Raw genomic sequence first — 57,671 nt, forward strand, 5'->3', positions numbered from 1 at the left:
CGTCGCTCCGCATTGATCTTGGCGCGGGCGCGGTCTTCGGCCTTCTTGGCGCGAATCGCAGCGATGCGCTCCGCGATCGGCACTTCGAGGCGCGCAGTCGGCCGCGCGTGGTAGTCGAAGTCCGGAACCGTCACCCGCGGCAACGATTTGCCCACCGCGCGCTCGATCCGCCGGAGGTCTTCCTGTTCGTCGGGCGCGACGAAGGTGAAGGCGTCGCCGGTCAACTCCGCTCGCGCGGTGCGGCCGACGCGGTGGATGTAGTCGTCCGGCACCAAAGGTACGTCGAAGTTCACAACATGACCCAGTGCCTCGATGTCGATCCCGCGCGCCGCGATGTCGGTCGCCACCAGGACGCGATACTTCCCACTCTTGAATCCGGCGAGCGCCTCGGTTCGTTGCGCCTGGGAGCGGTTACCGTGGATTCGCTCGGCTTTCACTTGGTGCTCAACCAAATACGCCTGCACCCGATTGGCGCGGTGCTTGGTGCGAGTGAAGACGAGTGCCTCGCGGATCTCTCCGCGTTTGAGCAATGCAACGAGCAGGGCCGCCTTGAGGTCCTGCGAAACCGGGTAGACCGCCTGCGTGATCCCGACCGCTGGCGCCGCCTGACGTTGGAGATTGACCGTCACGGGTGTGTGCAGCATCTCGCGGCTGAGCACCGCGATCGGTGTTGGCATCGTGGCGCTGAAGAAGAGCGTCTGCCGGCGCGCCGGAATGTGGCGCAGGATGCGGCGGATGTCGGGCAGGAATCCCATGTCGAGCATGCGATCGGCTTCGTCGAGTACGAGGTGTTCGAGGCCGGCGAGTTTCGCGTAGGGAGATCGGAAGTGATCGAGCAACCGGCCGGGCGTGGCGATGATGACGTCGACGCCGCTGCGGAAGGCGTGCTCCTGCGGCCCCATCCCCATGCCGCCGAAGACGGCGGCGCCGGTGATCGGGGTGTGCACCGCGAGGTCGTTCAAGTCTTCGAGGATTTGCGCGGCGAGCTCGCGGGTCGGCGTCAGCACGAGTGCGCGTGTCGTCCCACGCGGCCGATCGATCAGCCGGTGCAGGATGGGCAGAAGGAACGCCGCGGTCTTACCGCTGCCGGTCATCGCACAGGCGAGCACATCGCTGCCCGCGAGCGCCGGCGGGATGGCGTCGGCCTGGATCGGCGTCGGGCGGCCGAAGCCGAGATCCTTGAGACCTTTGAGAAGGTTCGGATGAAGCTTCAGATTGGTGAACGGCATGCAAGGGTCCTCGTCGTTAGAGCGCGTAGTGAGGCGCTTCGGAACAGGTGGTCGGAGACCAGAAACTAAAGACTAGTCGGCGCGGAAGATCAGAACGTATTGGTACCGTACCACATCGGGTTCGGCAATGAGTTCGTAGCCCGCTGTGTGCATCTCTTCGATCACCTGCTCACGCGCCAGCTTGTGTTCCGGTGGTGGCCCGATGGGGAGCGGCTCTTTTTTGAAGTCGACGATGGCGACGCGCCCGGCGGGTTTCAGAAAACGTTTCAGTCGACGGAAGTATCCTAAGCGATCGTCGATGTGGTGGAACGTGTCGACGATCAGCACAACATCGACGCCGCCGCTCGGCATGCGGGGGTTGTCGGCCGACGCTAAGATTGTCACGACGTTGGCCGTCTGCTCCAGCTCCGCGCGCTGACGCAAATGCACCACTAGATTCGGCTCGCTGTCGACCGCAAGCACGGTCCCACTCTCGCCGACGGCCGCGGAGAGATAGCGACTGAAATAGCCCGTACCGGCGCCGAGATCGGCGACGCACATCCCGGGCTGGAGTTGTAGCGCCTGCACGATGGCGGCCGGCTGCTGCCATGCATCGCGCGATGGATCGTCGAACACGGCAGACCAGTGCGCCACGTCGGCGAAGGAATGGTGCGCCGTCGCGTCTTGATGTCCGTGTTTCGCGCCGGCGCAACTCAGCAACGTTGCTGCCAGCGCGAATAGTGTGAGCTTCCGCATCCGGGAGCATATATGGCATATTGCCCGTGTCCAACGATAGATCACTGGCGACACCTGGAAGGGCTTCTATGCTGTTTCACGAACTCAATCGCGGCAAGTGCAAGACGTACCTCATCGCCTGCGAGGAGACTCGCATCGGCGCATTGATCGATCCGCTCAAGGAGAAGGTCGACCGCTATCTCGCGTTGCTGGCGTACTATGGTTGCCGACTCGAACTAGTGATCGACACTCACACGCACGCGGATCATCGCTCCGGGGTGTGGGATCTCCGCGATCTGACCGGCGCGCAGGTCGTCATGCACCGGCGCGCACCGGCCCCGCATATCGACGTGCACATCGATGACGAGCAACACCTCCGCGTGGGCAAGCTCGACGTGCGCGTGCTCTATACGCCCGGGCATACGCCGGACGGGATCAGTCTCTACGCCACCGACCGCGTGTTCACCGGCGACACGCTGCTGATTCACGGCACGGGTCGCGCCGATTTTGCTGGCGGCGATCCTGGCGCCCAGTACGATGCGATCACGCAAAAACTCTTCACGTTGCCGGATGCGACCCTGGTCTTTCCCGCGCACGACTACCGCGGTCATACACAGTCGACCGTCGGCGAAGAGAAGCGCGCCAATCCACGCGTCGCGGGGCGCACGCGCGCGGCGTACGTGGAATTGATGAACAATCTTGGGTTGCCGCTGCCAGACAAAATCCAGGAGGCGCTGCAGGCCAATCAGTCGGCCATTGAGGATGAATCGATTCAGTTTCCCGGCCTGGCGCAGCTCGCCCAGGTCCGACAGGCGACGGCCCAGGAGGTCCAGCGGCGGCTCGCGAGCGCCGCGCCACCGTTGCTGCTCGACGTGCGCGAACCCGACGAGTTCAGCGGTGAACTCGGTCACATTGCGGGCAGCATGCTTGTGCCGCTGAAGGAACTCTCGTCACGCGCGGCGGAGCTCAATGCATTCAAGGAGCGCGACATCATCGTAATCTGTCGCGCCGGTGTGCGCAGCGCCACGGCAGCGGCGCTGCTGACCGGTCTCGGGTTCGAACATGTCGCCAACCTCAAGGGTGGCATGCTCGACTGGACCGACGCGCAGTTCCCGGTCGATCGGTGACTAGCGGACGTAGAGCGCCTGGTGATCGCGCACGGTGCGATTCGAGCGCGCGCTACGCTGGGATGTCCGGGCCGAAGTTGAATCGGCCAGTACGTTTGCGAGCGCGCGGGTGAGATCGGCCGGCGAAAACGCCAGCCCACGGATTGCCCGCTGCGCCTGTTGCTGGAAGTCGGCCGGGTCGACCGGCTTGCTGCAGAACAATCCCAGAGCAATCGCGGCGGTCTTCGGGTCGGACTTCAGCCGGTTGACCAACCGCAACCCTTCGCCGCGCGGCAAGGCGAGGTCGATCAGCACCAGGTCCGGCTTCACCATCGGCAACAGCTCGAGTGCCTGACGGCTGTCGAACACCACAGAGGTCGAGCACTGTACGCGCCCGAGGGCTTCGCGCACAACGCCCATGGTTCCGATGTCTTCACTCACCGCAAGCATCCGTTCGATGCCGTCGGTGCGCGCGAGCAATCGCGTCGCGCAGGTGTGCGGTTCGAATGGGTGCGGGAAGAAGTCCACCATGCCGAGCGCAAAGCCCGCAGTGCCGTCGGCGCAGTAGGCGAAGGCCCGCGGATCCTCGCCGCAGCGCGCGGCGGCGCGGATGATGGCTGTGAGCGGATCGGGGTCGAGTAGGTTGACGACGACGAATCCGTTGCCCGCTACGTCATCGCGATTGCTCGTGCTGTAGCGCGCCTGGCCATATTTTTCGGCGGCTTCTTGCGCGGCGATGCGAAACGCGGGGTGCCCGTCAAGATGCAGCAAGGAGAGCACTTCCGGGCGACGCTCGGCCTGCGGTCGCACCGCTGGCGTGTGCGCGGTTGCACCACGCGGCGCGCTGGCGGTTGCGAGAACGGCGGCCTTGTGCGGGTGGGCTGCGAGTGCCGTTTCGAGCTGGTGCACTCGCGTTTCGAGTAGTGCGCGCTCGCGCCGTTCGTCCGACCAATGGAGACTAATCGTACTGCACGCCCGCTGTGACGCCGCCAGCTCCGCGCGCAGGACTTTCACTTCCGCATCGCGTGCACGCAGGAGTTCCATCCGACGATTGAGTTCGACCAAGTAGCTCTTCAGCCGGGCGGCCCCCGCTGGTTCTGCACCGTCACGGGCTATCCCTGACGGCTGGTGCGACGGGTCAAGCGCGGCGAGCCGCTCTTCGGTTGCGTGCAGGAGAGTGGTGAGTTCCACACACGTGATACGCTGGGCTTCGAGTTCTCGGTAGGTTTGCAGCAGTGCCGCCTCTAGTTGGCGTAGCCGTTCGCGAGGATCGGCAGGGGTGACGACCGCGTGCGGCGCCTCGCCTTCGAGGGTCACCCGCAACGCGGGCTTGCGCGGTTGGCTCGCTAGCGCCGGCTCGCGTTCGCTCCGACGCGTGTCGGGTGCGGTGCACAAGGGGCCAGCGGACTCCGTCGCCGGATCAGTCCATTGCGGGCGCGGCATCGTTTGTGTAGCGAGCATCACTCTCACTCCAGTCGTCGGCGGCTCTTGGGCGCGACGACAATGAGCCGCTCACGTGCCAGCCAGTGGCACCCGACGCCTCATGTGATGTGCGCCGTTTCCCAGTCGATTACCTTGGCCGAAGCCAGCCTAGTTGGCTGAAATCAACCCGGTCTAAACCAACTGCTGAGCCGTCGTTGTAATCAAGAGTCTACGTGACTCAGCGACGCATCGCGCATAGCATGCGCCAGGCTACTGTGCCTCGGGGAGTTCCATCGTCGGACCACGATGTCGGCGATAGATGTCCGCAGCCCAGAGGAAGCCGCGACGCTGCGCGAGCGAGTCGCGCAATCGCGCGGCAGGCGCGGGCAACGGTGTTAGCAGCGGATAAGGAAACTCCGGCGGCATAACCACCGGTGAAAACAAGGCTGCGGCGGTGAGATCGGCGACGGAGAAATGGTCGCCCACGAGATAACCCGAGGGTTGCAACTCCGCTTCAACACGGTCGAGCGCGGCGAGGATCTTGGTGCGGCCGATCTCCGCGCCGGCGGCGTCGATCTTCATGTCCATCTTCATGACCGCGCTGATCATCGGAAAAGCGAGGCGGAACATGCGTCGTGCGATCGGCGCGGCACCCGCGCTCAGCTGCGCCAAGCAATAGGCAGGATCGTGCAGCAACTCGAAGAACCAGGCCCGCCGCAAGTGCGGCCCCAACTCTTCATCAAAGAAGGCTTCGATCTCGACCGCGCGGCGGCGCGCCGATTCTTCACGCGGATACAACGGTGGATCGGGCCAGCGCTCCTCAACCGTTTCGATGATGCGGGTCGAGTCGACTATTGGCTTCCCGTCGAGCACTAGCACCGGCACCGCCTTCTGCCCAGTCAGCCACAGCATGCGCGGCGCGTGCGGCCCCGGTAGCACTGAGCGACGCGTATGCCGAATGCGCTTGAAGTCGAGCGCCCAGCGTACCTTCTCGTTGAAGTGAGAGTAACGGAACTGCCAGAGCACCGGCGCAAGTTGGGAACCGGGCTTCGATTCTTTGACGGCCATTGATGCCTCCCGCAACCACGGGCCAGTATAGCGAAGGGGATCGGCTCGCGAACCAGTCACCGATGTGGTTGTCCCTCCGAGGTCGCCACCCCACGGTTCTTCGTCTCCCAGCCACGTATGAGGGCGCGGGTCCGCCGAGCGCGCTGGTGATAGTCGATCTGTTGCTCGAGCGCGCCAAGCCAGCCGATCTCCGGCGGCGCCATCAGCGAACCCTCCCGAGAACGGACGGTGAAGACACCATGGTGCAAATCACCGCGAAGGATGAGTTGGCGCAGGTCGGTCGGTGTCGGCTCGTCGTGCAAGAGCACGGTGCTCGGTCCGTCCGCTGCCCCTACCAACGCCGCAGTCGCCAGCGCGTGAACCTCGATCACTTCCGGTTGCGGATCGGGTGCGGCGATCGGTGTGATGCTCGGAAAGCCATCGGCGTCGAGCGTGATCAGTGTAGCGTGGTTGTTGCCTGGCACGTCGTGCCAATTGCGCGGCGTGAACTCCATGAACACACGCCCGAAGTACCACGAAAACAGCCACCGGTGCAGCGGGATGCGAACGAGATCGCGGGCTGGTGGATACTTGCGCAGCTCTTGGTCGAGAAAGCGCGTGACAAACTCATCGCCGGAGATGTCCGCGTGCACCGTCGCATCGCCCGTGATCAGCACCCCACTGGCCAACAGCGCGACACGGCCATCTCGGCGAACGTGCACGGCCTTCTGAATGTACGCCAGCGTTGACGTGATCGCGATCGTGTCGCCGTCGCGATACGGCGTCACCGGCCACGCCATCGGCCGCCCGCGCTGGTCGCGGAACGCGAAGATCGCCACGGTCGCGTCGTCGACGGCGCGCCGGGCTGACTGGATCGGCTGCTTGGCAGCAGGGGCCGCAGCGGCTCCCAGCACACTCCAAAGCAGCAGCGACGCCACCGTCACCACCGGGGTTTTCCGCTCGCGTCTCATCGGGTTGTCCCTATAGATCGTCGCCATGAGTCGCGCCATCGACGAGTTGTGCGTCGACTTGCTGCACCGATCTACACTCGCGACCTTGACGCCAGCGCCCCGGCGTGAATACCATTCGCCCACCGAGGAGGATTGCCATGAGTCATCGCAGTTTCGCTCGCACACAGGAACTGTTTGAACGCGCCGCCCGAGTGGTCCCGGGCGGAATTTATGGACACCAGAGCCCGGTGATGTTAGTGCCCGGGGCGTATCCGTATTTCTTCGAGCGGGGCGACGGTTCGCACGTGTGGGACGTCGATGGCAACGAGTACATCGACTACATGTGCTCGTACGGCCCGATCGTGCTCGGACACAATCACCCGAAGGTTGAAGAGGCGGCGGCGGCACAGCGCCGCAAGGGCAATTGCTTCAACGGACCGACGGAGCTGTGGGTCGAGCTGGCGGAGTACCTCGTGGGCCTGACGCCGTTCGCCGATTGGGCAGCGTTTGGAAAAAATGGCTCCGACGTGTGCACGTGGGCGATCGAGCTGGCGCGTGAGTACACGCAGCGACCGAAAATCGTCAAGGCCGACGGCGCCTACCACGGCACGCACGCGTGGTGCACGCCATTGCCCGGCGGCACCACGCCGGCCGACACCGAAAACGTCGTCACGTTCAGGTACAACGACCTCGCCGATCTACGCCGCGCCGTTGACGAGCACGCCGGACAAGTTGCGGGCATCATCGTCTCGCCGTTCCGCCATGAGGCGTTCCACGATCAGGAACTCCCGGTGGAGGGCTTCCTCCAGGGCATCCGCACGCTGTGCAACGAGAAGAAGATCGTGTTCATCCTCGACGATGTGCGTGCCGGCTTCCGCCTTCACCTTGGCGGCTCGGGCGAGGTGTTCGGCGTGCAGCCGGACCTCGCGTGTTACTGCAAGGCGATCGCCAACGGTTATGCGCTGTCGGCGTGTGTGGGGCGGAACGCGCTTCGACCGGCGGCTGAATCGGTGTTCTTCACCGGTTCCTATTTCACGTCCGCCGTCCCAATGGCCGCGGCGCTCGCGTGTCTCAAGGAGCTGAAGGCCAGTGGCGGCATCGAGCAGATGCAGCGGACGGGTTCATTGTTGCGCCGTGGCCTCGAAGAACAATCGCGTTCACACGGCACCGGCATCACCTATTCGGGGCCGGCGGCAATTCCGTTCATGAGTTTCGTCGCCGACGAAGGTGGGTTCGAGCGCAACCGCCGCTTCTGTACCGAGTGCATCCAGCGCGGCGTGTATTTCCATCCGGTGCACAACTGGTTTCTCTCCACGGCGCACAGCGAGGCCGATATTCGCCGGACACTCGCGGCAACCGACGAAGTCTTCAAAATTGTGAAGAGCGAGTTTGGAAACTAGAGAGGACCGTTTAGATGGACCTTTCGTACACACCCGAGCAGGAAGCCACGCGCCACACCGTGCGCCGGTGGTTGAAGGCGAATCTTCCACCGCGCGAGCGGACGGAGGAGTCACTCGAATACGGCGACCTGGCCCGCACCATCAATGCCAAGGCGTGGCAGCGCAAGCTCTACGCCGCCGGCTATGTCGCCATGGGCTGGCCGAAGGAGTCCGGCGGTCAGGGCGCCGACGTCATGACCCAGACCATCATCAACGAAGAGCTGGTAATGGCCCGGGCACCTGGTCTCATCGGCATGATGGGCGTGCAGATGGTCGGCCCGACGTTGATGAAATGGGGGACGGAAGAACAGCAGCGGCGCTATCTTCCGAAGATCCTCACGGCCGACGAAATCTGGTGCCAGGGCTACTCCGAACCCGGCTCGGGTTCAGACCTCGCGTCGCTGAAGACCCGCGCCGAGCTGGTTGGTGATGAGTTCATCATCAACGGCCAGAAGGTGTGGACTTCGTCCGCGCAGATCGCCAACTGGATGTTCTGCCTGGTACGCACCGATTCCACGGCACCCAAGCATCGTGGCATTTCGTACGTGCTCATCGACATGAAGACGCCGGGCATCACGGTGCGGCCGTTGATCCAGATGACGGGCGATGCCGGCTTCAACGAGGTCTTCTTCGAAGAGGTGCGCGTCCCGCGCAAGAATCTCGTCGGCGAACTCAATCAGGGCTGGCAGGTGGCGAACTCAACGCTGGCGCACGAACGCAACATGCTGGGCTCGACCACGCGCTCGCAGCAGATGTTCAACGGTGTGCTGCGCCTGGCGCAATCGCGCCGGCGCTCCGGGCGGCGCGCGGTGGACGACCCGGTCATCCGACAACGTTTGGCCGACTTAGCAATTCGGGTCGAGTCGATGAAGCTGCATTCGCACCGCCAACTCACGGATGCGATGAAGGGACGCGCTCCAGGAATCGCGGCGTCGGTGAACAAGCTGGTGAGCACCGAGTTGAACCACGACATGGCGTCGCTGGCGTTGGATCTCCTAGGCTCGTACGGCCCGTTGGCCCGCGCGGCTGCGCGCGTGGTCGATCGTGGCATCTGGCCATGGGAGTTTATGTTCACTCTCGGCATGATCATCGGCGGCGGCACGTCGCAGATTCAAAAGAACATCATCAGCGAACGTGGGCTCGGGATGCCGCGCCAGTAATCTCGCGCGGTCACTCCGGGCAAGCAAAGACACGGCTCTCGCCGTGTTCCAAAATCGCGACGCGATCCGTCAGGCCGCTGGTCTCTGCAAGTGTGCACAGCCAGCGCGGCGGTTCCTCGATCGGCTCATACGAGACTGCGAACGTGCCCCAATGAATCGGGACAAGATGGCGAGCGCGCAGATCGACGAACGCTTGCAGGGCATCTTCCGGATTCATGTGAACGCGGCGGAACGCCGCTGGACTGTATGCGCCGATGGGGAGTAGCGCCACGTCGATCGCGTAGTGCTGGCCGTAGTCGGCGAATCCGGGGAAGTAGGCTGTATCGCCGGGGAAAAAAACGGTGCCGTCAGCGCTCTCAATCAGAAATCCTGTGTAGCCGCGGTTGTCCGGCACCAGCGCACGGGTTCCCCAATGCCGCACGGGGAGGGCAGTAATGGTGACGCCGTGATGTACAACGTGCTCGCCCCATTGCAACTCGACGATGTCGCGATGCCCGCATGGCTTGAGGAGGTCGGCCAGGTTCTTCGCGCAGACCACCAGCGCCCCTTTGGGCAGCTGCTGGTGCGTTGGCACGTCCAAGTGATCCATGTGGCCGTGCGACACCAGCACCACGTCCAACGGTGGCAGGTCGGCCATCGCGATGCCAGGCTCGACGAGCCGCTTCGGGAGAATCAGCCGCGACGAGTAAACCGGATCGGTGAGCAGATTCACGCCCCCGAGCTGGATCAGCGTGGTCGCGTGCCCCACATACGTGACCGCAATCTCCCTGGCACGCGGCGTTGGCACTCGGCCGTGCCGACGCACAGGCGCGGCCGGTAGAACATACGACCGAGCGAGTTGCCACAGCAGCTCGCCGGGCGAGCGGTTCGACATCGGTTAGCGCCTCAGAATCAAAAACGCTTCGCGCAGCCGCCCTACGAGATCCTGCATCGATGGAAGACGTTGGCCCTCGCTGACAATGTGGAACACCTCGGCGTCCCCCGCTTCACCGCGCGACGCCTCACTGTCCTGCACGGCACTGAGAATGTCGTGAATGAGTCGTGGGATCTCTCGTTGGGGGATAACCAGGTCACCACGGCCGAGCGTACCGCTCCAGTTGGACGCGAACGGCCGTAGCACCGCGACAATCCGCTCGGTGGCAGTGCGTTCCTCGGCCATGGCGAAACTCCTTCCCGTGCATTCCTCAGAACGCGGGGCACCCCGCGATCGCTGAAGATAGCACGGGCCGTTTGCGGGTGGAAATTTGTTCTCGCACGAGTCACCAGGCACGAACGGATGTAGCCACTAGCGCCCCCCCTGCTGCCCGCCTCATTCAACCTCAAGAATTTCCTTGCGCCCCCAAATGAAACGGGATAAATGCCTCATCACCAGAGGTCATTCGACCGAAGGGAACGCTTCCTTGCGTCGCATGCCAGAAGATCGTTTCAGAGAGCGGCGACAGCTTTCAAGTGTACGGCTATGAAGCGAATGTGAACAGGCCGGGAGAGAATTCTGCAAGAGGCTGGTTTAACGATGGTTTTGGCGATACTCACAGCTGTTGATAATCCTGTTGATGGTGGGCATGGAACAAGCTTGGAAACACGTCCTTGCGACGCTCCGGCGGCGAGTTGATTCGGCGGACTATGACGGCCTAATTGCTCGCCTCCACCCCCTTGCTCAACAAGATCGAAACTTCCTCTTCGAGGCGCCCAATCGACTGGCCATCGCAGTCATCACGCAACGATACGTCGGAGTTATCGAAGAAGTCTTGAGTGCGGAGGTGGGCCGCCCGGTACGGGTGATCCTGCAGCCACCGAATGCGATGCAACAGGAGCTGTTTCCACTTGTCGACCTGCCGCCGGAACCCGAGGCGGTTGTGGTGCCAAAGCGCCCGGCATCGCTGATTCCGAAGTATACGTTTGCGAATTTCGTTGTTGGGGCAAGCAATCAGTTTGCCCACGCTGCGTCAAAAGCCGTAGCCGGTCAGCCCGGCGTACATTACAACCCGCTTTTTATCTACGGCGGAGTGGGTCTCGGAAAAACTCATTTGGTCAACGCGATCGGCTTCGAAATCTTTGAGCGTAGCCAGAACGCGCGAGTGGTCTACTTGTCCTCGGAGTCGTTCATGAACGAGCTGATCGGCGCGTTGCGGCGCGACCGCATGGATGAATTCAAAGGGCGGTTCCGGCGTGTCGATGTCCTGATCCTCGATGACGTGCAGTTCCTCGCTGGCCGCGAGCGTACGCAGGAAGAGTTTTTTCACACCTTTAACTCGCTCTACGAGGGCCACCGGCAAATCGTGCTCACCTCCGACAAATTTCCTAAGGAGATCCCCGATCTCGAGGAACGATTGCGCAACCGTTTCGAGTGGGGTCTGATCGCGGATATTCAACCACCCGATGTGGAGACTCGTGTGGCGATTCTCGAGAAAAAAGCTGAGGTCGAGCACATTGAACTGCCGTCGGATGTCGCCATGTTCCTGGCCTCCAACATCAGCTCAAACGTGCGCGAACTGGAGGGTTCTCTCACGCGTTTGGGGGCTTTTGCGTCGCTCAACAAGTGCGCCATTACCGTGGACTTCGCGCGCGAGGTGTTGCACACCATCCTGCGCGAGCATGACCGGGTTATCACGATCGAGTCGATCCAAAAGGCCATTTGCGAGTTTTACAATCTGCGCCCGAGTGAGCTGCGGTCGAAGAAGCGCACCAAGAACGTCGCTCTGCCACGGCAAGTTGCGATGTACCTTTGTCGGCGCCATACCTCCGCGTCGTTTCCCGTCATCGGCGACCGTTTCGGCGGTCGTGACCATTCGACGGTCATTCATGCCACCAACACCGTTGACCGGCGCATGCGCGAAGATGCATCCTTCCGTGCCACAGTGGAGCGGATCGAGCGACTGATCGAAAATGTAGCGTGACCGTGGGTGTGAATAAGATGCGGATGACGTGGGGACAGATGACCAAGTGCTATGGACACTCGAGGTGTCTGGTCAGTTTCGGTGCCGAGTGCTCCATCCCATCGTTACGCGCCCAGCGAGTGCTGGCGCGCTATCCCCACAATCCACAGCTTCTACTACGACTAGAAGATATCTAAAGATCAGATAAGAAGGAGTGTGGAGGGAACGGCGGTATGGAATTCAGCATCGCACGGGAAGAACTACTTCGCGGACTCTATCTCACGCAGGGAATCGTTGAACGGCGAACGACAATCCCTATCTTGGCCAACGTCTTGATCGAATCGACCGCCGATGGCGTCATCGTTGCCGCAACCGACCAAGAGATTGGCGTTCGCCGTCACTGCGCGGCGAAGGTGAAGAAAAAGGGAGCACTCACCACCGGTGCGCGGAAGCTGTATGAAATTGCGCGCGAGCTACCAGAGGGTGACATCGTGCTGCGCGCACTCGAGAACAACTGGATCGAGGTGTCAGCCGGGCGCTCACGCTTCAAGATGGTGGGGCTCGATCCCAAGGAGTTTCCGGCGATGCCGGCCGCGTCGAAAGATGAGGACAAGCACGCAGCGGTGATTCCGGCCGCGACGTTGATGGAAATGGTCGAGCGGACGCTGTTTGCGGTGTCGACGGACGAAACCCGAGTGAACCTCAGTGGCGTATATGTCGAGCGTGCACAAAAGGACCAATTGCGACTCGTGGCTACCGATGGGCACCGTCTGGCGATGATCACGCGGCCGGTGGAAGGGCTGGTACCGGCTGCTGGTGTGCTGCTTCCACGCAAAGGCATTCAGGAAATCACCAAGATGTTGGAGACCGGAGATGGGCCCCTGGCGATGGCCGTGCATGCCGGGATCGTTCACGTCAGTCGTGGCTCTGCGGAGTTGTCAATGCGGCTCCTCGAAGGAGATTTCCCGGACTACAAGCAAGTAGTTCCTGCCGAGTCTGAGCGCCGAGTCGTGATCAGCACGGCGGCATTTCTTGCAGCGCTGCGGCGCGTGTCCCTGGTATCGAGTGAGCGCACTTGTGGTGTTCGTCTCGATGTCGATGGCTCGCGCATGAACGTCTCGTCCATCAATCCCGATATTGGTGAGGCTAGCGAGGAAATCGAAGTGGAGTACGAAGCGGCGCCGATTACTGTTGGATTCAATGCGCGATACATCATCGATGTTCTACAGGTGCTCGCGTCCGACAGCCGTGTCGAGATGGCGTTCAACGACGAGGTCAGCCCGGCGGTTTTGCGCTCGGAATCCGAAGCCGACTATAGCTGCGTCGTGATGCCCATGCGGCTCTGATCGCGCTCCCCCGAAAGAGTCCGAATCACCCGCGATTTCAACACCCCGCAGTCACCAATTTTCCGACCTAAACAGTTCTCTATCTCGCTGTTTTTCAAGCACAAATTACTTCCATAATAGCTTTACTGCTCAGCCGCTTTCTGGTACGTTCACGCGGCTAAGTCAACGTACGATTTTCAGTGATCGAGGGAGTACCAATGGGGTTGGTGGGCGCGCCGGATTCGAGCGACTACGGGGCGGACAAGATCAAGGTATTGGAAGGTCTTGAAGCGGTCCGCAAGCGCCCGGGAATGTACATCGGTGACACCGCCGAGCGCGGCCTTCACCACCTCGTCTTCGAAGTCGTTGACAACTCCATCGATGAATCGCTTGCTGGTCATTGCGACCACATCTCCGTGGTCCTGCACCTCGACGGCAGCGCGACGATCGAGGACAATGGGCGCGGCATCCCGGTAGAGATCCACCCGACGGAGGGGATCTCTGCCGCCGAAGTCGTGCTGACCAAACTGCATGCGGGCGGCAAGTTCGATCATGGCGCGTACAAAGTGTCGGGAGGTCTCCACGGTGTCGGCGTCTCGGTCGTCAATGCTCTTTCGGAATCGCTCGAGGTCGAGATCAAGCGCGACCGGAAAGTCTACGTTCAGCGTTTTCAACGTGGCGCGCCCGACGCGCCGCTGCGCGAGATCGGCACCACGCCGCAACGCGGAACCAAAGTCACTTTCAAGCCTGACACCCTCATCTTCGAGACCACTACGTTCAGCTTTGATATTCTCTCGCAGCGGCTGCGCGAACTCGCGTTTCTCAACCGCGGCCTGCGCATCAAGATCCTTGATGAACGCGCCACACCGCTGAAGGAACACGAGTTTCACTACGAGGGCGGCATCGAGGAGTTTGTCCGCTACCTCAACCGCGCGCGCACCCCCATCCATCCCAAGGTCATCTGCCTCTTTGGTCAAAAGGACGGTACGGAGATCGAGGTCGCGCTCCAGTGGACCGATGGCTACACCGAGAGCACGTACTCCTTCGCCAACAACATCAACACGATCGAAGGTGGCACCCATGTGATCGGCTTCAAGTCGGCACTGACCCGCACAATCAACCACTACGCGTCCGCCAATGGCCTACTCAAGAAGGAAGAAGAGGCGCTTCAGGGCGACGACGTGCGCGAAGGCCTCACCGCGGTCATCAGCGTGAAGGTGCCCGAGCCGCAGTTCGAAGGCCAAACGAAAACCAAGCTCGGCAATAGCGAAGTGAAAGGCATTGTCGAAGCGCTTCTTAACGAAAAGCTCGGCGAGTTTCTCGAAGAGCAACCCGCCGACGCCAAGAAGATCGCACTCAAGGGGCTCGACGCTGCCCGCGTTCGTGAAGCCACGCGCAAAGCCAAGGAACTCGCGCGCCGCAAGAATGCGCTCGATTCCGGCTCGCTGCCGGGCAAACTCGCCGATTGTCAGGAACGTGATCCGGCGCTATCCGAACTGTTCATCGTCGAGGGCGATTCCGCCGGCGGCTCCGCCAAACAAGGCCGCGACCGTCGAAATCAAGCGATCCTCCCTTTGCGCGGGAAAATCCTCAACGTCGAGAAGGCTCGCTTCGACAAGATGATCTCGTCGCAGGAGATCCGCCTGCTCATCACCGCCCTCGGTGCTGGCATCGGGCGCGAGGACAAGGACTTGGCGAAGCTGCGCTATCACACCATCGTCATCATGACCGATGCCGATGTCGACGGCTCGCACATCCGTACCTTGCTGCTGACGTTCTTCTATCGCCAGTACCAAGAGATGATCGCCAACGGCCACATCTTCATCGCCCAGCCCCCGCTCTACAAGGTGAAGAAGGGCAAGACCGAACGTTACCTGAAGGACGACGCGGCGCTCGATGACTACCTCGTCGACCTCGGCACTGAGCACACCTCCGTGCATCCTACCGGTGATGGACAGGTGCTCACCGGCGTGCCGTTGAAAACCGTGGTGCGCAAGGTGACGCGCCTCGAGCGCATCCTCGATGTCGTCGAACGCCACCACCGTGACCGCACCGTCGTCGTCGCCCTCGCGCGCGACGCCAGCCTGGAAGCCGAAGCGTTCAAAGACGCGGAACTCCTCGGCGCCATTGCGCGTGACGCCGAAGCTTACCTCACCGCAATCGCGCCCCAACTGGATCCCGTCCGCATCCGCGTCGAGCAGCAGCCCAACAGCGACCTGCTCTGCCTCGTGGCACAGGTGCGACTCAACGGCGGCTCGACCAAGACCGTCGTCGATCTCGACTTCGTGCTGTCGCCAGAATTCGAAGAAGTCCGCAAGCTGCTCCAAGAGCTACGCCCCGCGGGCGAGCCACCGTTCACGGTAACCGAGGGCGAGAAGAGCATGCAGGTCTCGTCGCTGCGCGCCGCCGTCGTGCATCTGCTGGCCGAGGCGCGCAAGGGCCTCGACATCCAGCGCTACAAGGGCCTCGGCGAAATGAACCCCGAACAGTTGTGGCAGACTACGATGAATCCCGAGACCCGCACCATGCTCCAAGTCCGCATCGACGATCTACCCGAGGCCGATGTGATCTTCTCGACCCTGATGGGCGACGAAGTCGAACCGCGCCGCAAGTTCATCGAGGACAACGCCCTCAACGTGAAGAATCTCGACATCTGACGCCAGTGGAAAGCCAAAAGGTGAAAGCGCAAAGCGCGATGAGCCGGCTTTCCACTTTCCACCTTCCACTTTGAGCTAAGCCATGGACCCCATCGCCAAGGGCAACCGGATTCCGGTCAACATCGAAGACGAGATGCGGCAGTCCTACATGGACTACGCGATGTCCGTCATCATCGGCCGGGCGTTGCCCGATGCGCGCGACGGACTCAAGCCGGTGCATCACCGCGTGCTCTACGCGATGTACGATCTCGGCAACGACTACAATCGGGCGTACAAGAAATCGGCGCGTGTCGTCGGTGACGTCATCGGCAAATATCACCCGCACGGCGACACCGCGGTCTACGACACGCTGGTGCGCATGGCGCAGGACTTCTCGCTGCGCTACCCCCTGGTCGACGGCCAAGGCAACTTCGGCTCGGTCGATGGCGATGCCCCTGCGGCTATGCGTTACACCGAAGTCCGCATGGCTCGCATCGCCAGCGAGTTGCTCGCCGATCTCGATAAGGACACGGTCGACTTCGTTCCCAACTACGACGAGACATTGCGCGAGCCGGTGGTGATGCCCGCCCGCATCCCCAACCTGCTCATCAATGGCTCCTCCGGTATCGCCGTCGGCATGGCGACCAACATCCCACCGCACAACCTGGGCGAGATCGTCGATGCGTTGATCGCCTTGATCGAGAACCCAGCACTGACCGTCGCCGACTTGATGCAGTATGTTCCCGGTCCCGACTTCCCGACTGCCGGGTTTATCCACGGACGAGCGGCGATTCATGAAGCCTACCACACGGGCAAAGGCATCCTGCAGATGCGCGCCCGCGCGACGACGGAGACCAACAAGAAGACCGGCAAGATCTCAATCATCGTCACCGAGATCCCCTACCAGATCAACAAGGCTCGCTTGATCGAGCGCATGGCCGAGTTGGTGAACGACAAGAAGATCGAGGGGATCTCGGATCTGCGCGACGAGTCCGACCGCGACGGCATGCGCATTGTCATCGAGCTGCGGCGCGACGCGGTCCCCGAGATCGTCCTCAACCAGCTCTACAAACTGACGCCCATGCAGGAATCATTCGGCGTCATCATGCTCGCCATCGTCGACAACCGGCCCAAACTGCTGAACCTCAAGGACGCGTTGCAGGTCTTTATCGGCCATCGCAAGGAGGTCGTAACCCGCCGCACCGCGTTCGAGCTGCGCAAGGCCGAGGCTCGGCTGCACATCCTCGACGGCCTCAAGATCGCGCTCGACAACCTCGATGCGGTGATCCGGCTCATCCGCGCCGCCAAGGACCCGGCCATCGCCAAGAGCGGCCTGATGCAGCAGTTCGGTCTCTCCGAGCTGCAAGCCCAGGCCATCCTCGACATGCGCCTGCAGCGCCTCACCGGGCTCGAGCGCGACAAGATCCTCGAAGAGCGTGCCGAGGTGATCACCGAGATCGCCCGCTATAAGGAAATCCTCGGCGACGAACGCGAGGTCTACAAGATCATCGTCGCCGAGTCGCGCGAGGTGAAGGAGCGCTACGGCGATGCGCGGCGCACCGAGATCGTCGACGAGGCCACCGATATCTCCATCGAGGACATGATCGTCGAAGAGGACATGGTGGTCACCATTTCCCACGATGGCTACATCAAGCGCAACGCCGTCACCGAGTACCGCGCCCAGCGCCGTGGCGGCCGCGGGAAGATCGGCGCGACCACGAAGGATCAGGATTTCGTCGAACACCTCTTTGTCGCCTCGACCCATTCGTACATCTTGTTCTTCACCAACAAGGGCAAGGTGTACTGGACCAAGGTGCATGAGATCCCGCAGGGTGGGCGCACCACTCGGGGCAAGGCGATCGTCAACCTGTTGAACCTGGCCCCCAACGAAAAAATCTCCGCCTTCCTCTCGGTCCGCGAGTTCCAAGAAAATCGCTACGTCATGTTCGCCACCAAACGCGGCACGGTGAAGAAGACCGCGCTGATGGAATACGCCAACCCGCGCCGCGCCGGCATCATCGCCATCGCGCTCGACGACGACGACGAGCTGATTCGTGTGCGTCTCTCGGAAGGCGACCAAGAGATCATCCTGTCGACACGCGAGGGCCAAGCCATCCGCTTCAAAGAGAGCGATGTCCGCCCGATGGGCCGCGGCACCCACGGCGTGCGCGGCATCACGCTCGATGATAACGACGAAGTGGTCGCGATGGACGTGGTGCAACTCGGCGCCACGCTCCTCGCCGTGGCGGAACACGGCTACGGCAAACGCACCGAGATGGACGAGTATCGGCTGACGCGACGCGGCGGCAAAGGCATCATCACGATGAAGACCACCGACAAGACCGGTCCCGTGATCGGCGTCCGCATGGTCACCAACGACGATGACATTATGCTGATCACCGACGGCGGCAAGCTCATTCGCACGCCGGTGCGCGGCATCTCGGTCATCGGCCGCAACACGCAAGGGGTGCGTCTGATCGACCTCACCGAAGGCGAGAAGGTCGTCGGCGTCGCCCGTCTCGCCGAAAAAGAAGAAGACGACATCGCTCAGACCCCGCCGGTTGAACCGGCATCGTGAGACCTACGCCGCTCGTCGTTTCGGTTTGCGCTCGCGCCGTGACACCGCTCGCTCGACGGCGTCGAGCGACTGACCGCCACCCTGTGCCGCGCCGCGATCGATGAGCGCGCCGAGGCGCGGGTGATGCGCTATCAGGAAGGCCTCCAGATCATCGTTCTCTCCCAGCGCAACGAGCGCTGCACACGGCCGCCCGTTCTTTGTGATGATGACAGGCCCCTGCGGTAGCGTCTTGATCATCTCGCTCAACCGCTCCCTCACTACCCGGACCGATTCAATTTTCATAAGGTGTACTCCTTGCCTGCCACGATGAGAGCGTTGCCGCGTTTGCGACCAACCACGGTGATCCACACTTCCATTTCCACCACCCGGTAGAACACCCGTAGATCCTCAAGCCGCAGCTCGTAGTCGGCCAGAGCGCTGGTCCGACGCAGGCGAAACTTGTTGCGGGTCTCGATCAAGGGGTCGTTGTCGACCAGATGTCGGCGGATTCCGTCGGTGACCATTCTTTGCTCGCGAACCGGCAGCCGTCCGAGGTGATCAAGCGCCTGCGGCTTGAAGAGGATGACCCGCCGAGCCATTCAAGCGACGTTGTAGCGCCGATTGGCGCTACAAGCTATCCGGTGTTGGCTTCCTCTCCTGTCGGGACTAAGACATGCCCGCATGCGAATCATCGCTCGACACGCCAGATCGATATTGCGAACGAGTGAAACGTCCGTTCGGCCCGCCTACACCTTCGATCCGCCGCGCCAAGCGATGGGGGCGGCTATCGTCATCCTGCTTTTCTTGACCTCGTTTGCGCACGCCGGTGCCGCACCGTCGCTCGCGGCCACTCCCCACCAGCGGCGTACGCTGGCGGCCGATAGCGGCTGGATAAAATTGTGGGACACGGCGTGGTGGATCACGCTGCGCGCCACACCCGCCGGGGTACCGCTCGCTCGGATCGAGTACCACGCACGATTTGCTGACGATCACGATCCGCGCACTCTCGCTGGTCACTGGGACGTAGATGGCGAGGACCGCAACGGTTTTACCGGGCGCGTCCCGGTCACGTGCGCCACGCGGCCCGATTACGATCGGCGCTTGCGTGTGAAGGTGCGCGTGGTCGATGTCAACGACACTGCCAGCGACTGGGTCGATATGGTTTTCCCGGCCACCGAGTCGAGCGGCGACGACAGTGCACCGCCGCTCACTGCCGAGCCCAGCACCGAACGCCGGAGCGAATCGCTCGGAACCGTCCAGATCATTGCGAACGACGACATGACGATCGCCGACGCGAAGGCTGCGTTGCAGCGCCGGGCGCGCGACAAGGGCGGCGATGCCGCCATCGGCTTTCGTCTGGTTGAGACCACCGGCAATCGCGTCACCTTTGCGGCCGATGTCATCCGTTACGTCGACGTGCCGGCGACGCCAACGCCAGCACGCACCGGCACTGCGCCCGACCGCGTGCTAGCTGAGTTGGCGATGCCCGGCGCGCGGTGACGAAGGCGTCGGTGCTCTCCGTTCACGGCGTACCCAGCAAGAGCATTCCAACCATCAACGTAAACACCGTCAGCGGCACGCCGACCAGCATGTAGGTGAGCGGACGGATCTCGACGCCACGCCGGCGCGCGGCTTCGATCACGATCAGATTGGCGACCGAACCAGGGATCGTCAGATTTCCCGCCAACGTACTGCTCAGCGCCAGCAGCAACCACGCGTGGGTTGCGTTGGGGAACATCGGGACGACTCGCTTCAGCAGCAGCACTGCGGGGACGTTGCTGACCACGTTCGAGAGCGCGACACTCGCAGCCGTAAACCAGACGTCGGATACCAGGGCCGGCGATGACTGCAACTGCACGCGCAGCCAGGCGTCGAGGCCGCCGTGTTCCAAGCCACCGACGACGACGAACAACCCCGCGAACAGCACCAGCAACTCCCAATCGATCAGCGCGAACACTTTCGCCGGCTTGACCCGCCGCGTGAACAGCATCCACGCGGCGGCGGCCGCCGAGCTGAAGGCGATGGGCGCGCCGGCGATCAATGTGCCAAGCAGCAACACCGTGATCGCTCCGTTTTTCAGCGCCAGCCAGCGGTGCACGCGCACGATCGAACGCCGCGGGGGCGATGCAGGCACTCCGGTGGTCAAGTCGCGCCGAAACATCAGCGCGATCAATCCGTACGCGATGGCCAGTCCAACCAACGCCGGCAGCCACAACGCTCCGGCGAAGGAACGGTAAGGAATTCCCGACAGACTCCCGATGATCATATTCTGCGGATTGCCGGTGATTGTCGCGACACTGCCGATGTTAGCCGCTGTGGCGAGTGCGATCAGATACGGGACCGGCTTGCGCTCGAGTGCGCGCAGTACGTCGAGCAGCAGTGGCGCGAGTACGATGCACACCACGTCGTTGACGAAGCAGGCCGACAGCACGCCCGCCAGCAGCACCACGACGGCCAATAGCTGGTACGGTCCGGCCGCGCGGCGCAGCACCAGGTCGGCGACGAGGCGAAACGCTCCCGACAATCGAAGGCACGCCGCCACGATCATCATCGAGAACAACAGTACCAAGGTGGGGAAGTCGATGGCCGTGAGCAACCGATCGGCCGGCAGCGCGCCGGATCCCACCATACAGACCGCGCCGATGAACGCCGCGCTGGTGCGATAGACGCGAAAGCCCGGCAACTCGCCGATGACGAGGACGAGGTACGTAGCGGCGAAGATGATCAGGGCGACAGTCATGCATCAGTGGGACACAGGCAAGATGCCTGTGCCACCATCAACAGAGCGGAGTGAAACAGGCGGAGTGAGGGAGAGATTCTTCGCCTTCGGCTCAGAACGACAGCTTGCGGGCCACGGCTCAAAAGAGGCGGCCTGGAAGGATCAGATTGAGCACCAAGCCGAGGATGAACAACCCGCCGGCGAGCTTGGTGAGGTAGAACGCCGCCGCCACGTACCACAGTGGCCACACCGGAAAATTCTTCGGCGGCGCGTCCGGCTTCGGCTGCGAGTAGATTTTCAATACGCGGAACAGCCGCGGCAGCGAGAACACTACTAACAAGGTCCACACGCCGAGCGTGCCCGCAGCGACCATGCCGAGCACGACGAAGTAGAACGCGATCATCAGCGCCATCGTCGCGTAACGAGCGGTGTCGTAGCCGAGAATCACAGGCAACGTGTGGATGCCCTTGACCTTGTCCAACTCGAACTTGTCGAGATGTTTGCCCATCAGCACGGTCATGACCACGATGGCGTATGGGATCGACGCGACAAACACCCACGCGGGAATGTTGCCGGCGGTGACATAGTAGGTGCCGCCAGTCATCAGCGGGCCCCATACTAGGAAGACGCCGATCTCGCCGAGTCCGATGTGCTTCAACCGGATCGGCGGCGCGACGTAGAAAAAACTGATGAAGAAGCCGAGACCCGCAAACACCACCACCGGCCAGCCGCGCAATGAGACGAGATACGCGGCGATCACCACGTCGATGAAGTTCACCAACAGGATCGCGTTGCGCAGGGTCGCCTTGGTGACTAGGCCCGAGAGAATCGGATGCGGCGCATAGAGCGCGCGCGGATAGTCGGCCGTGTCGACGCCGCCGGAGAGGTCGTAGTAGTCGTTGATCATGTTGTTGGCGGCGTGCGCCAGCAACAGCCCGGTGGTCGCTAACAGAAACGGCGTCCAACTGAACGACCCGGCTGCGGCCGCGAGCAGCCCGCCGATGAGCGCCGACGTCAGCGTCATCGAAAACACTGCGGCGCGCACGATGATGAGCCACTTGGAGACCGGATCCATCTCCTTGTCTTTGGAGAGGTTCGCGGTCTGAATCACTTCGATCCAGTTTTGCACGACCATGGCTGATCCTCCGCCGGGCTTGGGCTGTGATGATGGCTAGGTTTATCACCGCCACCCCGTCGGTCAACCGCATCGCTCTAACCAGCGGGGTTGTTCTCGCCGGGGCGGAGAGGATAGAAGATCGCCGATGGCGAAACAGTCCTTCAGCTACGACGAAGCCGGCGTCGAAACGCTGCAGGTCCACGGCGGCCTGCGCGAACTCGCCGATTGGATTGGCAAGACCTTCGAGTTCAACGCCGTCCGGCCGCAGTTGCCGCTCGGCTACTTTGCCAACGTGCTGCCCCTGACGCCCGAGATCGGTCTCGCGATCTCCACCGATGGCGTCGGCACTAAGTTGCTGGTGGCGCAAGAGCTGGAGCGCTACGACACCGTCGGCATCGACTGCGTGGCGATGAATGCCAACGACATCCTCTGCGTCGGCGCGCGCCCGATTTCGCTGGTCGACTACATCGCTGTGCAGCAGGCGAACCCAAACTTCTTGGGCGAGATCGCCAAGGGTTTCTACGAAGGCGCGTGTCGAGCGTGCATCAACATCCCCGGCGGCGAAGTCGCGCAGGTGCGCGAGATGCTCCACGGTGCGCGCAGCGGCTACGCGTTCGACCTCGTCGGCACCTGCATCGGCACGGTGCATCCGGCGCGCGTTTTGATCGGGCAGGACGTGCGCCGTGGCGATGTGGTGGTCGGCATCGCGAGTAGCGGTATTCACAGCAACGGATTCACGCTCGCGCGTCGCGTGCTGTTCGAACAGGCGAAACTGCGCGCCACCGATCACGTTACCGGGCTGGCGCGCTCGGTGGGCGAAGAGTTGCTCATCCCCACGCACATCTACGTGCGCGAAGTGCTGCAGATGCTCGACGCCAACCTGGCGATCAAAGCGATGATCCATGTGACCGGCGATGGCTTCCTCAACCTCACGCGAGTCGCGGCCCCGGTGGGGTTCGTGATTGATGCGCTGCTTGATGTGCCGCCGATCTTTCCAGTCATCCAGAGCCATGGCGGGCTCGACGATGCGGAGATGTTCCGGGTCTACAACATGGGCGTCGGCTTCTGCGTCGTCGTCGATCCGAAGGATGCGCCTCGCGTGGTCGAGAGCGCGCAGCACGAAGGCAAGCACGCCGCGCCCATCGGCTACGCCGTCGCTGATCCCGAGCGGCACATTTGGATTTCGCCGCGTGGGCTGGTGAGTCGTGACGACGTGTTCACTCGGACCGCTGCCACACCACCACCGCGAATCGTCGCGTGAACCTCCGCGTGAATCTCTGGTGGAACAGGCTTGCAGTCTGTTGCGCGCCGGCAAAGCGCCGGTGCCACCGGTACAGTGAACCATGAGCGCTGTGCGCATTTCCCTTGATCAGATCCGAGCCGCGCGCGAACGCGCGGCCGGCATCGTGAAGGTGACGCCGCTGGATCTCAGCGCGACCTTCAGCGCGCTGTGTCAGCGTCAGATCCATCTCAAACTGGAGAACCTGCAGAAGACCGGCTCCTTCAAAGTTCGCGGCGCGCTCAACAAGATTCAACTGCTCGATGAAGCAACGCGCACGCGCGGTGTCGTGACCGCGTCGGCGGGCAATCACGCGCAAGGTGTCGCCTATGCCGCGCAACGCGCGGGGGTGCCGGTCACGGTCGTGATGCCCGAGACCGCGTCGTTCAGTAAGGTCACGGCGACCAGCGGCTACGGCGCGCAGGTGGTGCTCGCCGGCCGCGACTATAGCGAGGCGTACGCGAAGGCCATCGAACTCGCCGCGCAACAACACGCGGCGTTCGTCCATGCCTTCGACGATCGCGAGGTGATTGCGGGCCAAGGAACGCTGGGGCTCGAACTGCTCGAACAGCTTTCCGATGTCGATACGGTCGTGGTACCCGTCGGTGGCGGCGGATTGCTGGCCGGCATGGTCTCGGCGCTGCGCGGCGCCGGTTCGCGTGCCCGGATCATCGGCGTGCAAGCAGCCGGCGCGTCATCGCTGGTGCCGAGTTTGCGATCCGGGACGCGGGTCGAGCTGGCCGCGGTCGACACCATCGCTGATGGCCTGGCAACCCGTGCGATCGGTGCGATCCCGTTCGACATCATTCGTTCAGGCATCGACGATGCGGTCGAAGTCAGCGACGCCGAGATCGCCGACGCGGTGCTGCTGCTGCTGGAGCGCGCGAAGACCGTTGTCGAGGGTGCCGGCGCGGTTGGACTGGCCGCGTGTCTTGCCGGTCGGTTGCCGGCACCGGCGGCAAAGGTTGCGGTACTCATCACCGGCGGCAACATCGACACCAACCTGCTCGACCGCATCATCAACCTCGGGCTGGTGGAAGAGGGCCGCCTCTTTCGATTCACCACGCGCCTCGCCGATCGCCCCGGTGAATTGCAGCGACTGGTCACCTGCATCGCAGCGTGTCGCGCCAACATCCATCAGATCAGTCACGAGCGCGCCCAGCCCGGGTTGGCGCTGACGCAAGCCTCGGTCACGCTCGAACTCGAAACCCGCGGTCGCGAGCACATCGCGGAGATCGAGCGGGGGCTGGCCAAAGCCGGCTTTGATGTCGATAGGCGGTAAGCGGTTCGCAGCTGCGACTCACACCCGCAGCTTCTTCACGTCGCGCATCGGGTAGTGGCGCAGATTCCGACTGCACAGCGTTAGACCGTTTGCGTGCGCCGCCGCGGCGATCAGGGCGTCCGCAATCTCGACGCTGTGCGATCGCCCAAACGTCAGGCAATAGCTGCCGGCTTTCCGCCCGACGCGCTCGTCGATCTCGACGCAATGCAGGACGCGTTGAATGTCGGCGATGACGAACTCCTCGCGCGGGCGAATGCCGGCGTACACTTCGGCGATCGAGACCGGCGTCCAGCCGAGAAAATCCCCGGCCGCGTCGCGGGCGGCTAGCCACTCGACGATCGCCTCGGTGCCGCGCAACCACTCAATGATGATGTCGCTGTCGAGAAGATACTTGGCCACGTCGTCTCGCTACCGATCGCTGCGGACGCTCCGAGCGGCGCAAGTTGCGCACGTACGCGTACGAATCGGTCATGTCGTCACGCTCCGCCCAGATCCCCGCCATCTGGCGGATCACGGCGGAGCGATCCTCGACGGCTCGTCCTCCGTACGTGGCGGCCACGGCCTCGCGGACCAATTCGGAGATCGTTGTCCGACGGCGACGGCTCTCAGCCGCCAGGCGCCGGGCGCTGTCTTCGTCCAAGTACAACTGGGTCCTTTTCATCGGCGATGTATAACATACATCGCCACACGAGCAAAGCATCTTGATCGACTGTCTGGGCGATCGTTCCCCTGCTGCGCGCTTTCGGCTAAGGGTCGAGACCATGAATCACGTGACGATCGAAGTCCTCGACCCCACCGCTCCATCACCTCACGGCGCGGCGCAGCCGACGGCCCGGCTTGCATCGCTACGAGGCAAAGTGCTCGGCATTCGCCGCGACCGGGTGTGGCATTCGTTCCACCACTTCTCCGACCGCATCGCCGAGGTCGCGCGCGAACAATGGGGCGCGCGCGACCTCGTGTTCTTCGATCCAGGTGTTCGGCTCGGAACCACGGAAGCGGAACGCGACAAATTGTTGCCCTTCGTGCAAGGAGTCGAGGCCGCCATTGTCGGCCTCGGTACTTGAGGGTCGTGCACGTCGTGGAGTGTCCACGACACGATTGAGTGTGAACGCGCCGGGGTCCCGACGGTGGTGGTAGTGACCGAAGTGTTCGCCAACTTGGCGCAGACCGCCGCGCGCGCGCGCGGCTACGATCATCTCGCAACGCTGGTGCTACCGCATCCGATGGAGACTCGCGATCGTGACGAATGTCGTCGCATCGCCGACGAGCGGGCGGCCGAACTCTTCTCCTCGCTGGTGTCCGCTCCCTCTCCCTCTGGGAGAGGGCAGGGGTGAGGGCTCACTAGACACGACCATGCGCGGAACATTGCTCTCTGAAGTTCACATAGTCGCGGCGGACGCCGAGGCGTTCTTCGAACTCGCGGAGCGTCAGGGCTGGGGCGATGGGCTGCCGCTGATTCCGCCAACGGCGGAGCGCGTGCAAGCGATGCTCGACTTCGTGGTCGAAGCGCCGGAGGCGATTGTCGGCGTTGTTGAGCCGCAGCGTGGCGAGGCAACGGCCGAAAAAATCGCGATCAACGCGGTGATGGCTGGGTGCAGCCCCGAGTCCTTTCCGGTCGTGATCGCGGCCGTGCGTGCGGTGTGCGATCCGCGCTTCAATCTCTACGCGCTCAACACCACCACTTGCTGCGCGACGCCAGCGCTGATGATCAACGGCCCGGCACGCCACGCTCTCGGCATCGAGTGCGGATACAGTTGCCTCGGCCACAACGGGCGCGCCAACGCCACCATCGGCCGGGCGCTTCGATTGGTCATGCGCAACGTCGGCGGAGCCATCCCCGGCGCAGTCAGCAAATCCACCTTCGGACAGCCTGGCCGCATGTCGCTGTGCTTCGGCGAGTGGGAAGAGAAGAGCCCGTGGAACCCGTTCCATGTTCGACGGGGCTTCGAACGTGACGACAACGTCGTCACCGTGCACTGCGCTACCGGCACCCAAGACATCGCCGATGTGTGGGCTGAGACCGGCGAGGAAATGATTTGGGTGCTGGCGCACTCGATCGATTGGATCGGCAACAACAAGGTGCTGGTGCCGCAGAAGGACGGCGAGATGCTGCTCCTCCTCTGTCCCGACTTCGCCTACAAGATCGCGCGCGACGGCTTGGCAATCGCCGACGTGCAACGCATGCTATACGAGCAGACGCGCACGCCGATCGAACGCTGGCACCGGAACCACTGGCCGAAGTTGGAAATGCGCGGCTATGTCGAGGACGGCACCGTGCCGCTGTGTGAGCAGCCGGAGCAATTCCTTATTGCCGTCGCCGGCGGCGAAGGCGGACATCATGCCATCAGCTTTTGCAGCTTCGGTCTGACGATGTCGGTGTCGCAGAAATTTTCACTCACCTCAGACATCACCGAGGGCGAGTCGTGTCCGCTGCCGGAGCGAACGCCCGGTATCTGATCATGCGATCGGTCTCGCTCAAGTCGGAACAGTTCACCGAATCGGTCATCCGCGGCATGACGCGGTTGTGCGAGCAGCACGGCGGCATCAACCTCGCGCAAGGCTTTCCCGATTTTCCGGCGCCGATGGAGCTGAAGGACGCGGCCAAGCGCGCCATCGACGACGAGTTCAACCAGTACGCAGTGACCTGGGGCGTGCGCGAGTTTCGCGCGGCGATCGCGGCGAAGATGAAGCACTACAACCGCGTACCGTGCGATCCCGAAACCGAAGTCACGGTGACCTGCGGCTCCACCGAAGCGATGATCGCGACGCTGTTGGCGGTGGTGAATCCCGGCGACGAGATCGTGATCTTCGAGCCTTTCTACGAGAACTATGGCCCCGACGCGATTATGAGCGGGGCGACGCCGCGCTACGTCACGCTGCGACCGCCGGACTTCACCTTCGACCCGGCCGAGCTGCGCGCAGCATGCGGGCCGCGCACCAAGGCCATCATCGTCAATACACCGCACAATCCGAGTGGTCACGTGTTCGGCCGGGTTGAGCTGGAAACCATCGCGGCCGTCTGCCGAGAGTTCGATTGTCTCGCCATCACCGACGAGATCTACGAGTACGTCACCTACGACGGTCGCGAACATGTCTCGCTCGCCAGCCTCCCCGACATGCGCGAACGCACAATCACGATCAGCGGACTGTCGAAGACCTATTCGGTGACAGGCTGGCGCCTCGCCTACGCGATTGCCTCACCCGCGCCGACCACGGCGATTCGCAAGATGCACGACTTCCTCACCGTCGGCGCGCCGCATCCGCTGCAATGGGCAGGCGTGAGCGCACTCGGCCTACCCGCCGGTTACTATCGCGACCTCGCGGCACACTACGCGACGCGGCGCGCAGTGTTGGCGGAGGCGCTCACCGCCGCCGGCTTTCGCATTCACGTTCCGGAGGGTGCGTACTACATCCTTGCCGACATCGGTGAAATTGCTGGCGTCACGATGATGAGCGACGTGGCGTTCTGCGAGTGGCTGATCCGCGATGTCGGCGTGGCTGCGGTGCCAGGGTCCAGCTTCTATCGTGATGGAGAGCGTGGACGGCGGCTGATCCGCTTCGCCTTCTGCAAGCGTGAGGACACCCTGCGTGCCGCTGCGGAGCGTCTGGCGCGCGTGCCGGACCTGCTGAGGCTACGGTGACTACGCGCCGTCGGTGCGCAGAAATACCGGGAAGTCGGTGCCCCCCGGATCGTGACCAAGTTGAGAGAGCAACGTCGTCAGCTGCCCGCGGTGATGCGTCTGATGGTTAAAGAAGTGTGTGACCGCCCACCACAGCGGGTGTTTGTATGGCACGCCCGCGCTCGTACGGTACGAGAGCGGTGCGTCGAAATCCGCGTCGCTGAGGCCGCGCAGCCAGGCCTCGATCGCGGCGTCCGTTTTGGCGCGCTCCTGCCGCAGCAAAGCGAAGTCGTCGTAGAGGACCTGATCCAGTTTGCCGGTGTACGGGATGGGCTGGCCGCTGTGATCGAGTGAGGTGGCAACCGTCGCATCACGGGTGAAACGGCCAAGCCAGGCGCGATCGGTGAGCAGCAAGTGATTCAAAGTACCGTGAATCGAGCCGAAGAAGGCTCCCATGCTGCGCTTCCGCTCTTCATCTGTGAGCGTTGCGCACAGAGCGTAGAGCTTGTCGTTCATCCAGCGGTTGTAACCCGCGAGCGCTTGGTACTGGCCGAGCAGAGTCGCCATCACCGTACCTCCCCGGATCGGCATGGTGATGGACGCGCCTCGCCTGGGCAAGCGTGACGCGACATCTGTCGAAACGACCGGGTAGTCGCGCTCAACCGGTGATGCGGATCACGATCTGGCGCACCGCGCCCTCGCGGATGCGGGCACTCACGAGCGTCTCGCCACGTGGGAACCCATAGGCCCCGGAGATCGCGGCGCAGAACTGCACCGTCGACGTGTTGTCGACGAAGTGGAAGGTGCCGTCACCGAACAACGTACACGCATCCGCCTGCGCGCGCCCACTCGGATTGCCCGTGCCATCGTTGAAACGACAGCCGAGATCGTTGATTGCGTCCGAGGTTGCCTGGCGCTCGGCAAAGTCCGGCGGATCGACCGCGGGTACACCGCCGAAGACCGGATCGCCATTGTCGCACACCGTCGGACTGCCATCGCCAAGAGGGCGCGACACAATCACTTGCAGATCGGGTCGCACGATCGGATCGATCGGGTCGTAGTTGAAGGCGGAGTTGCCGATGGTGCGATGGCCGGTCAACGGCTTGCCCTCGACAACGAGAATGAAGCCCCGTCCGATGCGCCGTTCGAACACTGGGCGCCCCTCGCTGTCGGTGCCGACCGATTGTAGCGGCATCGCGTCGGCCTGGGCGATCCCGAAATAGGAGATCTCGCCTGGTCCCCCCGGTGGTGGCACCGGCGTGGGAGTGCGGGTCGCCGTTGTCGACGGTTGCGGCATCCCGGTTGTGGTCGGAGTGCCGGCGTTCGGATTGACGCGCACGACAATCTGGCGGGTGGCGCCGACCACGCCCTGTTGATCACTCAGCCGCACGGTCGCAATGGTGTCGCCTTCGGGGAACCCGAAGGGCGACGCGACGCGGCCGCAGAACTGCGCCGTCGAGTTGGGGTCGACGAAGTGGAACTCGCCGTCCGGGAACAGTGTACACGCATCATCGGGGCCGCGGCCGCCAGGATTGCCGGTGCCGTTGTTGAATCGGCAGCCGAGATCGTTGATCGCGTCGGAGATGTGTTGCGTCAAGGCGTAGTTCGCCGGATCGACGGACGGAACCCCACCGAACATGTGCAGCGTGTTGTCGCAGACCGTGGTGCTGCCGTTACCCAGCGGTCGCGACACCAGCATCTGCATGTCGGGCCGCACGGCTGGATCGTCGGGGCTGTAGTTGAACGCGGATAACCCCACCGGGCTGTGACTAATGCCGGGACGACCTTCGACGACCAGCGAGAAGCCCTGGCCGAAGCGGCGTTCGTAGATCAGACGCCCGTTGCCATCGGTGCCGATCGGTTGCAGCGGCATATCGTCAGCCGCGGCGAGTCCAAAGAAGGTGACGTTGGCCCCTGGCCCCAGCGGCGGCGCCGGTGTCGTGGTCGGCGTTGGCGTGTTGGTCGGCCGCCGCGTGCGCGTGTGCGTCACCGTCACGGTCGGCGTCATCGTCGGCACCCCGACAATGGTGCCACCGCATCCGGCCGCCACAATCCCCAGAGCAACCCAGGCCCCCATCCACCGTTGCACCATCGGGTACCTCCCCTGCGCGTTAGCCACCGCGCGCCCCGTTACACCGTACCGCCACAGGTAGCAAACCACGCGGCCCGATGGAATGGGCTGCGCGCGCCGAGCTGCCCCGGATAAACTCGTCTTCCGGTCGATCGGTTGATTGACATCCGCATGCGCGTCGCATAGAAATCCGCGGCGACGGGAGAGGGTGAGGGTGAGTGCGGAGGGCAACAGATAGCTGAGAAACGGGCCCTACCAGGCCCCACATCCTTGAAAGGAGGAGAGTAAACAATGGCAGTAGCAGATGATGTGAAGGCGATCTTCAGCGCGATGCCGGCGAACTTCAATGCCGATTCCGCGAAGGGGATGAACTCCGTCATCCAGTTCAATCTGGGTGGCGACGGGGGCGGCAACTATCACGTAGTGATCAAGGACGGCGGATGCACGGTGGGCGAAGGGGCCCATGCCGCGCCGAACATGACCATGACGATGGCCGCACAAGATTACGTCGACATGATCAGCGGCAAGCTCAACGGCCAGATGGCCTTCATGAGCGGCAAGCTGAAGATCGCTGGCGACATGGGGCTCGCAATGAAGATGCAGAGCCTCTTCAAGCGCCCGGCGTAAAGCCGGACCGCGATCGAATCTGTTTGATGGGGCGAGGAGGCGACTCCTCGCCCCATCGTCGTTTCGGGGCCTACGTTCCTTCCACGCTCACTCGATCCGAGCCTTCGCGAGCGGATGAAGCAGCGCACTGGTTGACTCCGCCGCTGCCGCCAGCCACGGTGCCGCGGTTCCATGACTCCGCTCGCCGTCGCGCTCGTGTTGGTGTCCGCGTTCCTGCACGCGGGCTGGAATCTGTTCGGCAAAGGCAGCCAAGACAAGTCGGCCTTCTTCCTTGCGCAAGGAGCGTGCACCGCGATCATTTGTTCGCCTGGATTGATTGCCTTCTGGTCGCCACCGCCGACACTGGGCTGGGTGTTCGTCGCGCTCTCGGCGGCGGCGCACGCCGGCTACGCGTTGTACTTGGTGAAGTCGTACGAAGCCGGTGATCTGTCGATCGCCTACCCGATCAGCCGCAGCGCTCCGGCGTTGGTGTTGCTGTGGGAGATGACCGCGGGACACCAACGACTGAGCGTCTTGGGCGTGAGTGGTGTGGTGCTCGCCGTCGTCGGTGCCCTGATGGTGCAGTGGCCGCTGCTGCGGGCGCGCGGGCTGCGGGGCGTGTTGCGTGCCGATGTCACGCGCTTCGCGCTCATCACCGCGGTGTTCATCGCCGCCTTCACCATCGTCGACAAACAGGGCGTCGGCCAAATGCACCCGTTCGTCTTCTTGGTGCTGATTCTCGCCGGCGAATTTCCGGTGTTCATCGTCCGTATGGGAAGCGCGACGGCGACCCGCGTGCGTGCCGAATGGAACCGGACCCGCTGGACGATTCTCGCCACCGCGATCGTCGGGCCGTTTTCGTATCTGTTGATCCTGTGGGCGCTGAAGAACGCGCCCGCCACCTACGTGCTGTCGTTGCGCCAGACTAGCATCGTGTTCGGCGTGGTACTCGGGCGCTTCGTGCTGGGCGAAGTCGGCACCCGCTATCCGCTGATCGGCGCGGTTGTCATCACCATCGGCGGTTTGCTGATCGCCGCGGGTGGATGACGAGCGCCACTCACCTTGACTCACTCCAGGCCCGCGCCTACGCTGCGGCCTTTCGTCACGGAGTCTGACGCATGCGCACGACGGTCCTGTTCATCGCCTCGGTGGCATACATCGGCTACATCCCCTTCGCCTCGGGAACGTTCGGTTCGCTGGCGGCGATGCCGCTGTTTTGGGTCTTCGACAAATTGTGCACGGTGTCGGTGCCGCTGGCGCTCGCGACCTTCGTCGCCTTGGTTGTAGGCGCGTGTTGGGTGGCGGGTCTGGCCGATGGGTTTCTACAAGAGCACGACAGCCACAAAATCGTGATCGACGAAGTCGCCGGCTACGTCGCGGCGACGCTGCTGCTGCCGCTGAGCTGGCCGGTCGCCATCGCCGCGTTCTTCATCTTTCGCGCGCTCGATGTCATCAAGCCATACCCTGCCGGATACATCGATGCGAACATGCCGGGCGGTCCCGGCGTCGTGCTCGACGATGTCGTCTCGGGTCTGTACACCAATCTGCTGCTACGCGGCCTATTGTTTCTTGGAGTGCTGTCATGATCGAGCGCGCCGTCATTCTCAGTTCGGGCGATGAATTGACCACCGGCCGCACGGTCGACACCAACGCCAATTTCATCGCCGACAAATTGGTCGCGGCGGGACTCGACGTGGTCGCGGTGGTCGTGGTCGGGGACTATCACGAGCGCATCGCATGGGCGTGGCGCGAGGCGATGCGGCAGGCGGACGTGATCATCGGCACTGGCGGTCTCGGCCCCACGGCCGACGATCTCACCACCGAGGTGTTGGCGCAGGTCGCCGGGCGAACGCTGAAGATGGACACGGGCGTCGCCGACCGCATCCGCCAGATGTTCGCGGCGATGGGCCGCGTGATGCCGGAGAACAATCTCAAGCAAGCCATGTTTCCCGAGGGTGCGACGGTCATCCCCAACCCGCTCGGCACCGCGCCCGGCTTCCGCCTCGATCTCGATACTGAGTGGGGGCGACGTCACTTGATTGTGTTGCCCGGCGTGCCGCGCGAAATGAAACCGATGATCGAAGAGCAGGTGCTGCCGTGGATCGAGCAGGAGCGTGGCGGTGAGGATGTGTATCGCAGCCACACCTTCCAAACCTTCGGCATCAGCGAGTCAGCGCTCGACGAACTGGTCACCGGCTGCGTGGCCGCGGAGGAAGGCCGCATCGCGTTTCGCGCGGCGTTTCCGCAAATCTCCGTGCGCCTGACGGTCCACGGTCGCCCCGACGCAACCGCGCGAAACTTGCCGCTACTCGCGGCGCGGTTGCGCGAACGCATTGGCACCTACGCCTATGGCGAAGGCGACACGTCGATGGAGGAAGTCGTCGGGACGATGCTGAAGCAACGCGGCCTCACCATCGCGCTGGCGGAATCCTGCACCGGCGGTCTCATCGGCCATCGCATCACCAACGTGCCCGGCAGCTCGGCGTACTTTGTGGGCGACCTCGTCACCTACAGCAACAGCGCGAAGCAACAACTGCTCGGCGTGAACGCGGCGACGCTCGAACGAGTTGGCGCGGTGAGCGAAGAGGTTGCGACCGAGATGGCGGAGGGCGCCCGGCGCGTCGCTGGCGCAGATTTCGGACTCGCAACCACCGGCATCGCCGGCCCAGACGGCGGCAGCGCGGAGAAACCGGTCGGGACAGTGTGCATCGCGCTGGCGACAGCGGAGAAGTCGTTCGTGCGGCGCTATCAATTTTGGGGCACGCGCGACTGGGTGAAGATCCTCACCTCACAAGTTGCGCTCGACTGGGTGCGCCGGCATTTGCTCGGGCTCGATCCGAGCGAGTCCGGCGTCCTCCGGCGGTGAGGGTTCGCGGGCTGCATGCCGCCGTCGCCCGCGGCAAGCGCGTGCTTCTGCGTTTGCCGAGCGCGCACGACTGCGACGAGTTCGTCGCGCTCATGCGCGCGAGTCGCCGCCTGCACCATCCGTGGGCGGCGCCGGCTACCACCACCGACGCGTTCGCCGACTATCTGAACCGCATTCGCCGTAAGGAAACCTACGGGTTGCTGGCGTGCGAGCGCTCGAATGGTGCCATCGTCGGGGTCTTCAATTTCAATCAGATCGTGCGCGGCCACTATCACAGCACGTACCTGGGATACTTTGGCGGCGCGCCGTTCGCGCGCCAGGGCTACATGACCGAAGGCTTGGCGCTGGTGCTGCGCTACGCGTTCACCAAACTCAAGTTGCACCGGCTGGAAGCGAACATCCAGCCCGGCAATCGCGCCTCGCTCGCGTTGGCGCGTCGGTGTGGATTGCGCTGCGAGGGCTTCTCGCCGCGCTATCTCAAGGTGAACGGCCGCTGGCGCGATCACGAACGCTGGGCGATCACGGTGGAAGATTGGCGCAGACTACGAGCCGAGGAACGCCGCTGAACGCGCCTCGCCAGCGCGGGATAGGTCGCCGCCAAATTTCCACATTCGGACATCGCTAGTAGCGCGCCACACGCATGCGTGGGATAAGCCGCACATCGTCATGGACAGCGGCGGAACCATCAGAAGCCTCGACCCACGAGTCGCGCTCGCCTTCGCCGTTGTCTACGTGGTGTGGGGATCCACCTACCTGGCGATCCGCGTCGTGGTGGCGAGTGTACCGCCGGCGGCGTCCGCTGCGGTACGGTTCGTGAGCGCGGGCTTGCTGTTGCTGTTGATTGCACGTGTGACCGGCCGAACCCTCACCATGCCGCGCTGCGAACTGCGCGCGCTGGCGTTGATCGCGTTGCTGCTCCTCGTCGTCGGCAACGGTATCGTCGTGTGGTCCGAGCAATTCGTACCCTCGGGCACCGCCGCGTTGATCGTCGCGACCTTGCCGCTGTGGTTGGCGGTGCTCGAAACCGTTCTGCCCGATGGTGAGCACGTGCCACCGATGGCCTGGGTCGGTGTCGTCACCGGTTTCGTCGGCTTGGCGATCTTGCTGTGGCCCAAGTTGGCCGGCGGACTCAGCGCCGACTTGCGCGGCGAAGCGGCGCTGCTGCTCGCCCCGCTTTCGTGGGCGTGTGGCTCGCTGTATTCCAAGCGCACCACGTTCACCGTGTCGCCTTTGGTTGCGACCGGATGGGAGATGTTGCTCGGTGGCCTCATGCTGGCGGCGATTGCCGCCGCGACCGGCGAGTTTTCGCACTTTGCGCCGACGCGCGCAGGATGGATGGCGTTGGCGTACTTGGTCATCTTCGGTTCGTGCATCGCGTTCACCGCATTTGTGTGGTTGCTGCAGCACGTCCCCGCCGCGAAGGTGGCGACATACGCCTATGTGAATCCGGTGATCGCGGTGTTCCTCGGCTGGTTGCTGTTGGACGAGCCGTTCAGCGCCTCAATGGCGCTCGGCACACCGATCATCGTCGCGGCCGTCGTGCTGGTGACCACGGCCAAGATGCGTCGCGAAGGTGGCACTGCCACAGCGCAGTTGAACATTGCTCGCAGCGGAGGCGCCCAATGTCGCGCTACGAATACCGCCTAGTCGATGTCTTCACCGCCGAACGCTTCGGCGGTAATCCACTCGCGGTGTTTCCACAGGCCGAAGGCATCGATCCCGCTATCATGCAGCGCATTGCGTGTGAGCTGAATCTGTCCGAGACCACTTTCGTATTGCCGACGACCCACACCGGGTGTGACTTCCAGGTGCGCATCTTCACGCCGCACATCGAAATGCCGATGGCCGGACATCCGACGGTGGGTACGGCCTGGGTGCTCGATCACGGCGATCGCGTCACCTTTCTGGAACAAGTCGGCCCGATTGTCGTCGAGCGAGTGTTAGCGGTGTCGGGTACGCCGATGTGGCAGATGACCCAATTGCTGCCGGCGTGGGGTCCGCGCCTGAACGACCGCGATCTTGTCGCCGACATGCTCGGGTTGTCGGTGGTCGATCTCGCGCCGGACTTGCCCATCGAAGTCATCACCTGCGGCGCGCCGTTCCTGTTCGTTCCGTTGCGCAACGTCGATGCACTCGGGCGCGCTCGCGTGCGCCCTGATCGCTGGGAAGCGATCGCGGCGCAGGCTCCTGCGGCTCACGGTGCGTTCTGCTTCACGATCAACACCGGCGATCCTACCATCACCGCGCGCAGCCGGATGTTCGCACCCGCGGCCGGCGTGGCGGAAGATCCGGCTACGGGCAGCGCGAGCGGTCCGCTTGGTTGCTATCTCGTGCGCTACGGGCTGATCGCGGCGGCGGCGCCGGCGCGCATCCTGAGTCTGCAAGGCGTCGAGATGGGGCGGCCGAGCTACGTGCACATCGAGATCGAGTGTGGGCCGGAGGAGATCACCGCCGTGCGTGTCGCTGGCGCCTGCGTCGCCGTCGGTGGCGGGTACATCGAACTCTGAGCGCACGTCCTAGGCCCTGGCCCGAATCGGGGTAGACTTCCATACGCTTCCCATAATACGCTCCGGCGCGCTTGAGAGCTGGCATGAGTGACGCCGCGCAGATCCGCGCCTTTGTCGCTGTCGATCTAGCGGCGGACGTGCGCGAGCGTGTGGTGCGACTGAAAGCAGAGCTGGCAGCGGTGCGTAGCGAAGCGAGGTGGACGCGCGATGAGGGGTTGCACGCAACCATGAAATTTCTCGGATCGGTCGAGTTGTCACGGCTTAGTCACGTGCGTGATGCAGTCGCCCGTGCCGCGGCATCCGTGGCGATGTTTGCGATGCGTGTGCGTGGCCTCGGCGCGTTTCCGTCGCTCAAACGCCCGCGCGTTGTCTGGGTCGGACTCGAAGCCGACGGACTCGGTGAGCTGGCCGGCACGCTCGAGCGCGAGCTGACACCGCTCGGATTTCCTCCCGAGGCGCGCGCGTCTCAGCCGCACCTCACGCTCGGTCGAATCAACGGCGCCCGCGGTTGGCGCACGCTCGAACCGATTCTGCACCAGCACGAAAGCGACGACTTCGGCGACTCGCCGGTCGATCACGTCACGCTCTACCGCAGCGACCTGCGGCCCGGCGGCGCGGTGTATACCGCGCTCTGGACAAGCTCGCTGAGCGACAGTACAAGAGGAGCCCACCATGGCATTAGATAGTCCCCGTGAACGAGATCCCAACCGCGAGCGTGCACTTGATTTGGCGGTCGGCCAGATCGAGAAACAATTCGGCAAGGGTGCCATCATGAAGCTGGGTGCCGAGGCGCTGGCGCGCGACATCGCGGTGGTCTCGACCGGCTCGCTCGGCCTCGACCTCGCGCTCGGCGTCGGCGGCGTGCCGCGTGGCCGCGTCATCGAGATCTACGGCCCGGAGTCGTCGGGCAAAACCACGCTGGCATTACAAGTGATCGCCGAAGCCCAGCGCGACGGCGGCATCTGCGCCTTCATTGACGCCGAGCACGCGCTCGATGTCGTCTACGCCAAGAAACTCGGCGTCAAGACCGAGGAGCTGCTGATCTCTCAACCCGACCACGGCGAACAGGCGCTGGAGATAGCGGAAACCCTGGTGCGCAGCGGCGCCATCGACGCGCTCGTCATCGACTCGGTCGCTGCGCTGGTGCCGCGCGCCGAGATCGAAGGCGAGATGGGCGAACCGCAGATGGGCCTGCAAGCGCGCTTGATGTCGCAGGCGCTGCGCAAACTCACCTCCAGCATTTCGCGTTCACGCACCATCGTCATCTTCATCAATCAGATTCGCATGAAGATCGGCGTCATGTTCGGCAACCCCGAAACCACCACCGGCGGCAACGCGCTGAAGTTCTACGCCACCTGTCGGCTCGACATCCGCCGCATCGGCGCCATCAAGCAAGGCGACGAGGTGATCGGCAGCCGCACCAAAGTGCGCGTGGTGAAGAACAAGGTGGCGCCGCCGTTCAAAGAGGCCGAGTTCGACATTATGTACGGCGCCGGCATCTCGCGCGAAGGCGAGCTCGTCGACCTCGGCTCCGAGTACGGCATCATCGAGAAGAGCGGCGCATGGTACGCCTTCGATGGCGACCGTATCGGTCAAGGACGCGAGAACAGCAAGGAGTACCTGCGCGATCATCCCGACGCGGCGCGCGCGATTGAACAGAAGATCCGCGCCCACTTCGGCTTGTCGACTCCGGCGGCAGAGGCCGCGCCCGCCGACCTGCCGGCCGCGGCGGAAAAGGCCGAAACAAAACGTGGCGCCAAAGCTGGATAAGCGGGGTGAGAAAAGCGTCGCAGCGAAGCCCGTTCCCTGCTAACGTGACGACATGGATCTGAACAGCGTGCTCCATCAAGGCGTGCTGCAAGACGCCTCGGACATTCTCCTCAAGGTCGGGGTGCCGCCCGCGTTCAGACTGCACGGCGATCTGGTGCCGTTGCCGGACCACGATCCTCTGACCCACATCGATCTCCAGCGTGCGGCCGACGGGTTGATGGACGAGTTCCGCCGTCGCCGCTTCGAGTCCGACATGCAGGCCGACTTGGCCTACGAAACCCCCGAGCTGGGACGCTTCCGCGTCAACGTCTTTCGCCAGCGCGGCGTGCTCAGCATGGTCATCCGCGTCATCCCGTCGCGCATCCGAAATTTCACTGAACTGAATCTCCCACCCGTGGTCGAACGCATCGCCAACGAACGCCGCGGGCTGGTCCTGGTCACCGGCACCACCGGCAGCGGCAAGAGCACTACGCTGGCGGCGATGGTGAATCACATCAATCAGACGCGGCCGTGTCACATCATCACCATCGAAGACCCGATCGAGTACACGCACCGCGACTGTCTCTCGTTCGTCAATCAACGCGAGGTTGGCTACGACACGATCGACTTCGCCGCTGCGCTCAAAGCTGCGCTGCGCCAGAATCCGGACGTGATCCTGGTCGGCGAGATGCGCGACCTCGAAACCATCGAGACCGCCATCATGGCGGCGGAAACCGGGCACTTGGTGATGAGCACGCTGCACACCCTCGATGCCCCGGAAACGCTCACCCGCACGATCAGCGCGTTTCCCGAAGATCAGCGCGATCAGGCGCGGCTGATTCTCGCCAGCGTCATCAAGGGCGTCATCAGCCAGCGACTCATCCCGCGCGCCGACGGCCAAGGGATGGTACCTGCCGTCGAGGTGATGGTGTCGAGCGCGCGCGTGCGCGAATACGTCGCCGACAAGAACAAGGCGCGCGACCTGCGCGAGGTGATCGCCCAAGGCCACACCTCGTACGGGATGCAGACCTTCGACCAGTCGTTGATGTCGCTCTACCGCACGGGCCTGATCACCTACGACGAGGCCCTGCAGAACGCGAGCAACCCGGCTGACTTCGCGCTCAAGGTCCGCGGTATCGCGTCGACCAGCGATAGCCGGTGGGACAACTTCGAGCGCCCCGCTGAGCAACCCGATGCGGCCGGCAAGCAAAAAATGGAGATCGAACGATTCTGATCCACGTGCGGCTATCGTATCCGAGCCTTGAGATTCTGATTGGTCGCACGATCGTCATCCCGCCACCCCGTCGCCATCGTTTTCGATCCCTGCTAGAAAACTCGCTATGACCGGCGCGCAGATTCGCAGCGCATTCTTGGAATTCTTCCACCGCCGCGGCCACGAAGTGGTGCGCAGCGCGTCGCTCGTCCCCGACAAGGACCCGACACTGTTGTTCACCAACGCCGGCATGGTGCAGTTCAAGGACGTCTTCCTCGGCAACGAGACCCGCGCCAACCTGCGTGCCGCCAGCGCGCAACGCTGCTTGCGCCTGAGCGGCAAGCACAACGACCTCGACGAAGTCGGGCGCGACACCTATCACCACACCCTCTTCGAGATGCTCGGCAATTGGTCGTTCGGCGACTACTACAAGCACGAAGCGATCGCGTGGGCGTGGGAACTGCTCACCAAAGAGTGGGGACTTCCCAAGGATCGGCTGTACGCAACGGTCTTCACCACCGACGACGAGGCCGACAAGTTCTGGCGCAGCGAAACCGACATCGGGCGCGATCGCATCCTGCGCTTCGGCGAGAAGGACAATTTCTGGGAGATGGGCGAAACCGGGCCGTGCGGTCCCTGCTCGGAGATCCACATTGATCGTGGCGCCGCCGCGTGCGATCGCCAGCATGTCGCGGGCCATCATTGCGCGGTGAACACCGGCTGCGCACGCTACATCGAGCTGTGGAACCTCGTCTTCATCCAGTACAACCGCACCGCCGATCGATCGCTCGAAGAGCTGCGCGCCAAGCACGTCGATACTGGGATGGGACTCGAGCGCGTGGCCGCGGTGATGCAGGACGTGCAGTCCAACTACGACACGGACTTGTTTCGAGCAATCATTACGCAGATCGAAGAGGTTGTCACGAGTGTCGGCAATCGAAAACCCTACGGTATGTCCGCAGACAGCGATGTTTCATACCGTGCCATCGCGGATCATGCGAGGGCGATTAGTTCCCTCGTTGCAGAGGGCTTACGTCCTGGCAACGGTGAACGCGAGTACGTGTTAAGGCGACTCATTCGCCGGGCGGCACGACACGCTCGACGGCTCGATGTAGGTATGATCGATCGGCTGCTCGTGTCCGCATGTCGTGGAGTCATTGAGGTCATGGGCGTCGCCTACAAGGATCTCGTAGAGCAGCAAGAGGTGATCTACGATGTTGTCCGCGAGGAAGAGAGCAGATTTCATGTGACGCTACTGACTGGAGAGTCGTATCTTCGCGGTGCAATCGAAGATCTTGGCTCGGGCAGCATACTGCCGGGCGAAGTTGCCTTCAGGCTCTACGATACGCACGGCTTCCCGCTCGACATGACGGAAGATATCTTGCGCGAGGACGGGATCACAATCGATCAATTGGGTTTCGACAAGTGCATGGAAGGGCAGCGGCAACGCAGCCGTGAGGCTCGACGCGAAACGCACAACCTCTTCGCAGGCTATCACGCTGCGCCCTCTCGCTTCGTTGGTGACCACAAATGTGAGATCGAGTCCGAAATCGTGGCGATCTACCGCGACGAGACGGAATGCCCTGAGGTTCGCGAAGGCGACATAGTCGACGTGATCACGGCGGAAACGCCCTTCTACGGCGAGTCGGGCGGTCAGGTCGGTGATCGCGGTCAGATCGAGACGGCCGACGGTGCGCTGATCGAGGTGAGCGACACGCAGAAGCCCCGCGCCGATCTCACCGTCCACATCGGCACCGTCCGCCGCGGCGCATTCCGCCGCGGCCAACGCGTGCGGCTCGCGATCGACCGCGAGTGGCGTGACGCGGCGCGGCTCAATCACTCCGCCACCCACATCCTCAACGCGGTATTGCGCGAGCGACTCGGTACACACGTGCGCCAGGCCGGTTCGTTGGTCGCACCCGAGCGCCTGCGTTTCGACTTCACCCATCCCAACGCCATCGACGACGCGACACTGATCGCCATCGAGGAGCAGACCAACGCGCACATTCGCGAGAACGCCGTCGTGGTGAGCGAAGAGATGGCGTACGACGATGCGATCAAACGCGGCGCGCTGGCATTCTTCGGCGACAAGTACGGCGACCGCGTGCGCGTGGTGAAGATGGGCGAGTTCTCCACCGAGCTGTGCGGCGGCACACACGTGCAGCGCACCGGCGACATTGGAGTGTTCAAAGTCCGCAGCGAAGCCGGGGTTGCCGCCGGCGTGCGCCGCCTCGAAGCCATGACCGGGGCCGGCGCGCTTGCCTCGATTCGCCAGCGTGAGATGACCCTGCGCCAACTCGGCGAGTTGGTGAAAGGCAATGAAACCGAGGTCGCCGAAAAAGTCGAGCGGCTGCTCGCCCAACAACGCGAGCTGGAGAAACAGTTGCAGCAACTGCGCTCGCAAGTCGCCGGCTCGCAGAGCGCGGATTTGCTCAGCCAGGCGTTCATCAGCAAGGCCGGCTTCAAGGTCGTCGCGGCGCACGTCGACGGCGTCGACGGCAAGCGGCTGCTGGAAATGGCCGACGCGTTGCGCGATCGCATGGGCAGCGGCGTGGTGATTCTCGCCAGCGGCAGCGACGACAAGGTCAGTCTGCTCGCGGCAGTGACCAAGGATCTCACCGCGCAGGTCAACGCCGGCAAGCTCATCGGGCAGATCGCGCCTATCGTCGGTGGCCGCGGCGGCGGCCGGCCGGAGTTGGCGCAAGCTGGCGGCAAGGATCCGGCGAAGATCAGCGACGCGCTCAAAGCGGCGCGCGCGCTATTCGAATAAGGAGCGAGTCCTAAGTTGGAGACCTCTACCGCCCCCGCCTCGCTCGAACTCCGCTTCGCCGACGCGAAGCTGCTGCACGCGCTGCTCGGCAACAACGACGAACATCTCAAGACGATCGAACGCGCCCTCGGCGTCCGCGTCGGCAGCGGCGACCACTCGTTGTTTGTCAGCGGCGATGACGTCGAACGCGAACTCGCCGGCCGCGTGCTCAAGCAGCTCTACGGCTTGCTGGAAAGCGGCTACCCCGTCTACCCGAGCGATGTCGACTACGCCATCCGCATCCTCAGCCGCGACCGCGGCGCGAACTTGAAGGATATTTTTCTCGACACCATCTACATCTCCGCGCACAAGCGCGTGATCACCCCAAAGAGCATCGCGCAGAAGACCTACCTCGAAGCGATCCGCCACTACGACATCGTCTTCGGCATCGGTCCCGCCGGTACCGGCAAGACCTATCTGGCGATGGCGATGGCGGTCGCCGGGCTGATGAAGAACAACTTCGCGCGCATGGTGCTGACCCGGCCCGCGGTCGAAGCCGGCGAGAAGCTCGGCTTCCTGCCCGGTGATCTGGCCGAGAAGGTGAACCCGTATCTGCGGCCGCTCTACGACGCGTTACACGACATGGTCGACTTCGACCGCGCGCAGAAGATGCTCGAACGCGGCGCCATCGAAGTCGCCCCGCTCGCGTTCATGCGTGGGCGCACGCTCAACGACTCGTTCGTCATCCTCGACGAGGCGCAAAACACGACGTCGGAACAGATGAAGATGTTCCTCACCCGTCTCGGCTACGGCTCGAAGGCGGTGATCACCGGCGACGTGACCCAGATCGATCTGCCCACCGGCAAGGCCTCGGGATTGAAGGAGGCGCAAGTCATCCTCGCCGGCATCGAGGGCATCCGCTTCTGTGGCTTCACCGAACGCGACGTCGTGCGCCATCGCCTAGTGCAAGACATCATTGGCGCCTACGATCGCCATGAGACCGCGCGCGATCGACAACGCAACCAGAATGGGAGCTGATTCAGGGATCGGTATGCACCAATCCGACCATTGACATCTGACCATGATCGGATAACAGAAGACCATGAGTTACAGCGTTGCGGTATCAGAATTCAAGACCCACTGTCTTCGCCTGGTCGAGAAGGTCGCGCGCGAACGACGCGAACTGATCGTCACCAAGCGCGGCAAACCCATTGCGCGTGTCGTTCCGATGGGCGAGCTGAGCGCAAACGAGGTGCTTACCCGGCTGCGCGGGACGCTTATTGGCGGTGACCGAGTGGAGGACTTCGATACGCGCACGGTGTGGGGAGCGATGCGCCGTTGAGCGCGTTACTGCTCGACACGCATGTGTGGGTGTGGTGGATCAGCCGCCCCGGACGACTCTCACGCCGCCAGCGCACCACCATCGATCGAACGCTCAAACGCTCCGACGCTTCTCTCTTGTTGTCGATCATCTCGTGCTGGGAGGTGGCCCTGCTCTGTCAGCACGGACGCCTTCGCTTCACCATCCCGGCGGACGCATGGCTGGAACAAGCGGCTGGCGCGCCAGGCATTCAGGTCATCCCGCTGTCATTGCCGATTATTGCGACGGCCGCCCGGTTGACTGCACTGCGCGACCCAGCTGACATGCTGATCGTCGCGACGGCGCAGCATCACGGTGCGCAATTGGTCACGAGCGACACGCGCATCGATGATGCCGACGTAGTCGCAGTCGTGTCCTAGCCATTCACTACAGCGGGTGGGCTTCGACGCTGATGCCTGTCATTGTGCTCTCTCGCTACCGGGCTCGCGGCGTCCTTGCGAGATTGGTGCAGCGTCGCGCATTGCGGCTGCTGAAGACTCTCGACGAGGCGGACGCCGTGCTGACGATCTCGCTGGTGGATGACGCGGAGATGCAACGACTCAATCGCGAGTACCGTGGCAAGGATCGGCCGACGGACGTGCTCGCGTTCGCGATGCGCGAGGGGCGACGCGTGGCCGGCGACGAGGCGCAACTTGGCGATGTGGCGATTTCGCTCGCCACCGCTGCGCGCCAAGCGACTGATCGCCGTATCGCGCTCGCGGATGAAGTCACGACGTTGCTGGTTCACGGAGTGCTGCATCTGCTCGGCTATGATCACGAACGCTCACCCGTCGAGGCCCGGCGGATGTTTCGCAAACAGCGGGAGCTGCTACAGTCGGTGGGGTCTGCCCCAGCGAGAAAGCGAGGACACTGATGCCTGCCATCATGCCTGCAATGGCCAGTATGCTGATCACCTCCGCCCTATTCTTCGCCGTTGCCGCCACCGCGCGCGCAGCGTCACTGCCCGCCGACGTGCAAGGCGCACTGAAGACGCAGAGCGAGATCTACATCGCCACGCGTCGCGCCGACGGCGCGCGGAGCGCGGCCGTGCCGGTGTGGTTCTGGTGGGACGCGGACAACCAAATCCTCTACACCAGCACCTCGCCCGACGCGCACAAGGTCAAACGCATCCGCAAAGGCAGCCCTGTGTTTGTCGCAGTGCAAGGCAAAGACGGTCCGTTCTTCGAAGGCACGGCGGAGATCGTCACCGATCCACAGCTCGTCGAGCGCATCGGCAACGGCTATTCCGACAAGTACTGGGTCGCATGGCTCGGGCTCTTCCGCCCGCGTGCCTCGCGCGTCAGCGCCGGGAAGACGGTGGTGATGAAGATAGTCCTCAAACCGTAGAGACGCCTCCGCGGGGCGCCTCGGGCATCACGGCGCGAGATCCAACAGCTCCTTGAAGCCCGACGGCGCGTGCGGGCCGATGACGAGTTGTTCGAGGATGCCGATGCCGCGGCGTTTACCTAGCGTCGCTTCGCACACCGCCTGAATGTGCAGGTAGAGCGGTACCGACGGATCGATGTCCTTCAGCGCCCACGACTCGCCGCCGACCTCGTGTTCGCCCAGCCACATCCCGTGGCCCCACTGCGGATGCTGATAGCCGAGGCCGATCATGTAGAAGTTGTAGAGCGGCGTGAGGTTGATCTGCAGCTCTTCACCCGAGCGCCGACGCAGCATGATCTCCGCGCGCTTCGCGTGGCGCGTTCCCGACTGCCACTCGATGCGGTAGCCCACGGACTGCATCGTCTCCACCTCGCCGCCGACCGGCGCCATCATTCCCGCCTGATGCCAGCGGGCGCCGTCGGCTTCGTCGTTGACATCGAAGTGGGTGCAGAGATCCTCGAAGTTCACCGGCGACCACAGCCAGAAGAATTGAAACGCCGCCGGCGCGGCGGTTTCGCGTTCGCCGACTGGGCGAACACCCCACGAGCGATCGCGCGAGCCCCAGAACTTATCCGGCGCGACACGAATGGTCTCGCCGGCGACGGTGAGGGTGCCTTCAACGCTCACGTGCTGAGTCAGCCGCGTGTAGTCCATGAACACGCGACCGTTGATGCGGCGGAAGAAGCGCGGCTCCTCCAACACCGGCGCGCGCGCGGTGAAGACCAGGTCGCCGCTGATCTCCCACGGATTCGGCTGCACGACCAGACGCACCCTGCGCAACGGCTCGACGACCTCGACGGCGATCGGTCCCACTGCCGTCTGCATCCGATCCGCCGGCGCCCGCCCCGATGCGCGGACGACGTACTGCCGGCCGCGATGCACGACATTGAACGCGGCATCGATCACCTGGCGATTGGGATACACTCCCATCGCTGCAGCGAAGTACACGCTGCCGTCACGCGCATAGCCGTTGAAGAAGAACCGATCGTAAAAGTTGCGGTCGCTGGTGCCGACATACGCAATCGGCTCCGGGGTTTGATGAATGAGATAGTCATCCGCGCGCGTCAGCATGGTGCGTCCTCCGACCGTCCGAGCACAAAGCGCAGAGCCGAGGCGGCGAGTCAATGATCGCCGTCACACGGCCGATCAAAGGAGTTTGCGCAGATCATCTCGCGTGAGGCCGGCCTGTCTGAGAATGGACCGCAGCGTGTCCGGATGAAGGTCTCTTCGGTGGAAGGGCACAGTGACCGGAGTCGAGCGCTGCGGGTGAATCAATCGGTAGTGGCTGCCGGTAACGTGGTCGATCACGAAGCCGGCGCGCAGCAGCGCGCGCACGAGGCGAGCGCCGGAGACTGGTGGAGTTTGCTCACACCGCCTTGCGCGTCACAGCCAATTGTTCAGTACGCCGAGCTGGTGCTGACGCGCGAGTCCGGCGCGAGCTCGGCGCGAGATAGCACTCGATCGCGTCGCGGACCATCGCGCGAGCTTCGTCGAGCGTGTCGCCTTCCGTAATGCATCCCGGCAACGCTGGCACGGTAACCGTGTAGCCGCCTCCGGGCTGTGGGTGGAAGTGTACGGCATAGGTCTGCACGGTTTCCCTGCGACTCTTTGCGATGCGACGGCTGGCCATGGGTGAGAGAGTACGGAACTAGATACCACTACGTCAAGCAAACCCACGAGGCTGCAGCGACGCGTGTACGCGATGCGTTTCCCTTCACGCACCCGTTCAGTTCGCTGAGGCCGTTGTTCAAGTGCTCACTCTGAAAACCGCATCCGATCCGAACGCTTTCTGCAGTCGAGCAGTCAACTCGTCGAGAACGTCGCGGCCGAACGGCGTGTGACGGAAGGTGAGCCATTCCATCACCACAACCTCCACCAAATCCGGCTTCCTATCCGTCGAGGCCGATACTTGGATAGAACGTGCGTGCCCGTCTTCGTTGCGATCCCACCCTCGAAAACATCTCACCAAAATAGAAGGATCCGGTTTGGCAGAGCATTCAAGGCCGTGGCGCTCAGCGACCTCGCTCACGATCTTCACAACCGTGCCTGTCTCCCGCGTCGACACACTAACGCGCTCGCTCGATTCTTCAAGTCCCGGGAGAGCAGAGACATGAATCGTCGTCCTCGCTACTGGATCGCAACCTGCCAGGAACGACGTCACGATGACGGCGCACATGCCAACGATTGCGGCCCGTGAGCACTGTCGGTCCATGACGGACTAACGAGAATTGGACGCCTGCTTGGATTCGACAAGCCGCCAGACTCCGGCTTCCAACTCGACTGTCACCGTGTCTAGGGTGATATCCTCCCCAGTTTGCGGGTCGACGCGAGTTCGAAGAACCTGCAGCGTCGTGCTTCCCAGCCAGCGAATGGGACCAGGACTCCAATCTGTTGGTTCGATCGACCAGACTTTTTCAAGGGCATCGGCACGGACCAGCCACAGCGAAAGACGGTTGGGGTTGTACCCTGCAGTGAGATCGGCAGAAGCTACGGCGAGATAGTTGGCGTCCGGCGATGGTATCGGAACGCCATCCACAAAGGCCCGCTTGCCGCTCGCGGCATTGATCAACAGGATCGAACTACCTTCATAATATTGGACCCAAAGTACGTGGTACCTCGGACGCGCTAGAGTGCCCAGGTACCGGAACAGCCCCCCTTCCTCTTCGGGCGCGTCTTCGTCTGCGACACAAGTCTGATCGCGAGAAGCGAGTCGGAAGCAGATCTCACCATTCCGACGATCGACCCAACTTCCGACCGAGTAGTTGTTGCGTCTCTACCACTTGAGCACAACGACCGTAGTCGTATTTCAGAATCGTGCGACACACGGCGGGTTGACGGACTGGATCCATCGGGGTTGGCAAGGTCGATAGGCCGTTTATGCAGGCTCCTAGACCAACAATCGCAAACAGGGGACATGTGCGAACAAGGAACGTCACTTCGAGTTCCGACGACCCGCGACCCGCGACTCTGATGGCCACGGTACGCCGCGTTCCGCCAAGACTTCGCGATACGCGATTGCGCCTTCCTTGTGCAAAGCGTTGCCGAAATCGCGTAGGCGTTCGACGATGACTTCGGTTGGGAGCGAGCGGAAGCGCTCTATTTGCTTTGCAACGGTCCCGAAGTGTCTGTCACGCTTACTCACCACCTCACGACATCCGATTGCTTGCTGGCCAGCTTGGCATTCCCATAGAATCAGACAACCCTTGCAAGTTCTCGAAGCCTAGCACGCAGAGCAATGACGTCGTCAAGCGTCCGTCGCGTTCTTTCAGTCCGCTGAGTGGATTCACGTCCCCGCACACAACCCCAGCGCACGCTCCACCGTCGGAATTCCTGGGCGACCGCCAAGGCGTTCGCACTTGAGCGCCGCGGCGGCGGCGGCGAAGCGGAGGGTGTGCTCGATTGGCCACTCTTGCAGTAGGCCGTGGATGCAGCCGGCGTGGAAGATGTCCCCCGCGCCGGTGGTGTCGACCACCGGCACGCGGAACGACGGGACGTAGTGCAGGTGTCCGCGCACCAATGCCAGCGCGCCGCCGGCGCCGAGGGTGACGCCGACGAACCATGGCCCCATGGTTGCGGCCTTGCGCAGCGCCGCGCGCAGCTCGCCGATGCCGGTGAGTTTTGGAAGCACGTCGGCCGATGCGATCAAGACGTCCGTGAGGCGAAGCAGCTCTTCAACTCCCGGTCCCGGTCCGTCGATGTCGAGCACGGTGATGACGCCGGCAGCCCTCGCCCACCGCGCCGCTTGAATCGTCGCGGGCAGATCGTAGGCGTCCATCAGTAACACTCGACCACTGGTGAGCGATGCGCGTTCGATTTCATCCGGACGCAGCGCCAGGGCGTCCGGTCGCTGCCACACCACCGCGCGCTCGCCGGTAATCTGATCGATCAGAATCATCGAGACGTGATGTCCGACCCCGGCGCGAGTGCGGCAGGCGCTGAGGTTGATGCCCTCGTGTTCGAGCGATGCGCGCGACGTGGCGCCGTCGGCATCGTCACCGAAGCAGCCGACGTACGCGGTTTCCGCGCCCCAGCGTTGCAACGCGACCAGCGCGGTCGGCACCTGCCCGCCGGGCTGACGTTCGTACGCGACCATGCGCTGCTTGGCATCGAGTCGCGGATGCCGAGCGACCACGCACAGGTGATCGATGGTGTTGAGACCGAAGCCGACGACGGCGAAGGGGTGCGCGTTGATAGGGGTGGTCACGTCTCAGTCCTTCTCCTCGTCGACTATTCCCACGACCGGCACCGTGAGCGTTGCGTGCCTACTGCTGCTGGTGATGAGCGTGACCGATTCGTTGAAGCGCCCGATCGGCGCATCGGGCGCGATCGTCACCGCAAGGATCTTGCCGGTCGGTGTATCGAGCAAACTAGCTCGCAGCGTGCGGCCTTGGTCCGCCTGAAGCCGCAGAATGAGCGGTCGGCCGGTGATGATCCGCGCTTCATTCTCTGCGCGCGCGCCCCGCCGCACGTGGCCGAGGTACAACGCCGGTGGATCGGCGGCCACATCGACGGCGATGTCGCCGCGCAGCGCCAGCGTTGTCACCGGCTGCGCCGGGTCGTTGCTGTAGACCGTGATGGTGCGGCTCGTCGTCCCGAACAGACGAGCGGTGTCGCAGCGCGCCTGAATCGCGCCGCTACCACCGGCTGGAACCACACGAGGCACTGCCTCAGCGGTGCAATCGCTCGCGGTCATGAGGTTGTTGATGATGAGATCCGCGCCGCCGCTGTTGTGGAAACTGAACGCGTGCGTTGCCGGCGTGCCCTGCTCAACCGTCGCGAAGTCGTGAACGGTGGCATCGAACGAGAGGTGCGGCGCACGCGGCGTGGCCTCAGGTTCGCACTGGAGGGACAGTAGCGCGAGGCCGATGAGTAAGGGCACCCCACGTGGTGTCCCTGCGAGATGACGTCGTGCGCGAGTCAGGTGGAGGCCCCGTTATGGCAATACAGCGATGATGCGCGTCGGGCCGCCACTGCCACCGGCGATCTTCATCGGCAGGGCGACGATGGTGGCGCCGCTCGCCGGCAAGCGGTCGACGTTCGCCACGTTTTCGAAAGCCGGCTTGTTGGCGCCGTTGATGGTGCGGTGGACGATGAAGTCCTGCGACGGGCCGTGATCGATGCTGGCGGTGTCGACGGCGATGGCATCGATGTCGCGCTCGTGGACCAAGAAGTCCGCCGACTCTTTCGAAAAGCCGGGGAAGTGCAAGTTAGCCACGTCACCGCGCGCATCCGTTCCGAGGTAGCGCAGCTTGTCGCCCCAGCGCGCGCCCCAGCCGCTGAACATGATGACGATCGCGCCCGGCGGGATGCGTCCGTACTTCGCCTCCCACGCCTGAAGATCGGCGACGGTGAGGCGATAGTCGCGATCGGTGGCGGCTTGCTCGCGTACGTCGACCACCACCGCGGGACCGATGCCAGCCGTGACCGGCACCTGCTCAGCCGTCGCCTTGCCTTCGCCGAAGTGAATCGGCGCATCCATGTGCGTGCCGCCATGCTCGGCCATGCAGATGTTGTTCGCAGCGTAGAAGTAGCCAGCCGGCGTTTGGCCGTGCGCGACAGCCGTTAGCGTGAACGACTCGGCGGTCGGCCAGTAAATCGTATCCGGACCGAACGCATAACTGAGATCGATGACCTTCGATTCGTCGATCGGCGCGGCAAAGATCGGCATCGGAACGAGCAACAGAATCAACCACAGAGGCACTGAGAACGCAGAGACGGAGCGGAGTACCTTGCTCGGTAATACCTTGGCGCAAGCCTTCATCGGGCTTTGCGCACGCAGGAGCCCCTCGATACGCGGCCTTTCGATACGAAGCCTTCGGCTTCTACTCAGGACCGCTACTCGGGGAAGCGGTTTTGTTTTCGTACGTTTCAATACCTGGTCGCCCGAGTAGTGAGCTAAGCGACCTCCCCACTCGTCATACCGGCGAAAGCCGGAATCCAGGATCGAGCCCCACGCCCCCGCCTGGATACCGGCCTTCGCCGGTATGACGGACCCACCGCCGGGACTTCTTCTGCAAAGCTCGTTCATCGGGAGATTCCTCTCTCTGAGTTCCCTCTCGGTGCTCTCGGTGGTTATTTCAGATCAGGGGAAATCTCAAATGGCCGGTTTGCCAGTGGCCGGTGCGTGGATATACTCGCCGCGTGCGTCCCCGCGATCTCGACGCGCTCGAATTCGATCGAGTGCGAACTCAACTCGCAACCTTCGCGTGCTCGACCGCAGGCCAAGAAGCCTGTGGCGCCATCGCGCCGTCGAGCACGCTTGAGACGGCCTGTGCCGAACTCGATTGCACGTGGCAGTACACGTGCTGGCTCGATCGCCACGCGACCAGTCCGATCGCCGAATTTCCCGATGTGCGCCCGTCCCTGAAAAGTGCCGCACACCCCGGCTTCGTGCTCGATGCGGCGAGCTTGCTCGCCGTACGCAACGTGCTGCAGGTAGCGCAGCGCGCGCGCGGGATCCTTGGCAGACAGATCGAAGCGCTGCCGAGTCTTGCCGAGATTCCGGCGCAGTTACCGCCGCTCCCCGGCTTGCTCGGCGCGCTCGAACGCGCGCTCGACGACCACGGCGGGATCACCGACAACGCCAGCGACGAGCTGGCAGAAGTCCGCCGCACCTTGCGCCGCTTGCGTGACCAGCTCACGCGTCGGCTCGAAGACCTCGTCCAGCGGCCGACTCTGGGCGACGTGATCGCCGAACAGTACGTCACGCTGCGCAACAACCGCTTCGTCATCCCGGTCAAGGCGTCACACGCGTCGCGCATGTCTGGTGTGGTCCAAGACCGATCGGTGTCGGGCGAGACGGTGTTCATCGAGCCCCTGTTTGCGGTCGACCTCAACAACCAATTGATGATGGCCGCGCGCGAAGAGGAGACCATCATCCGCCGCATCCTCGCCGACCTCGGTGAGCTAGTTCGCCAGGAGCTCGCCGCGCTGGTCAGTACGTTCGCCGCACTGGTGGCGCTCGACGTGCTGACGGCGAAGGCGCGCTTCGCGCAACGCTACCGCTGCACGCAGCCGCAACTCGGTGCTGACGAAGTGCGGGTGCGAGCGGCCCGTCATCCGGTCCTGCTGTTCACTGGCCGACCGGTCACGCCGGTGGATCTGCTGATCCCAGCGAATCAACGCACTCTGGTCATCACCGGCCCTAACACCGGCGGCAAGACCGTGGCCTTGAAAACCGTCGGCCTACTGGCGCTGATGGCGCAGAGCGGTCTGCTCATTCCTGCCGCCGAGGAGAGTTACTTGCCGTGCTTCAGCGGCGTGTACGCCGATGTCGGTGATGCGCAGAGCATCGAGCGCAACCTGTCGACCTTCTCCGCGCACATCGCCAACCTGACCGACATCCTCGCGCATGATCTCAGTGGCGCCTTGATACTGCTCGACGAGCCGGGCGCCGGGACTGATCCAGACGAAGGCGCGGCGCTGGCCATCGGCTTGGTGAAAACCCTCGAAGCCGCCAACGCGCGCACTGTGCTCACCACTCACGGCACGCCGGTGAAGGTGTTCGCGCTCAGTCGCGATGCCTGCGTGACGGCCGCGGTCGACTTCGATGTCGCGACGCTCACGCCGCGCTATCAGCTCAGCTATCACTCGCTAGGCGAAAGCCTGGCGCTGCCGATCGCGCAACGGCTCGGTCTGCCCGACGCCGTATTGGTGGCCGCGCGGGGCGCGCAGTCGGAGCAATCCAAAGCCTTCGGTGCCGCAGTGACGCGCTTGGAAGAGACCCGCCGCTCCTTCGAGGCGCGGCACACCGAAGCCGCCGCGCGCGCAGATGCGTTGGCCGAGCAACAGCGCGAGAGCGAACGTTTGCTCGGCGAACTGCGCGCGCAGCGCCAGCAACGCTGGCGCGACGAATTGGCAGGGGCACGCACCTTCGTGCGCTCGGTGAAAGAGCAGGGCCGCGAGTTGCTCGCGGCATTGGAACAGGGCGCGGCAGACAAACGCCGTCTCGCCGCGTTCGTTGCCGCGCAGGAAACAGCGATCGCCGAACAAGCCGTGCACAGCCAAGTGGTCGCCGACGAACCGCTTGCGACCAGTGGACCTCCGCGCATCGGCGACACGGTTGAAGTCGGGACGCAAGGAATCACCGGCGAGTTGTTGTCCGTCAAAGGCGAACGTGCCTGGATTCAGCGTGGCAGTATGCGCTTCGAAGTACCGGCGGCGCAGTTGCGGCGCGTCGCCGCCGGTGCGCGCATCCAGCCGCCCAGCGTGTCGCTCCCAGCCGCACGCGACGGTGCGCCGACGGAGCTGACGTTGATCGGTTTACGCGCGCGCGAGGCGATTGAACGCTTGGAGACGTTTCTCGATCACGCCACCAGCGCCCATCATGCCGCCGTGCGCGTCATCCACGGCATCGGCAGCGGTGCGCTGCGCCGCGCGGTGCATGAGTACCTCGCGGCGTCGCCCTACTGCGATAGCTTCCGCAACGGCGAGCCGCCGGAAGGTGGCGCGGGGGTGACGGTGGTGACGTTGGCGACATAGGAGTTTTGCTCCTCACTGGCAGCGCGCGGCGATTCCCGCTACGGTGCCCGCTCTGGAGAACGAATGGCGACACCAACCCCGCAACAGATTCTCGACGAACTGAAGAAGGTGAAATATCCGGGCTACACGCGCGACATCGTGTCGTTCGGATTGATCAAGGACGTCGAGGTGGCGAGTGCGGGTGTTACCGTCACGTTGACACCGACGACAGAGAACCCCGACGTGCTCGGGCAGATTCGTGACGCGGTCGTGCAGGCCGTGACAGCGATGGGATTCGACATGGTCGAAGTCGCGGTTACGGCGCCGGAGCAGCCGGTTCGCCGCGCGGCGCCGGGGCGCGCCGGCATTCCCGGCATCAAACGCATCGTCGCGGTGGCCAGCGGCAAGGGCGGGGTGGGCAAGTCGACCGTCGCCGTCAACCTCGCGCTGGCGTTGCACGCACTCGGGCAACGGGTCGGATTGTTGGATGCCGACGTCTACGGACCGAGCGTGCCGTTGATGCTCGGGCTCACCGACCGCCCGACGTCCACCGACGACAAGCGCATCATCCCGATCGAAAAGTTCGGCATCAAGGTGATCTCGATGGGGCTGTTCATCGAGGAACGCACGCCGGTGATCTGGCGCGGCCCGATGATCAACAAACTGCTGACGCAGTTCCTGCGCGAGGTCGAGTGGGGCGAGCTGGATGTCCTCGTGCTCGATCTACCGCCGGGAACAGGCGACGCGCAGTTGACCATCGTGCAACAGGCGCCGCTCTCGGGCGGTGTCATCGTCACCACACCGCAAGATGTCGCGTTGCTCGACGTCAAGCGCGGCATCACCATGTTTCAGCAAGTCAACGCGCCCGTGCTTGGTGTGATCGAGAACATGAGCTTTCACATCTGCCCCGGTTGCGGTGATCGCGCCGACTTGTTCGGCCACGGTGGCGGCGCGAAGATGGCCGAGCAGTTCAGCATTCCGCTGCTCGGCGAGATTCCGCTGGTGCGCGAGATCCGCGAGCACTGCGACACCGGCGAGCCCATCGTCGTCGCCGAACCGGAGCATCCGCAGAGCCTCGCCTTCCGAGCGATCGCTACGCGCGTGTTGGCGCGGCTCGACGATGAGAAGACCGTCGCGCCGCTACCGACGATTCATTGACGAGCGTGAATCGTGATTCGTGAATCGTGAGTCCGGATCACGTCTCACGATTCACATCTCACGATTCCGGCACGCGCACGATCATGCGCGCTGGCTCGCCGAGGTTGCCGGCTTTGTCGCGGAGGCGCACCAAGAACAGTGTGTCCCCCGCTGGTAGCGCGAGGAAGCGCGAGATCCGCAGACAGAACTGCTCCGTCGAGTTAAGCCCGACGCAGCCGAGATCACCCGAATCGCTCAACATGACACAGCCCGTCGAGCTCGGTCCGGGACTAGTCGTGCCGCACGACCGAGAAATCGATAGCCCGCTGCCGTTGTCGAAACGGCAGCCCAGGTCATTGATCGCGTCGGTGATCTCCTGATCGGCATCGAAGCGCGGGGGATCGACCGCGGGTACGCCGCCGACCAAAGGAAGAATATCGTCGCAGACTTCCAGGCTGCCATTGCCGAGCGGTCGGCTGGCGACGATCTGCAGATCCGGTCGAGCGCTGGGATCGTCGCTGAACGAGGATCCCCCCGGCGGTTTCCGTGACCGACCGATCGCGCCCTCGACGACAATCTGGAATCCCAATCCTGATGGTTCGTAGACTGGAATGCCGTCTTCCACTGCCACTGGATCGAGGGGCCGATCGCTGGCCGACGTGAGGCCGAAGAACGACACGATAGGGCCGGGTGCGATGGTCGGCGTTGGCGATGGCGTGATCGATGGCGTCGCCGTCGGTGTGAAGGTCACCGTGGGTGTGGACGTCACGGTCGGTGTGGAAGTGCGCGTCACCGTCCGCGACGGCGTGCGCGTCGCGGTGACGGTGGGTGTGCGCGTGCGAGTTGTGGTGAAGGTTTGCGTCGCGGTTGGGCCAGTGGCTGTCGCGGTGGGCGACAGCGCTGTGATCGCGGTTGATGTGGGCTGATCGGTTGCGGTCCGCGTTGCGCTGCTGGTGCGAGTGATCGTCCGCGTCGTCGTGGCGGTGGCGATCGGTGACGGCGTGCGCGTGAATGAGGGCGTGCGAGTGGGTCGTGGCACTGTGGCGGTCGGGGTTGGAACCGAAGTGAACGTGGCCGGCATCGGGCCGCCGACGCGGACGATCAGGCGCGCCGGCGTACCCAGATTGCCATCGCTGTCGCGCAGCTGCACGCTGAGCAGCGTGTCGCCATCGCCAAAGCGGAACGTGCTATCGACCGACAGACAATACTGCCCGCGGCTCTTCGAATCGAGAAAGGCAGTTTGTCCGAAGGCGTCTTGCGTACACGCGCCGCGTGAGCTGCTTGCGACATCGAATTGGCAAGCCAGATCGTTGAGCGCGTCGGAGATCGGCTGCGTGATACTGAAGTCGGGCGGATCAATCGCCGGCACGCCGCCGCCGTCGCAGACCGCGGGGCTACCGTTGCCGAGTGGCTGATTGGCTTGGATCTGCAGATCGGGCCGCCGCGCCGGATTGTCCGGATTGGAGTCGAACAGACGAAACGCCAGGCTCTTGCCTGACGGCCCTGGCGCGGCTTCGACGAAGATCTTGAAGCCGCTGCCGGCGGCTCTGAAATACACCGGCAGCCCGGGCTCGAGGTCGCCGAGCGTCGCGGCGAGCTTGCCGTCGGCGGTGGCGATGCCGAACAACGTGATGCGCGGACCGGGAGCCGGCACGGGGGTCGGCGCTGGGCGCAGCAGATTCTGCAGGGCGATCAAATCGGCCGCGTTGATCAGCCCATCGTCGTTCGCGTCCGCACCAGCGCACGCGTCATCGACCTCCGTGAAGATGCGCAAGACTGTTTCGGGCAAATCGGCGTCGGTGAGCGCGCCGTCGCAGTTGGCGTCGCCCAGCATGGTCGCGGTCGCGGCGAACGGCAACAACCACAATCCAATTCCGAGAAGCACGCCGATCCACCGCCGCATCATGAGGTTCATAAGCAACGGCCGGGACCCTACCGGATGCCAGCGGCGCGCTCAATCGCACAGACTCATGGCTTTTGGCTTGGCGGTGTCGGGGAAGATGAGGACACCGCAGGATGCGGACACCGGCAGAGCCTTCCGGCGAGCCGTTCGGTCTGCGCAGTGCGGCTCGGCAGAAGCCTCGCCCTCCCAATTGTGCACCAGCCGATCGGTAGACCCAGATGGTGAGATCCGACACTACTCGTGTTGCAGGTAATGCGCGCGCACCCACTCCATCGCGGCGGCGTGTGTCGTCAGTCGGCCTTCGAGTTGCGCTTCTTCGACGGCATCGAGAATCTCGCGGAAGCGTGGGCCGGCGTCGAGCCCGAGGGCGAGCAGATCGCGGCCACGGATCAGCGACGGCGGCTTGATCTGCGCTGCGCCGAATTCGGCCTGCTTGGCGCGACAGAACTCGTAGTGGCGCAGGTCCTTGTTGGACGCGAGCGCATCGAGGCGGGCAAGCGCGAGCAGCTCGTTGATGCCGTCGTGGGCGAGGAAGCGCTTCAACGTGCTCACGCGCATGTCGGCGGCGTGAATCAGGCGCAGATGGTTGCTCACCAACCAGGCGACGCGCTCCCACACCTCGCGGCTGCGGCGCAGACGCTGACAGACAGCGACGGCGATGTCCGCACCTTGCTCGCAGTGGCCGTAGAACGTGATGCGATCGTCACGCCGCTGCGCGCACGCCGGCTTGGCGATGTCGTGCAGCAACGCGCCGAGCGCGAGCGTCTCGCTGGGCTGCTCGAGTTCAGCGAGCAGCAGCAGCGTGTGGGTGAAGACATCGCCTTCGGGATGATAGTCGGGCGATTGCTCGACCCCTTTGAGCGCGGCGACCTCGGGCAGCACCATCGGCAGCAGACCGGTGGCATCGAGCAGCTCAAAGCCGCGCCGGGCATTGCCCTCGCACAGGATGCGGACGATCTCGTCGCCGATGCGCTCCAACGCGATATCGCCCAAGTGCGGCGCGGCGTTGCGGATCGCATCGAACGTGGTCGGCTCGATGACGAAGCCGAAGCGGGCCGCGAAGCGGACGGCGCGCAGCATCCGCAGGCGGTCTTCGTAGATGCGCGCCGACGGATCGCCGATGGCGCGGATGATGCCGGCGCGCAGGTCGTCGCGCCCGCCGACGTAGTCGATCACCTCGTCGGTC

At 63.6% G+C, this 57,671-nt stretch carries 56 protein-coding genes (2 of these 56 only partly in view); 32 read left to right on the forward strand and 24 right to left on the reverse strand.

Annotated features, from left to right (window positions below):
* Both HYR72_22850 and HYR72_22855 read right to left on the reverse strand, forming a co-directional pair.
* A protein-coding gene (locus tag HYR72_22850) for a DEAD/DEAH box helicase (GenBank protein MBI1817825.1) crosses the window boundary here: on the reverse strand, nt 1–1,229 show its 5' portion. The gene continues 82 nt to the left of window position 1, outside the view; 1,229 of the gene's 1,311 nt are visible here — the first part of the coding sequence; it begins with the start codon at nt 1,227–1,229; the stop codon falls past the left edge of the window.
* A 72-nt stretch (nt 1,230–1,301) separates the two neighbouring features.
* Nucleotides 1,302–1,964 carry a methyltransferase domain-containing protein gene (locus HYR72_22855; GenBank protein MBI1817826.1) on the reverse strand — a complete coding sequence of 221 codons (663 nt, stop codon included), beginning with the start codon at nt 1,962–1,964 and terminating at the stop codon, nt 1,302–1,304.
* A gap of 68 nt (nt 1,965–2,032) precedes the next feature.
* Here HYR72_22855 and HYR72_22860 point away from each other — a divergent pair, with 68 nt between their 5' ends.
* Nucleotides 2,033–3,070, forward strand: a complete 1,038-nt coding sequence (locus HYR72_22860) for an MBL fold metallo-hydrolase (GenBank protein MBI1817827.1) — start codon at nt 2,033–2,035, stop codon at nt 3,068–3,070.
* Here the strand turns inward: HYR72_22860 and HYR72_22865 are convergent, their stop codons facing one another.
* The 3 genes from HYR72_22865 to HYR72_22875 all read right to left on the reverse strand — a co-directional run bounded on the left by HYR72_22865 (nt 3,071) and on the right by HYR72_22875 (nt 6,489).
* Nucleotides 3,071–4,510: a hypothetical protein gene (locus HYR72_22865; protein ID MBI1817828.1), complete on the reverse strand. Its 1,440-nt coding sequence runs from the start codon at nt 4,508–4,510 to the stop codon at nt 3,071–3,073. It lies immediately after the preceding gene.
* A gap of 231 nt (nt 4,511–4,741) precedes the next feature.
* Nucleotides 4,742–5,539 (reverse strand): glutathione S-transferase, encoded by a 798-nt coding sequence (locus HYR72_22870; GenBank protein ID MBI1817829.1) that lies wholly within the window; start codon nt 5,537–5,539, stop codon nt 4,742–4,744.
* 56 nt (nt 5,540–5,595) lie between these two features.
* Entirely contained in the window at nt 5,596–6,489 is an 894-nt protein-coding gene (locus tag HYR72_22875; GenBank protein ID MBI1817830.1) for a hypothetical protein, read from the reverse strand.
* A gap of 137 nt (nt 6,490–6,626) precedes the next feature.
* Here HYR72_22875 and HYR72_22880 point away from each other — a divergent pair, with 137 nt between their 5' ends.
* Together HYR72_22880 and HYR72_22885 are read left to right on the forward strand one after the other, a co-directional pair.
* Nucleotides 6,627–7,868, forward strand: a complete 1,242-nt coding sequence (locus HYR72_22880; GenBank protein ID MBI1817831.1) for an aminotransferase class III-fold pyridoxal phosphate-dependent enzyme — start codon at nt 6,627–6,629, stop codon at nt 7,866–7,868.
* A 14-nt stretch (nt 7,869–7,882) separates the two neighbouring features.
* The gene (locus tag HYR72_22885; GenBank protein MBI1817832.1) at nt 7,883–9,067 is read left to right on the forward strand and encodes an acyl-CoA dehydrogenase family protein; all 1,185 of its coding nucleotides are present in this window, start codon (nt 7,883–7,885) and stop codon (nt 9,065–9,067) included.
* Nucleotides 9,068–9,077: 10 nt separating this feature from the next.
* On the opposite strand, the gene HYR72_22890 is transcribed toward HYR72_22885, so the two are convergent.
* Nucleotides 9,078–9,941: an MBL fold metallo-hydrolase gene (locus HYR72_22890; protein ID MBI1817833.1), complete on the reverse strand. Its 864-nt coding sequence runs from the start codon at nt 9,939–9,941 to the stop codon at nt 9,078–9,080.
* A 3-nt stretch (nt 9,942–9,944) separates the two neighbouring features.
* Nucleotides 9,945–10,226: a hypothetical protein gene (locus tag HYR72_22895; GenBank protein MBI1817834.1), complete on the reverse strand. Its 282-nt coding sequence runs from the start codon at nt 10,224–10,226 to the stop codon at nt 9,945–9,947.
* Nucleotides 10,227–10,629: 403 nt separating this feature from the next.
* Here HYR72_22895 and dnaA point away from each other — a divergent pair, with 403 nt between their 5' ends.
* The 4 genes from dnaA to gyrA all read left to right on the forward strand — a co-directional run bounded on the left by dnaA (nt 10,630) and on the right by gyrA (nt 18,482).
* Complete coding sequence (gene dnaA / locus HYR72_22900; protein ID MBI1817835.1) at nt 10,630–11,964, forward strand: chromosomal replication initiator protein DnaA; 1,335 nt, start codon at nt 10,630–10,632, stop codon at nt 11,962–11,964.
* 212 nt (nt 11,965–12,176) lie between these two features.
* A complete protein-coding gene (dnaN, locus tag HYR72_22905) occupies nt 12,177–13,289 on the forward strand; it encodes a DNA polymerase III subunit beta (GenBank protein ID MBI1817836.1) in 1,113 nt (370 codons plus the stop codon).
* A 197-nt stretch (nt 13,290–13,486) separates the two neighbouring features.
* A complete protein-coding gene (gyrB, locus tag HYR72_22910; GenBank protein MBI1817837.1) occupies nt 13,487–15,925 on the forward strand; it encodes a DNA topoisomerase (ATP-hydrolyzing) subunit B in 2,439 nt (812 codons plus the stop codon).
* 82 nt (nt 15,926–16,007) lie between these two features.
* Entirely contained in the window at nt 16,008–18,482 is a 2,475-nt protein-coding gene (gene gyrA, locus HYR72_22915) for a DNA gyrase subunit A (GenBank protein ID MBI1817838.1), read from the forward strand.
* A gap of 3 nt (nt 18,483–18,485) precedes the next feature.
* Here gyrA and HYR72_22920 read toward each other — a convergent pair whose 3' ends face one another.
* Entirely contained in the window at nt 18,486–18,764 is a 279-nt protein-coding gene (locus HYR72_22920; GenBank protein ID MBI1817839.1) for a type II toxin-antitoxin system Phd/YefM family antitoxin, read from the reverse strand.
* Nucleotides 18,761–19,060: a hypothetical protein gene (locus HYR72_22925; protein ID MBI1817840.1), complete on the reverse strand. Its 300-nt coding sequence runs from the start codon at nt 19,058–19,060 to the stop codon at nt 18,761–18,763. The genes HYR72_22920 and HYR72_22925 overlap by 4 nt, the downstream gene beginning before the upstream one ends.
* 175 nt (nt 19,061–19,235) lie before the next feature.
* Here HYR72_22925 and HYR72_22930 point away from each other — a divergent pair, with 175 nt between their 5' ends.
* Nucleotides 19,236–19,961, forward strand: a complete 726-nt coding sequence (locus HYR72_22930) for a hypothetical protein (protein MBI1817841.1) — start codon at nt 19,236–19,238, stop codon at nt 19,959–19,961.
* Between the two features lie 22 nt (nt 19,962–19,983).
* Here HYR72_22930 and HYR72_22935 read toward each other — a convergent pair whose 3' ends face one another.
* Nucleotides 19,984–21,201, reverse strand: coding sequence for an anion transporter (locus tag HYR72_22935; protein ID MBI1817842.1), 1,218 nt, complete (start codon nt 21,199–21,201; stop codon nt 19,984–19,986).
* 118 nt (nt 21,202–21,319) lie between these two features.
* Nucleotides 21,320–22,315, reverse strand: a complete 996-nt coding sequence (locus HYR72_22940) for a prenyltransferase (GenBank protein MBI1817843.1) — start codon at nt 22,313–22,315, stop codon at nt 21,320–21,322.
* 127 nt (nt 22,316–22,442) lie between these two features.
* Between HYR72_22940 and purM the strand changes: the two genes are divergently transcribed.
* Together purM and HYR72_22950 are read left to right on the forward strand one after the other, a co-directional pair.
* Nucleotides 22,443–23,558: a phosphoribosylformylglycinamidine cyclo-ligase gene (purM, locus tag HYR72_22945; protein MBI1817844.1), complete on the forward strand. Its 1,116-nt coding sequence runs from the start codon at nt 22,443–22,445 to the stop codon at nt 23,556–23,558.
* 82 nt (nt 23,559–23,640) lie between these two features.
* Entirely contained in the window at nt 23,641–24,858 is a 1,218-nt protein-coding gene (locus HYR72_22950) for a threonine ammonia-lyase (protein ID MBI1817845.1), read from the forward strand.
* Between the two features lie 18 nt (nt 24,859–24,876).
* Here HYR72_22950 and HYR72_22955 read toward each other — a convergent pair whose 3' ends face one another.
* Nucleotides 24,877–25,257, reverse strand: a complete 381-nt coding sequence (locus tag HYR72_22955; GenBank protein ID MBI1817846.1) for a PIN domain-containing protein — start codon at nt 25,255–25,257, stop codon at nt 24,877–24,879.
* Entirely contained in the window at nt 25,220–25,519 is a 300-nt protein-coding gene (locus tag HYR72_22960; protein MBI1817847.1) for a ribbon-helix-helix protein, CopG family, read from the reverse strand. Before HYR72_22960 ends, HYR72_22955 begins: the two co-directional genes overlap by 38 nt.
* Nucleotides 25,520–25,619: 100 nt before the next feature.
* Here HYR72_22960 and HYR72_22965 point away from each other — a divergent pair, with 100 nt between their 5' ends.
* From HYR72_22965 to HYR72_22980, 4 genes are all read left to right on the forward strand, one after another.
* Complete coding sequence (locus tag HYR72_22965) at nt 25,620–25,922, forward strand: hypothetical protein (protein MBI1817848.1); 303 nt, start codon at nt 25,620–25,622, stop codon at nt 25,920–25,922.
* 72 nt (nt 25,923–25,994) lie between these two features.
* The gene (locus tag HYR72_22970; GenBank protein MBI1817849.1) at nt 25,995–26,192 is read left to right on the forward strand and encodes a hypothetical protein; all 198 of its coding nucleotides are present in this window, start codon (nt 25,995–25,997) and stop codon (nt 26,190–26,192) included.
* Nucleotides 26,193–26,211: 19 nt separating this feature from the next.
* Nucleotides 26,212–27,315 (forward strand): hypothetical protein, encoded by a 1,104-nt coding sequence (locus HYR72_22975; GenBank protein ID MBI1817850.1) that lies wholly within the window; start codon nt 26,212–26,214, stop codon nt 27,313–27,315.
* Nucleotides 27,316–27,317: 2 nt separating this feature from the next.
* Entirely contained in the window at nt 27,318–28,499 is a 1,182-nt protein-coding gene (locus HYR72_22980; GenBank protein MBI1817851.1) for an aminotransferase class I/II-fold pyridoxal phosphate-dependent enzyme, read from the forward strand.
* Here HYR72_22980 and HYR72_22985 read toward each other — a convergent pair whose 3' ends face one another.
* Both HYR72_22985 and HYR72_22990 read right to left on the reverse strand, forming a co-directional pair.
* Nucleotides 28,500–29,045, reverse strand: coding sequence for a damage-inducible protein DinB (locus HYR72_22985; protein ID MBI1817852.1), 546 nt, complete (start codon nt 29,043–29,045; stop codon nt 28,500–28,502).
* A 91-nt stretch (nt 29,046–29,136) separates the two neighbouring features.
* Nucleotides 29,137–30,570: a hypothetical protein gene (locus HYR72_22990; GenBank protein MBI1817853.1), complete on the reverse strand. Its 1,434-nt coding sequence runs from the start codon at nt 30,568–30,570 to the stop codon at nt 29,137–29,139.
* Between the two features lie 288 nt (nt 30,571–30,858).
* On the opposite strand from HYR72_22990, the gene HYR72_22995 reads away from it, so the two are divergent.
* The 16 genes from HYR72_22995 to HYR72_23070 all read left to right on the forward strand — a co-directional run bounded on the left by HYR72_22995 (nt 30,859) and on the right by HYR72_23070 (nt 44,946).
* The gene (locus tag HYR72_22995) at nt 30,859–31,176 is read left to right on the forward strand and encodes an SCP2 sterol-binding domain-containing protein (GenBank protein MBI1817854.1); all 318 of its coding nucleotides are present in this window, start codon (nt 30,859–30,861) and stop codon (nt 31,174–31,176) included.
* 171 nt (nt 31,177–31,347) lie between these two features.
* Nucleotides 31,348–32,202, forward strand: a complete 855-nt coding sequence (locus HYR72_23000) for an EamA family transporter (GenBank protein MBI1817855.1) — start codon at nt 31,348–31,350, stop codon at nt 32,200–32,202.
* Between the two features lie 71 nt (nt 32,203–32,273).
* Nucleotides 32,274–32,741 carry a phosphatidylglycerophosphatase A gene (locus HYR72_23005; GenBank protein MBI1817856.1) on the forward strand — a complete coding sequence of 156 codons (468 nt, stop codon included), beginning with the start codon at nt 32,274–32,276 and terminating at the stop codon, nt 32,739–32,741.
* Nucleotides 32,738–34,021: a competence/damage-inducible protein A gene (locus HYR72_23010; GenBank protein ID MBI1817857.1), complete on the forward strand. Its 1,284-nt coding sequence runs from the start codon at nt 32,738–32,740 to the stop codon at nt 34,019–34,021. Before HYR72_23005 ends, HYR72_23010 begins: the two co-directional genes overlap by 4 nt.
* Nucleotides 34,022–34,032: 11 nt before the next feature.
* Nucleotides 34,033–34,587, forward strand: coding sequence for a GNAT family N-acetyltransferase (locus HYR72_23015; GenBank protein ID MBI1817858.1), 555 nt, complete (start codon nt 34,033–34,035; stop codon nt 34,585–34,587).
* 100 nt (nt 34,588–34,687) lie between these two features.
* On the forward strand, nt 34,688–35,668 hold the full coding sequence (locus HYR72_23020; protein ID MBI1817859.1) for an EamA family transporter: 981 nt from the start codon (nt 34,688–34,690) through the stop codon (nt 35,666–35,668).
* Entirely contained in the window at nt 35,644–36,528 is an 885-nt protein-coding gene (locus tag HYR72_23025; GenBank protein ID MBI1817860.1) for a PhzF family phenazine biosynthesis protein, read from the forward strand. Before HYR72_23020 ends, HYR72_23025 begins: the two co-directional genes overlap by 25 nt.
* 83 nt (nt 36,529–36,611) lie before the next feature.
* Complete coding sequence (thpR, locus tag HYR72_23030; protein ID MBI1817861.1) at nt 36,612–37,214, forward strand: RNA 2',3'-cyclic phosphodiesterase; 603 nt, start codon at nt 36,612–36,614, stop codon at nt 37,212–37,214.
* Nucleotides 37,201–38,298: a recombinase RecA gene (gene recA / locus HYR72_23035; protein ID MBI1817862.1), complete on the forward strand. Its 1,098-nt coding sequence runs from the start codon at nt 37,201–37,203 to the stop codon at nt 38,296–38,298. The genes thpR and recA overlap by 14 nt, the downstream gene beginning before the upstream one ends.
* Before the next feature lie 52 nt (nt 38,299–38,350).
* Nucleotides 38,351–39,511 (forward strand): type IV pilus twitching motility protein PilT, encoded by a 1,161-nt coding sequence (locus HYR72_23040; GenBank protein MBI1817863.1) that lies wholly within the window; start codon nt 38,351–38,353, stop codon nt 39,509–39,511.
* Nucleotides 39,512–39,617: 106 nt separating this feature from the next.
* On the forward strand, nt 39,618–42,260 hold the full coding sequence (alaS, locus tag HYR72_23045) for an alanine--tRNA ligase (protein MBI1817864.1): 2,643 nt from the start codon (nt 39,618–39,620) through the stop codon (nt 42,258–42,260).
* Nucleotides 42,261–42,275: 15 nt separating this feature from the next.
* Nucleotides 42,276–43,277: a PhoH family protein gene (locus HYR72_23050; GenBank protein MBI1817865.1), complete on the forward strand. Its 1,002-nt coding sequence runs from the start codon at nt 42,276–42,278 to the stop codon at nt 43,275–43,277.
* 64 nt (nt 43,278–43,341) lie between these two features.
* Entirely contained in the window at nt 43,342–43,581 is a 240-nt protein-coding gene (locus HYR72_23055; GenBank protein MBI1817866.1) for a type II toxin-antitoxin system Phd/YefM family antitoxin, read from the forward strand.
* Nucleotides 43,578–43,979: a type II toxin-antitoxin system VapC family toxin gene (locus HYR72_23060; protein MBI1817867.1), complete on the forward strand. Its 402-nt coding sequence runs from the start codon at nt 43,578–43,580 to the stop codon at nt 43,977–43,979. The genes HYR72_23055 and HYR72_23060 overlap by 4 nt, the downstream gene beginning before the upstream one ends.
* An 86-nt stretch (nt 43,980–44,065) precedes the next feature.
* A complete protein-coding gene (gene ybeY / locus HYR72_23065) occupies nt 44,066–44,473 on the forward strand; it encodes an rRNA maturation RNase YbeY (protein MBI1817868.1) in 408 nt (135 codons plus the stop codon).
* Nucleotides 44,473–44,946: a pyridoxamine 5'-phosphate oxidase family protein gene (locus tag HYR72_23070; protein MBI1817869.1), complete on the forward strand. Its 474-nt coding sequence runs from the start codon at nt 44,473–44,475 to the stop codon at nt 44,944–44,946. The genes ybeY and HYR72_23070 overlap by 1 nt, the downstream gene beginning before the upstream one ends.
* A 27-nt stretch (nt 44,947–44,973) precedes the next feature.
* Here the strand turns inward: HYR72_23070 and HYR72_23075 are convergent, their stop codons facing one another.
* The 7 genes from HYR72_23075 to HYR72_23105 all read right to left on the reverse strand — a co-directional run bounded on the left by HYR72_23075 (nt 44,974) and on the right by HYR72_23105 (nt 50,686).
* Nucleotides 44,974–46,056, reverse strand: a complete 1,083-nt coding sequence (locus HYR72_23075) for a hypothetical protein (GenBank protein MBI1817870.1) — start codon at nt 46,054–46,056, stop codon at nt 44,974–44,976.
* 75 nt (nt 46,057–46,131) lie between these two features.
* Nucleotides 46,132–46,320 carry a type II toxin-antitoxin system HicA family toxin gene (locus HYR72_23080; GenBank protein MBI1817871.1) on the reverse strand — a complete coding sequence of 63 codons (189 nt, stop codon included), beginning with the start codon at nt 46,318–46,320 and terminating at the stop codon, nt 46,132–46,134.
* Between the two features lie 31 nt (nt 46,321–46,351).
* A complete protein-coding gene (locus tag HYR72_23085; GenBank protein ID MBI1817872.1) occupies nt 46,352–46,615 on the reverse strand; it encodes a type II toxin-antitoxin system HicB family antitoxin in 264 nt (87 codons plus the stop codon).
* 588 nt (nt 46,616–47,203) lie between these two features.
* Nucleotides 47,204–47,554, reverse strand: a complete 351-nt coding sequence (locus HYR72_23090; protein MBI1817873.1) for a hypothetical protein — start codon at nt 47,552–47,554, stop codon at nt 47,204–47,206.
* Nucleotides 47,555–48,268: 714 nt separating this feature from the next.
* Nucleotides 48,269–49,189: a carbohydrate kinase family protein gene (locus HYR72_23095; GenBank protein ID MBI1817874.1), complete on the reverse strand. Its 921-nt coding sequence runs from the start codon at nt 49,187–49,189 to the stop codon at nt 48,269–48,271.
* Between the two features lie 3 nt (nt 49,190–49,192).
* Nucleotides 49,193–49,864, reverse strand: coding sequence for a DUF1573 domain-containing protein (locus HYR72_23100; GenBank protein ID MBI1817875.1), 672 nt, complete (start codon nt 49,862–49,864; stop codon nt 49,193–49,195).
* A gap of 54 nt (nt 49,865–49,918) precedes the next feature.
* Nucleotides 49,919–50,686 (reverse strand): cyclase family protein, encoded by a 768-nt coding sequence (locus HYR72_23105; protein MBI1817876.1) that lies wholly within the window; start codon nt 50,684–50,686, stop codon nt 49,919–49,921.
* Between the two features lie 440 nt (nt 50,687–51,126).
* On the opposite strand from HYR72_23105, the gene HYR72_23110 reads away from it, so the two are divergent.
* Nucleotides 51,127–53,466 carry an endonuclease MutS2 gene (locus HYR72_23110; GenBank protein MBI1817877.1) on the forward strand — a complete coding sequence of 780 codons (2,340 nt, stop codon included), beginning with the start codon at nt 51,127–51,129 and terminating at the stop codon, nt 53,464–53,466.
* 63 nt (nt 53,467–53,529) lie between these two features.
* On the forward strand, nt 53,530–54,603 hold the full coding sequence (gene apbC / locus HYR72_23115) for an iron-sulfur cluster carrier protein ApbC (protein MBI1817878.1): 1,074 nt from the start codon (nt 53,530–53,532) through the stop codon (nt 54,601–54,603).
* Between the two features lie 58 nt (nt 54,604–54,661).
* Here apbC and HYR72_23120 read toward each other — a convergent pair whose 3' ends face one another.
* A complete protein-coding gene (locus HYR72_23120) occupies nt 54,662–56,488 on the reverse strand; it encodes a hypothetical protein (protein MBI1817879.1) in 1,827 nt (608 codons plus the stop codon).
* 231 nt (nt 56,489–56,719) lie between these two features.
* A protein-coding gene (locus HYR72_23125; GenBank protein MBI1817880.1) for a CCA tRNA nucleotidyltransferase crosses the window boundary here: on the reverse strand, nt 56,720–57,671 show its 3' portion. It continues 365 nt past the right edge of the window; the window shows 952 of its 1,317 coding nt (coding positions 366–1,317); the start codon falls outside the window, past its right edge; the stop codon is at nt 56,720–56,722.

Source organism: Deltaproteobacteria bacterium (genome assembly GCA_016178705.1).
Classification (GTDB): Bacteria; Desulfobacterota; Binatia; order HRBIN30; family JACQVA1; genus JACOST01.

Bases quoted from the DNA above. Each gene is read 5' to 3' on its own strand.
- thpR (MBI1817861.1), top strand. From the start codon at position 36,612: ATGAGTGACGCCGCGCAGATCCGCGCCTTTGTCGCTGTCGATCTAGCG.
- HYR72_22890 (MBI1817833.1), bottom strand. From the start codon at position 9,941: ATGTCGAACCGCTCGCCCGGCGAGCTGCTGTGGCAACTCGCTCGGTCG.
- HYR72_22975 (MBI1817850.1), top strand. From the start codon at position 26,212: ATGCGCGGAACATTGCTCTCTGAAGTTCACATAGTCGCGGCGGACGCC.
- HYR72_22920 (MBI1817839.1), bottom strand. From the start codon at position 18,764: ATGAAAATTGAATCGGTCCGGGTAGTGAGGGAGCGGTTGAGCGAGATG.
- HYR72_22960 (MBI1817847.1), bottom strand. From the start codon at position 25,519: ATGAAAAGGACCCAGTTGTACTTGGACGAAGACAGCGCCCGGCGCCTG.
- HYR72_22880 (MBI1817831.1), top strand. From the start codon at position 6,627: ATGAGTCATCGCAGTTTCGCTCGCACACAGGAACTGTTTGAACGCGCC.
- HYR72_22925 (MBI1817840.1), bottom strand. From the start codon at position 19,060: ATGGCTCGGCGGGTCATCCTCTTCAAGCCGCAGGCGCTTGATCACCTC.
- HYR72_22930 (MBI1817841.1), top strand. From the start codon at position 19,236: ATGGGGGCGGCTATCGTCATCCTGCTTTTCTTGACCTCGTTTGCGCAC.
- purM (MBI1817844.1), top strand. From the start codon at position 22,443: ATGGCGAAACAGTCCTTCAGCTACGACGAAGCCGGCGTCGAAACGCTG.
- HYR72_23120 (MBI1817879.1), bottom strand. From the start codon at position 56,488: ATGATGCGGCGGTGGATCGGCGTGCTTCTCGGAATTGGATTGTGGTTG.
- HYR72_22935 (MBI1817842.1), bottom strand. From the start codon at position 21,201: ATGACTGTCGCCCTGATCATCTTCGCCGCTACGTACCTCGTCCTCGTC.
- HYR72_22950 (MBI1817845.1), top strand. From the start codon at position 23,641: ATGAGCGCTGTGCGCATTTCCCTTGATCAGATCCGAGCCGCGCGCGAA.
- HYR72_22860 (MBI1817827.1), top strand. From the start codon at position 2,033: ATGCTGTTTCACGAACTCAATCGCGGCAAGTGCAAGACGTACCTCATC.
- gyrA (MBI1817838.1), top strand. From the start codon at position 16,008: ATGGACCCCATCGCCAAGGGCAACCGGATTCCGGTCAACATCGAAGAC.
- HYR72_23040 (MBI1817863.1), top strand. From the start codon at position 38,351: ATGGATCTGAACAGCGTGCTCCATCAAGGCGTGCTGCAAGACGCCTCG.
- HYR72_22875 (MBI1817830.1), bottom strand. From the start codon at position 6,489: ATGAGACGCGAGCGGAAAACCCCGGTGGTGACGGTGGCGTCGCTGCTG.
- recA (MBI1817862.1), top strand. From the start codon at position 37,201: ATGGCATTAGATAGTCCCCGTGAACGAGATCCCAACCGCGAGCGTGCA.
- HYR72_22985 (MBI1817852.1), bottom strand. From the start codon at position 29,045: ATGGCGACTCTGCTCGGCCAGTACCAAGCGCTCGCGGGTTACAACCGC.
- HYR72_22855 (MBI1817826.1), bottom strand. From the start codon at position 1,964: ATGCGGAAGCTCACACTATTCGCGCTGGCAGCAACGTTGCTGAGTTGC.
- alaS (MBI1817864.1), top strand. From the start codon at position 39,618: ATGACCGGCGCGCAGATTCGCAGCGCATTCTTGGAATTCTTCCACCGC.
- HYR72_23070 (MBI1817869.1), top strand. From the start codon at position 44,473: ATGCCTGCCATCATGCCTGCAATGGCCAGTATGCTGATCACCTCCGCC.
- HYR72_22885 (MBI1817832.1), top strand. From the start codon at position 7,883: ATGGACCTTTCGTACACACCCGAGCAGGAAGCCACGCGCCACACCGTG.
- HYR72_23055 (MBI1817866.1), top strand. From the start codon at position 43,342: ATGAGTTACAGCGTTGCGGTATCAGAATTCAAGACCCACTGTCTTCGC.
- HYR72_22865 (MBI1817828.1), bottom strand. From the start codon at position 4,510: ATGCTCGCTACACAAACGATGCCGCGCCCGCAATGGACTGATCCGGCG.
- HYR72_22870 (MBI1817829.1), bottom strand. From the start codon at position 5,539: ATGGCCGTCAAAGAATCGAAGCCCGGTTCCCAACTTGCGCCGGTGCTC.
- HYR72_22990 (MBI1817853.1), bottom strand. From the start codon at position 30,570: ATGGTGCAACGGTGGATGGGGGCCTGGGTTGCTCTGGGGATTGTGGCG.
- HYR72_23025 (MBI1817860.1), top strand. From the start codon at position 35,644: ATGTCGCGCTACGAATACCGCCTAGTCGATGTCTTCACCGCCGAACGC.
- dnaN (MBI1817836.1), top strand. From the start codon at position 12,177: ATGGAATTCAGCATCGCACGGGAAGAACTACTTCGCGGACTCTATCTC.
- HYR72_22965 (MBI1817848.1), top strand. From the start codon at position 25,620: ATGAATCACGTGACGATCGAAGTCCTCGACCCCACCGCTCCATCACCT.
- HYR72_22940 (MBI1817843.1), bottom strand. From the start codon at position 22,315: ATGGTCGTGCAAAACTGGATCGAAGTGATTCAGACCGCGAACCTCTCC.
- dnaA (MBI1817835.1), top strand. From the start codon at position 10,630: ATGGAACAAGCTTGGAAACACGTCCTTGCGACGCTCCGGCGGCGAGTT.
- apbC (MBI1817878.1), top strand. From the start codon at position 53,530: ATGGCGACACCAACCCCGCAACAGATTCTCGACGAACTGAAGAAGGTG.
- HYR72_23000 (MBI1817855.1), top strand. From the start codon at position 31,348: ATGACTCCGCTCGCCGTCGCGCTCGTGTTGGTGTCCGCGTTCCTGCAC.
- HYR72_23010 (MBI1817857.1), top strand. From the start codon at position 32,738: ATGATCGAGCGCGCCGTCATTCTCAGTTCGGGCGATGAATTGACCACC.
- HYR72_23020 (MBI1817859.1), top strand. From the start codon at position 34,688: ATGGACAGCGGCGGAACCATCAGAAGCCTCGACCCACGAGTCGCGCTC.
- HYR72_23085 (MBI1817872.1), bottom strand. From the start codon at position 46,615: ATGGCCAGCCGTCGCATCGCAAAGAGTCGCAGGGAAACCGTGCAGACC.
- HYR72_23075 (MBI1817870.1), bottom strand. From the start codon at position 46,056: ATGCTGACGCGCGCGGATGACTATCTCATTCATCAAACCCCGGAGCCG.
- gyrB (MBI1817837.1), top strand. From the start codon at position 13,487: ATGGGGTTGGTGGGCGCGCCGGATTCGAGCGACTACGGGGCGGACAAG.
- HYR72_22895 (MBI1817834.1), bottom strand. From the start codon at position 10,226: ATGGCCGAGGAACGCACTGCCACCGAGCGGATTGTCGCGGTGCTACGG.
- HYR72_22980 (MBI1817851.1), top strand. From the start codon at position 27,318: ATGCGATCGGTCTCGCTCAAGTCGGAACAGTTCACCGAATCGGTCATC.
- HYR72_23005 (MBI1817856.1), top strand. From the start codon at position 32,274: ATGCGCACGACGGTCCTGTTCATCGCCTCGGTGGCATACATCGGCTAC.